The following is a 51,792-nucleotide window of genomic DNA, read 5'->3' on the forward strand; positions in this document are numbered from 1 at the left end:
CCCCCCCCCCACCCCCGCGGCCGCGCCCCCCCCAGCCCGGGGGCCCCCCCCCGTCGCTGTTTAATAGATAGCTGTTTAACCGGATAGCTGCAGGCTGGACCGGGTCCGGAAGGAGATGGCCCGCTCAGCGGGCGTCAGGGGCCTCCAGGAGCGCCGCGAGGGACTCGAGGGCATCATCCACCTCGCGCGGGCTCGTCCCGGCGGGGACGGCGTCTGCCGTGACGTCCAGGATCACGTCACAGCCGTGGGCGAAGTCCTCGGTCATGACCTCCAGGAGCGAGCGGGCGTCGACGGCGGGATGCCCCGGCTTGCTGATGGTGACCGGGAGGCCCGTGGCCGTCACCGCCCTGACGAACACGGCCGCCGCACGTGCGTGAAGGCCGATCTCCGCGGCGACAGTGGCTTTGTGCTCCGGCAAACCGGCTCCTTTGCTCTGGCGGAACGGGGCCGCCCGGTGAAAATGATCCTTAAAAGCCTAACGCAGCAGTGTTCGTGCGGACGCCCGGCGGAGCATGGTCGCGGGGGATTCGCCTACGCTTGTCCTATGGAATTACCCGCCTTTGGACCCGTGGTCTGCCGTGTCCGTTGACGCTTCGAAAATCATCGGGGAAATCGACCGCAAGAGCGGTGTCCCGATCTATGTCCAGCTGCGCGAAATCCTTCGTACGTTCATCACGGACTCATGCCGGCCAGGCGCGGCGTTGCCCTCGGAACGGGACCTCTCCGAACGGTTCGGATTGGCACGCATGACCGTGCGCCAGGCGATTGACGCCCTGGTGGGCGAGGAGATCATCGAAAGGGTGGTCGGCCTCGGGACCTTCGTCCGGAAGCCCAAACTGGACCTCCAAGTGAAACTGACTTCCTACAGTGAAGAAATGCAGCGTCGCGGGATGGTGCCCGCAGCCAAGGTGCTGAGCTTTGAGCAGATCGCTGCCAGCGCCTTCCTCGCCCGCGAACTCCAACTGGACGAGGGAACTCCCGTGGTGCGCTTCAGGCGCCTCCTGTTGGCCGACAATGAGCCAATGAGCGTCGACGAGAACTTCATCCCGGCACACCGTGTCCCGGGTTTCCTGGATGAAGCCCCGCCGACGTCCCTCTACAACGTCCTGAGCGAGAGATACGGCCTCGTCATGGAGTGGGGGGAGGACATGATCGAGGCCACGGCGGCCTCGCCGTCAACGGCGCGCCTGCTCAACGTCGACGTGGGATCGCCGCTGCTCAAGATCCAGCGCCACGCCTTCGTGGCCAGGGCCATGGTGGACTATTCGGTGTCCTATTACCGCGCTGACCGCTACAAGCTCTGGGTTCCGCTGCAGCGTCCGGGCGTGCGGCCCACCAGGGGACAGCGCACAGGCTATTAGGAGCTGGTGTCGGAAACCGGGACCAGATGCAAGAAGGGCCCCGTCCGATTGGACGGGGCCCTTCTTTTGCGTCGGAACTAGTGGCTCAGGCTCTTTTGCTCGGCGCCTTCGATGGCTTCGTGGTGGCCGTGTGCATGGGCGGCTTCCACTTCAGCAGGCGTTGCCGGGGCAACGCGGTCTTCGAAGAACCACTTGGAGAGTGCCGCGCGGCGCTTCTCCTTGCGGGTCACGACACCGTGCTCGTTCGGCTGGGCCGGGATCGGAGCAAGGGACTCGAAGCCGACCAGCTTGTACTGCTTGTAATCGTCAAGCGGTGCGTGGACTTCGATGAATTCGCCGTGGGGCAAGCGGACGATGCGTCCGGTCTCGCGGCCGTGCAGGGCGATCTCGCGGTCCTTGCGCTGCAGGGCGAGTGCGACGCGCTTGGTGACCGTGAAGGCAATGATCGGGCCGATGAAGAACAGGGCGCGCAGCCAGTAGGTCACGTCGTTCAGGGCCACGTGGAAGTGCGTGGCGATGAGGTCGGAGCCGGCGGCTGCCCACATCACGCAGTACCAGGTGAAGCCCGCCACGCCGATCGCCGTACGGGTCGGGGCGTTGCGCGGACGGTCCAGCACGTGGTGTTCGCGGTTGTCCTTGGTGATCCAGCGTTCGATCCACGGGTAGGTGAACAGGACCGTGAAGATGATGCCTGCCGGAACGAGGGCCGGCAGCAGCACGTTCAGGGTCAGGACGTGGCCGAAAATCACGTACTCGAAGTGGAAGTCGTTGACCACACCGGGCATGAGGCGCAGGGCGCCGTCTACGAAGCCGATGTACCAGTCGGGCTGGGTACCGGCGGACACCGGGGAGGGGTCGTACGGGCCGTAGTTCCAGATCGGGTTGATGGTGAATGCTGCCGCCATCAATGCGATCACGCCGAACACGATGAAGAAGAAGCCGCCGGCCTTGGCCGCGTAAACCGGGCCCAGCGGGTAGCCGACGACGTTGCCGTCGTTGCGGCCCGGGCCTGGGTACTGGGTGTGCTTGTGGACCACGACCATGAACAGGTGGATCACGATCATCAGCAGAATGAGTGCCGGAACCAGCAGGATGTGCAGCACGTACAGGCGACCGATGATTGCCGTACCCGGGAACTCGCCGCCGAAGAGGAAGAACGAGATGTACGTTCCGATGACCGGGATGGACTTGATGACACCGTCGATGATGCGCAGGCCGTTGCCGGAGAGCAGATCGTCGGGGAGCGAGTAGCCCGTGAAGCCGGCAGCCATGGCCAGGATCAGCAGCACGCCGCCGACCACCCAGTTCATTTCACGCGGCTTGCGGAAGGCGCCGGTGAAGAACACGCGGAGCATGTGGACACCCAGCGAGGCCACGAAGAGCAGTGCTGCCCAGTGGTGCACCTGGCGGAAGAACAAGCCGCCGCGGACATCGAACGAGATGTTCAGCGACGAGTTGTAGGCCACCGACATCTCGACGTTGTACAGCGGCGTGTAGGAACCCTGGTAGTGGGTTTCCGCCATGGACGGGTCGAAGAAGAACGTCAGGAAGGTACCCGACATCAGCAGGATGACGAAGGAGTACAGCGCCACTTCGCCGAACATGAACGACCAGTGGTCCGGGAAGACCTTCCGGCCGAACTCGCGGAGGATTCCGGAGCCGCCGACGCGCTCGTCAACGAAGTCCGTGAAGCGGCCAACTTTGGTCTTGGCGACGAAGGGGGCTTCAGCTGTTGATGCGGCGCTCATGCTCGTCACGCTCCCAGTAACTCGGTCCTACAGGTTCTTTGAAGTCGCTCGTGGCGACAAGGTAGCCCTCAGCGTCAACTGCGATGGGCAGCTGGGGGAGCGGGCGGCTGGCCGGGCCGAAGATGACCTTGCATTCCTGGGTCAGGTCGAAGGTCGACTGGTGGCAGGGGCACAGCAGGTGGTGCGTCTGCTGCTCGTACAGAGCAACCGGGCAACCGACGTGGGTGCAGATCTTGGAGTAGGCAACGATGCCGTTGTAGCTCCAGTCTTCGCGGCCGGGGGAGATCTTCAGCGAGTCCGGGTTCAGGCGCATGAGCAGGACGACGGCCTTGGCCTTTTCGTTCAGCTTGCCTTCGTGGAGTTCGTTGAGGCCTTCCGGGATCACGTGGAACGCCGAGCCGATGGTCACATCGGATGCCTTGATCGGGGTGCCGTCGGGGTCGCGGGTGAGGCGCTTGAGCTTGCCCTCCTGCGGAGCCCACATGGTGTGTGCGAGCTTGTCGTCCGGGCGGGGACCGAGGTCCCCGAACACGGCGATTGCCGGCAGGGGAGCCAGGGCGACAGCACCCAGGAGGGTGTTGCGGATCAGCGGCCGGCGCTTGATGCCGGTCTCTTCGACGATGTCGTCCACGATGCGCACGGCAGCCTGGCGGTCTTCCTCGGTGCGGATCGCGTGGCGCTCTTCCGAGACCTCGTGGTCCGGCATGAGGGCCTTGGCCCAGTGGACGATGCCGGTGCCGATGCCGAGCATCGCGAAGGCGGTGCCCAGGCCCAGCAGCAGGTTCTGGTTGCGGATCGCGGCAATCGTCGAGTCGTTGCCGAGATCGATGGCGAAGTACGCGCCAAGGAAGATCAAGGTACCGACAATTGAGACGCCAAACAGAATGGCTACCTGACGCTCGGCTCGCTTCGCGGCCTTCGGGTCCGTGTCAGCCAGGCGCAAACGATGCGGAGGAAGCCCAGGGTCCTGGAACTTCTCCACTTCATTCTGACCAGCCGTAGCTACGGTGCCCGAGTGGTTCGGACTGCCGTCACTATGGTTGCCCATAATTCGCCTCATCCTTCTCTCGTTGTCCCGGCAGGTGCCGGGGGGATTTTCAATTCAAAGCTGCTGCGTTCAGGCAGCAGAAATTCCTGGACGCGCCGCTTAGGACGAGCGGGAAGTCAGCCAGATGGTGAACGCGATGATCACGCCAAGCCCGGCAACCCAGACAAACAGGCCTTCCGACACCGGGCCGAGCGCGCCAAGGTCGGCACCGCCGGGGGAGCCGTTAGCCTCGATCTGCTTCAGGAAGGTGATGACGTTGCGCTTGCTCTCGGGGGAGATGTTGGCATCGTTGAAGACCGGCATGTTCTGCGGGCCGGTGGCCATGGCTTCGTAGATGTGCTTGCCGCTCACGTCTGCCAGGGCCGGAGCGAACTTGCCCCGGGTGAGGGCACCACCGGCAGCTGCAGCGTTGTGGCACATGGCGCAGTTGGTCCGGAACACCTCGCCGCCTTCGGCTGCGTTGCCCTTCTCGTCGAGGAGGTGTTCTTCGGGAATGGCCGGACCTGCGCCGAGGGAAGCGACGTAGGCAGCCAGCTGGTTCGTCTGGGTTTCGTTGAACTGCAGCGGCTTCTTTTGGGCCTGGGGGCCGTTCATCTGCATGGGCATGCGGCCGGTGCCAACCTGGAAGTCAACCGCAGCTGCACCAACACCGACCAGCGAAGGGCCGTCCTTGGATCCGCTGGCGCCCATGCCGTGGCAGGTGGCGCAGTTGGCCTCGAACAGCTTCTTGCCCTCTTCGGTGTCGCTTGCACTGAAGGTGGTGGTTTCTGCCTTGGCCTGGTTGACCGTCGTGGCGACGGCGTACAGCCCACCAGTGAGGAGGAGTCCCATCAGCAGCAGCGCAATGGCTGCCAGTGGGTGACGTCGCTTCTGCGAGAGTGCCTTCACGTGGTGGTTCCTTAATTCGATCCTGCGTCGGCTTCGGGAGCCGCTTCTTTGTTGTTCAGGCCCTTGCGTGGCAAGGGCCAAGCCTTGCTACTTGAGGACGTAGATGACCAGGAAGAGGCCGATCCACACGACGTCCACGAAGTGCCAGTAGTAAGAGGTGACAATTGCCGACGTGGCTTCGAAGTGCCCGAACTTCTTGGCAGCGAACGCGCGGCCGATGATGAAGAGGAAGGCAATGAGGCCGCCGATGACGTGCAGACCGTGGAAGCCGGTGGTGATGTAGAAGGCAGAGCCGTAAGCGTTGGAGGATAGCGAAACGTGCTCGGAGACAAGCATCGCGTATTCCGTGGTCTGCCCGGCAACGAAGAAACCACCCATGAGGAACGTGAGGACGAACCACTCATTCATGCCCCAACGGGCGAACTGGAACACACCGCCCCGGCGGCGCGGCTCAAGGCGTTCCGCAGCGAAGACACCCATCTGGCAAGTGAAGGAGCTTGCTACCAGGACGATGGTGTTGACGAGCGCAAACGGGAAGTTGAGCTTGGCGGTCTCTTCAGCCCACAGCGCTCCGGAAGTGGAGCGCAGGGTGAAGTACATGGCAAAGAGGCCGGCGAAGAACATCAACTCACTGGACAGCCAAACAACCGTTCCAACGGAAACGAGATTGGGGCGGTTCAGCGTCGGGTGCGCCGGGGTACTGGGGGCATGGGTCGCAGATGTCACAAGGACATTATGTCTGTAAAAGTCCTGAGTTCCCAACGCGAACCGCCTTTTGGGAGCACTTTTTCTACAAACACGCGAAATCGCGCGGAAAAGTTCCCGCCGTCTTTCACATTGGTCATCTACCCGGCTCCCTCGCTAGCATCAAGTGGTGACTTCACCGGCATCCGAGCAGCAGGCAAACAACACCTGGCCAGGCCTCATCGCCGCCTTGATCAGGAAACAGGATCTCTCACTCGAGAACACGGCGTGGGCGATGAACACGATCATGTCAGGAGAAGCGACTCCGTCCCAGATTGCAGGTTTCCTGGTCGCACTCCGTTCCAAGGGCGAAACGGTCGAGGAAGTCACAGGCCTTGTCGAGGCCATGCTCGCCAACGCCAATCCGGTGTCCATCCCGGGCGAAAAGCTCGACATCGTCGGCACGGGCGGTGACCAACTTAACACCGTCAATATCTCCACCATGGCGGCCCTCGTGGCGGCCGGAGCCGGAGCGCGGGTCGTCAAGCACGGTAACCGCGCGGCGTCGTCCTCTTCCGGCTCCGCGGATGTGCTGGAGGCGCTCGGGGTCCGCTTGGACCTTCCGATCGACCGCGTTGCCCGTAATGCCGAGGAAGCCGGCATTACGTTCTGCTTTGCGCAGGTCTTCCACCCGTCCTTCCGGCACACCGCGGTGCCGCGGAAGGAACTCGGAATCCCCACTGCTTTCAACTTCCTGGGCCCCATGACGAACCCTGCCCACGTGCAGGCCTCGGCCGTCGGCGTCGCGAATGCGTCGATGGCACCGCTGGTGGCCGGTGTGCTTGCCCGGCGGGGGAGCAGGGGACTGGTGTTCCGAGGGGAAGACGGGCTGGACGAACTGACGACCACGGGCCCATCCACCGTGTGGGAGATCCGTGACGGCGAGGTCCGGGAACAGCGTTTCTCGCCCGCCGAGCTGGGGATAGCGTTCTCGACCATCGACGAACTGAAGGGCGGCGACGCGAAGGCGAATGCCGCCGTCGTGCGCAGCGTCCTGGACGGAGCGCCGGGCGCCGTGCGCGACGCCGTCCTGCTTAACGCCGCCGCCGGACTGGTGGCCTTTGCCGAAACGGCCGAAGGAAGCCTGCTCGAACGGATGGACGCCGCCTACAAGCGGGCCGGCGAGTCGGTCGACTCCGGAGCGGCCGCGAAGGTCCTGGAGACCTGGATCGGGCTCAGCCAAGGCTGAGCCCTTCGGCGTGATGCCGCTGCGCCTACTGCTCGAAGCCGAGCGCGAATGCGGCGTCGAGGTCGTGCTGGGAGTATGCGCGGAACGCGATGTGGGTCGTGGTGTGCACGACCGCGGGAACCTTGGACAGCCGGTCGGCGATGACGTCGGCCAGTTCCTCATGCTTCGCCACCCGCGCCACCGCGATCAGGTCCCACTCGCCCGTGACGGAGTAGACCTCGCTGATGCCCTGGATCGCCGAGATCTCCTCGGCTGTTTCCGGAATGCGGGAAGCGTCGGTCTTGATCAGGACAAAGGCAGTGATCACTGTGGGGCCTTTCCTACATGCGGCGATGAGCCGGTGCGTCGGTGGACGAGTGCAAGCCTAATGCATTGCCCGGGCTCAGGACCGGCGGCGGGACGTCTGCAGCCGGACCACCAGGGCCCACAGCAGGCGGTATCCGAGCAGGAAGACCGCGAGCGTGATCAAGGCGACCACGATGAATGCGACGGCGGCGGTGTGCCCGCTTGCCAGCCGGAGCAGCATGCCCCCGGCCACTGTGCTGATCCAGATCAAGACGCCGGCCGGCCAGGTCCGAAGCGGGGCGCGCCAAGCCCGGGCAATCAGCCAGCCGGCTGCTGCGCCGGCGAGGAACGGCCAGGCCGTGTCCACGACCCCGAGCACGGATTCTCCGCGCTGGTGGGTGTCCCGGCCAATTGCCGCGAACAGCAAAATCAAAGCGGCATCGATGACGGCAGCGGAGATGGGCAGTAGGGATCCGCGGGGGCTTGAAGGCATGTTCAGACCTTATCCCGCCGGCATTCCCGTTCCGAATCCCCACGGCCTTGAAGCCGGGTTTCCACGGGAGCAGGATGGGGCTGGACGGTCAACGGCGGGAGGATCCATGAAAGTCATCCAGATCGCGCAGCGCGCGGTGGACCTCGAGCGGGCCACCGCTTTCTATTCGCATTTGCTGGGTGCGGGGCCGGTTGCACGATTCGAGCAACCGGGCCTGGTGTTCTTCGACCTCGGCGGCGTCCGGCTGCTCCTTGAACACGGAGCACCTTCCGCCTTGATCTATCTGGAGCAGCCTGATCTTACGGCGGCTCTTTTCAGGCTTGAACAGGCCGGAGTGAAGGTCGTCGCACGGCCGCAGTTGATCTTCATCCACCCTGACGCGACCTTGGGTCCCGCGGGAACCGAGGAGTGGATGGCATTCATTGAAGACAGCGAAGGCAACACCGTGGCGCTGGTATCGCGCACGCCGGCCGCGGGCGACTGACGGACCGTTGTGCTGGAGGTGTCTGCGGGCTAGCCTCAATCGGGGGCTCAAAGCGCCATCAGCATATGGGAGGGACGCATAGTCATGCAGAAGATTTCCACCTGTCTTTGGTTCGACGGCGAGGCCGAGGAAGCCGCAGCCTTCTACACGGGGATTTTCCCCGATTCATCAATCGGCACCACGACGCCAGGTCCGGACGGCAAGGCCCAGACGGTTGAGTTCAGTCTCGAAGGCCGGGAATTCCTTGGCCTCAACGGCGGACCGCTGTTCAACTTCACCGAGGCGGTGTCCTTCGTTATCAATTGCGGCTCGCAGGAAGAGATCGACCGTTATTGGGAGGCCCTGACTGCCGGTGGCGAGGAGAGCCAGTGCGGCTGGCTCAAGGACAGGTTCGGCGTCTCCTGGCAGGTCGTCCCGACGGCACTGCCCGGCCTGCTCTCAGGTCCTGACCCTGAAGGCTCCCAGCGGGCCATGGAAGCCATGCTCAAGATGCAGAAGCTCGACCTGGGGCTCCTGCAACGGGCATACGACGGAAACTGACGGCAGCAGGCACCAAATCAGCAGTATCAGCGAAAGAGGAGAAGAAAAGAAAATGGCAACACGTCTTAACCCGTACCTTTCCTTCCGCGACAACGCCCGGGATGCCATCACCTTCTATGAGTCGGTGTTTGGCGGGGAACTGAACATCAGCACGTTCGGTGAGTTCCAGGCCAGCCAGGACCCCGCCGAGGCGGACAAGGTCATGCACGCCATGCTCGTTTCGGACAACGGCCTGGTGCTGATGGCTGCGGACACGCCGAATGCCATGTCCTACAACCCGGGAGACAACATCTCGGTGTCCCTCAGCGGAGACAGCAGTGACGAGGCGGAACTGCGCGGTTATTGGGAGAAACTGTCCGACGGCGGCACGGTGGCCATGCCGCTTGAGGCAGCTCCCTGGGGCGATACCTTCGGGATGTGTACGGACAAGTTCGGCATCGCCTGGCTTGTGAACATCGCAGGCGCCCAGCCGGCAGACGGGTAGCGGCCGGGTGGGCGGAGGCAGTGCAGCCTCCGCCCACCCGGTGAGACCCGGCCCCGCGCTGCGGCCGGCAACCGGCCCAAACAGCATGACCGCCCTGGGGAACGAATACCGGACAGCTCCGCCCAAAGGATTGAATCGTCTCAGTCGAGTTTGCGTTACGAACATTTTCCCGACCCTCCCGGGTGCGGCATCAGAGCCGGATTTCTCCGTATTTCAGGGCTATTCGTGGAGTCATTGACGTAACAGTCGTCACCTTCTATGATTTATGAATCGATTCAAAACGTGAAATTCCTGGCCTGCAAGGCTCCGGCCGCCCAGCATTCACGAAGACCAACCGGATTTCCGGCTCCTTGCCAAAGACGACGAAGGATCAGCCAATGAGCACCATGCCTCCAGGGGATGTCCGCCCCAACGTGGACGCAACCATCGATAGGAGAGACCCGAAGAAGGCCGCGATGAGCGGCTGGATCGGGAGCGCGCTTGAGTACTACGACTTCGCCCTGTACTCGCTTGCAGCGACGCTGATCTTTCCCTCGATCTTCTTCCCCTCCGAGAATCCGACCGTCGCGATCATCGCCTCGCTTGCCACGTACGCAGTGGGTTATGTTTCCCGCCCCGTCGGTGCCGTAGTCCTCGGAGCCTACGGCGACAAACATGGGCGCAAGCACGTGCTTGTCTTTGCAATGCTGCTGATGGGTTTCGCGACCTTCGCCGTAGGACTCCTGCCCACGTATGGCCAGGTGGGGCTGCTCGCTCCCGCCCTCCTTGTCGCACTGCGCCTGATCCAGGGGTTCGCAGTGGCGGGGGAGCTGGGCGGCGCCAGTGCCATGATCGTGGAACACTCGCCGGACGCCAGGCGTGGCTTCTTTGCGAGCTTCAGCCTCCAGGGAACCCAGGTCGGCTCCATCCTGGCCACCGGCGTCCTTCTTCCGCTGGCCGCGCTTTTGCCCGAAGAGCAGTTCCACGGGTGGGGCTGGCGCGTTCCCTTCCTTCTTAGTGCCATCGTGATTCTTGCGGGTTACTACATCCGGCGCCGGGTCCAGGAACCGCCGGCATATCTGGCCCAGGCCAGCAGCGCGGCGGTGAAGCAGCGGTTCCCGTTCTTCGATCTGCTGCGCATCCGCCCCTGGGTCCTGGTCCGCTGCATCATCATGACCTTCACCAACGTAGTTGGAATGGCGACCCTGATCTTCGGTGTTTCCTATGCGACGCAGAAGGGCTATGGCATCGGCTTTTCCAGCAGCGATTTCCTGTGGGTCTCGTTGCTGGCCAACGTCACTGCGGTCCTGACGATCCCGTTGTTCGGTGCGCTTTCGGACAGGATCGGCCGGCGGCTGCTCATGGTGGCCGGCGGTATCGGCGGTGGCCTCCTGGCCGGGGGCTATCTGTGGGCGGTTGAGCAGCGGAGCCTGGTCCTGGTCTTCATCTGTGTCGTGGTGGTCCAGGGGATCTTCTTCCAGATGTGGAACGCAACCTTCGCCACGTTCTTCCAGGAGCAGTTCCCCATGCGGATCCGGGTGACTGGTTTCGCGGTGTCCCAGAACATCGGTCTGATGATCGCCTCCTTCTTCCCGAGCATCTTCACGGCAATCGCACCTCCCGGGACGGCGAACGTTCCTCTCGTCATCGGGCTGACCACGTTCGGAATCTGCATCGCTTCTGCTGTAGCGACCCTGTTGTCCTCCGACACGAAGGGCAAGTCGCTTGCAGACCTCGAAGGACAGAAAGCCGGGTAACTGCCAACGCGGAAGGCCCGTAGACGAATCACGATGACAACCCACGCAAGACACGGAGAACGGTGATGACTGAAACGACCGAAGGACCACAGACGGTATGGCCTGTGAAACACAGTCCGTTGTTGCGGGCACCCGAGCGCTTCATCTCCCGGGGCGGACTCCAGGAACTGGTGCAACGGCTCACGGACAATCTGGTGCACATCACGGACGAGACGGGGCAGTTCCTGCTCCGGCTCGATGACGGCAGGGTGATCGACACCAAAGGCTGGGCGGGCTGGGAGTGGACGCATGGCGTCGGGCTTTACGGAATCTGGCAATACTACGACCAGACCGGCGACACGAAGATGCGGGACATCATCGATTCCTGGTTCGAAGCCCGGCTGGCCGAAGGCACGACGAAGAACGTCAACACCATGGCGCCGTTCCTGACGCTTGCGTGCCGCTACGAAGAGACGCAGGAGCGCACACTCCTCCCGTGGCTGGATTCCTGGGCTGAGTGGGCCATGCGGGAGATGCCGCGTACGCCCCACGGCGGCATGCAGCACATCACGCTCGCGGAGGAAAACCACCACCAGCTTTGGGACGACACGCTCATGATGACCGTCCTGCCGCTGACCAAGATCGGTTTGCTCCTAGGCAGGCAGGACTACGTGGACGAGGCCACCTTCCAGTTCCTGACGCACGTGGCATATCTCATGGACCGCGAAACGGGTCTGTGGTTCCATGGCTGGTCCTTCGAGGGCAACCACAACTTCGCCAAGGCACGCTGGGCGCGCGGCAACTCCTGGCTGACCATGGTGATCCCCGATTTCCTCGAGCTGGTGGACCTTCCCGAAAACGACCCGGTTCGCCGCTTCCTGCTTGAAGTCCTGGACGCCCAGGTGTCTGCCCTTGCGAAACTGCAGGACGCCTCCGGGCTCTGGCATACCCTCCTCGATGATCCTTCGTCGTACCTTGAAGCGTCGGCAACGGCAGGGATTGCGTACGGAATCCTCAAGGCGGTGCGCAGGGGCTACATCGAGCCGAAGCACGGCCCGGTGGCTGAGAAGGCCGTCCGCGCGGTCATTTCGAACATTTCCGACGACGGCGAACTTCAGCAGGTCTCCTTCGGCACCGGCATGGGGCCGGACCTGGACTTCTACCGCGACATTCCGCTGACATCGATGCCGTACGGGCAGGCCATGGCCATCCTGTGCCTGGCAGAGTACCTGCGGACCTATTACTGAGAGAGGGGAACTGATGGTTCTCGATTCATTCCGGCTTGACGGAAAGGTCGCCTTGGTGACGGGCTCGTCCCGCGGGCTGGGGCAGGGCGCCGCAGTGGCGCTGGCCGAGGCGGGTGCCGACGTCGCGCTCCTGAACCGGGCCCGGGCAGAAGAGACCGCCGAATTGGTAAAGGCTGCAGGCCGCCGGGTCCAGATCATCGAACAGGACCTGGGCACGGCAACACCAGTGGAGTTGGATGCCTCGGTGCAGTCCGTCGTCGACACTCTCGGCCGGATCGACATCCTCGTGAACAATGCCGGGATCATCCGGAGGGCGCCACTCCTCGAGCATCCGTCCTCGGACTGGGATGCCGTGCTGGCGACGAACCTTGATGCGGTGTTCCACCTTTCGCAGGCCGCAGCGAGGCGATACGTAGCCCAAGGGGGAGGAAAGATCATCAACATCGCCTCGATGCTGTCTTTCCAAGGCGGCATCCTGGTCCCCGCATACGCGGCCAGCAAGCACGCGGTGGCCGGGCTGACGAAGTCCTTCGCGAACGAACTCGCCGCCCACGGTGTCAATGTGAACGCGATTGCGCCCGGCTACATGGCCACTGAAAACACGGCACCGATCCGGTCGGACTCAAACCGCGAGAAGGCGATCCTGGAGCGCATCCCGGCCGGAAGATGGGGCACCCCGGAGGATCTGCAGGGCGCGTTCGTCTTCCTGGCCTCACCGGCGTCGGATTATCTGAACGGCGCGATCATCCCCGTCGACGGCGGCTGGCTCGTCCGCTGATTCCGCACCGAAGACACAACCCTTCAACTGGAGAAATGACTCATGGAACAACGCTACGCAACCAGCCCGGACCAGCTGCCCGGCTTTGACACCAAGGACCTCCGCGCCCGGTACCTCGTCGAGGACATCTTCGTGCCCGGCGAGGTGAAGGCTGTCTACACGCACCACGACCGGATCGTGGTCGGCGGCGCCGTGCCTGCAGGCAAGCAGGTTCGGCTGCCGGCGTTCGACGAACTTCGTGCAGACTACTTCCTGGCCAACCGGGAAATCGGCATCATCAATATCGGCGGCACCGGCACCGTCACTGCCGACGGCGATGGCTACACCCTTCCCAACGGCGCGTGCCTGTACATCGGCCGCGGAACCCGGGACGTCGTCTTCTCCGACACTGATGGCGCGACCGCTGACGGCGAGGCCAATGGTGCGCAGTTCTATCTGTTCAGCGCACCCGCCCACACCAGTTACGAAACCCAGCTCGTCCTGAAAGGGCAGGGGACCGTGCGGGAACTCGGTGACCAGCTCACCAGCAACCGCCGGTCACTGAACCAGTACATCCACGAGAAGGGAGTCCGCTCCTGCCAGATCGTCATGGGCGTCACCGAGCTTCACCCGGGCTCCATGTGGAACACCATGCCGGCACATACGCACGACCGGCGCACGGAATGCTACCTGTACTTCGATGTGCCGGAGGAGGCCCGCGTGATCCACCTGATGGGCCAACCCGATGAAACGCGCCACCTCCTTGTCGCCGACCGCCAGGCAGTGATTTCGCCGTCGTGGTCGCTGCACTCTGGCGTCGGCACCGCGGCGTACTCATTCATCTGGGCCATGGCGGGGGAGAACCAGTCCTTTGACGACATGGATGCCGTTCCCGTCAGTTCCCTGAGCTGAACGGGACCATGAAACGCGTCTGTTTCCAGCTCCAGGTCAAACCCGCGCGCACCGAGGAATACAGGCAGCGCCATGCCGAGGTCTGGCCGGAGATGCTGCATGCGCTGAAGGACAGCGGATGGCACAACTACTCGCTCTTCCTCCGGCCCGACGGACTGCTGATCGGCTACTTCGAAACGGAAGACCTTGACGCGGCCCGGAGCCGGATGGCCGCAACGGACGTCAACGCGCGGTGGCAGGCCCAAATGGCGGAATTCTTCGATGACCTTGAGGGAGCGCCCGACGAAGGCTTCGTTCAGTTGACGGAGGTGTTCCATCTCGAGGACCAGTTGGATCGCCCGCCTGCGGGCAACGAGGGATGATCTGAAATTGCGAGCCGCGTCCCGGGACTCCGGGACGCGGCTCATTCACGGCCTTAGGGGAGTGCAGCGGGAGCTAGCGTGCTCGTACTGGCCCGCACCACCAGCTCGGGGTTGAACACTACGTGCTCCCGGGCCCCGGAGGGGTCTTCGAGCTCCTGTGCCAGCAAGCGGATGGCGGTCCGCCCGATCTCTTCCGCCGGCTGGCGGATGGAGGACAGGGGCACCACTGCCGAGCGCGCGAAAGCAATGTCGTCGTAGCCGATCAGGGCCACGTCTTCCGGAATGCGCAATGAATTCAGCAGCAGCACGGACTGCATGACGCCCGTGGCCAGCAAATCGTTCGCGCAGAAGATCCCGTCCGGCAAGAGGTGGCGTGGACGCTGCACCAGGGCATCGCCCACGCTCCGCCCGGCGAGCACGTCCAGGTCTTCGGTCGGGAGGAACTCCAGGGAGACTCCCGGATGTTCGGCGATCGCCTTCTCTGCCCCCCTGAGACGGTCGGCCACCTGCTGCAGGTGCCGTCCGCCACCGACGAAGGCGATCCGCGTCCGTCCCTGCTCCAGCAGGTGTGTTGCGGCCAGGTATCCGCCGTGGACGTCGTCCACGGAAACCGAGCTGTACAGGGCCGGATCGCCCTCACGGTCAACGAGCACGACGGAGACGCCCCTCGTCTTCAGCTCAGCCACCCGGGCGGTGAGGTCGCCGACCGGTGTGATCAGCAGGCCTTGAACGCGCTGTTCCTCGAAAAGGTCGATGTAGCGGGATTCCCGCTCCTTGTCGTGGCGGCTGCTGGCGAAGACGATCGAATTGCCCTCGACGGCGGCCGCATCTTCCGCACCCCGCGCCAGGGACGCGAAGAACGGGTTGGCAGCGTCCAACATGATCAAGCCGATCGTCCGGCTTCGTCCGGCGCGGAGCTGACGCGCAGCATCATTGCGCACGAAGCCAAGCTCATCGATCGCGCGGAGGACCTTCTCCTTGGTCCTGGGGCTGACCCTCTCTGGATGGTTCAGCACGTGCGAGACCGTGCCCACCGCAACCCCCGCCCGGTCGGCGACATCCTTCACACTTGCCGAGCGCACCCTGCCTCCTGACGTTTCCGCTTTGACCCTTGACACGTTACTAGATACAACTTACATTTGAAACGAACTTATGAAACGATTCAAAAGGCAGCGGGAGACCGGTTCACCTTGAATCGTCCGCCCTTGGAATTAGAGGTCCGCCCATGACACTGTTGTCCAGCATCCTGCCACGCCTCGAGGGGCTCGCCATCGAAGTCCCTTCGTGGGCATATGGCAATTCGGGGACACGTTTCAAGGTGTTCGGCACGCCGGGAACGCCGCGCACCGTCCAGGAGAAGCTGGCCGACGCCGCGAAGGTCCATGAGCTCACGGGCTTGGCGCCCACGGTCGCCCTGCACATTCCATGGGACAAGGTGGAAGACTACTCGGAGCTCCGTGCGTACGCGGAAAGCCTCGGTGTCGGGCTGGGCACGATCAACTCGAACACTTTCCAGGATGACGAGTACAAGTTCGGTTCGCTGACGGCGTCGGACGACGCCGTCCGGCGCCGCGCGATCGATCACCACCTTGGGTGCATCGAGATCATGCATGCCACGGGCTCCCGGGACCTGAAGGTCTGGTTGGCGGACGGCACCAACTACCCGGGCCAGGACGATATGCGCGGACGCCAGGACCGGCTGGCCGAGTCCCTCCAGGAGATCTACGCCGCCCTCGGCGACAGGCAGCGCCTGGTCCTTGAATACAAGTTCTTCGAGCCGGCTTTCTACCACACCGATGTTCCCGACTGGGGCACCTCCTACGCCCAGACGGCGGCGCTGGGGGAGAAGGCGTTCGTGTGCCTGGACACCGGTCACCACGCTCCCGGCACGAACATCGAGTTCATCGTGATGCAGCTGCTGCGCCTGGGCAAGCTTGGTTCCTTCGACTTCAACTCGCGCTTCTATGCCGACGACGACCTGATCGTCGGCGCGGCGGATCCGTTCCAGCTCTTCCGCATCATGCACGAAGTGATCCGCGGAGGGGGACTGGCCAAGGACTCCGGCGTCGCCCTGATGCTTGACCAGTGCCACAACCTGGAGGAAAAGATCCCGGGTCAGATCCGTTCGGTCCTGAACGTGCAGGAAATGACCGCCCGCGCACTGCTCATCGACACCGCAGCGTTGGCCGAGGCCCGGCGGGCCGGGGATGTCCTGGCCGCCAACGGCATCTTCAACGATGCCTTCTACACCGATGTCCGCCCGGCCCTGGCCGAGTGGCGTGAATCCCGCGGCCTGCCCGCCGACCCGATCGCTGCCTGCAAGGCCAGCGGTTACCAGAAGAAGATCAACGAGGACCGCGCAGGCGGCCAGCAAGCCGGATGGGGCGCATAAAGAGCATGAACATGCAGAACACAGCGAACAAAACCGTTGAAGACCTGATCACCCGTTCCAACCGCCTTGGCGCGGACAGGCGGAACACCAATTTCGCCGGCGGCAACACGTCCGCCAAGGGCACCGGGACGGACCCCGTGACGGACCAGGACGTCGAACTGCTTTGGGTCAAGGGCTCCGGCGGCGACCTGGGCACGCTGAAGACCGAAAACCTGGCTGTTCTGAGGCTGGATCGCCTGCAGGCACTGAAGGATGTATACCCCGGCGTCGAGCGTGAAGACGAAATGGTGGCTGCCTTCGATTACTGCCTGCACGGCAAGGGCGGTGCAGCACCGTCGATCGATACCGCCATGCACGGCCTGGTGGACGCGGCCCATGTGGACCACCTGCACCCGGACTCGGGCATCGCGATCGCGACGGCGGTGGACGGCGAGGCGCTGACGTCCAAGATCTTCGGCGAGAAGGTTGTCTGGGTTCCGTGGCGCCGTCCCGGTTTCCAGCTCGGGCTGGACATCGCAGCGATCAAGGAAGCCCACCCGCAGGCCATCGGCACCATCCTGGGTGGCCACGGCATTACGGCGTGGGGCGCGACCAGCGAAGAAGCAGAGGCCAACTCGCTGTGGATCATCGACACCGCCGAGAGGTACATCGCCGAGAACGGCAAGGCCGAGCCCTTCGGGCCTAAGCTTCCCGGCTACGCCGCGCTGCCGGACGGCGAGCGCCTCGCCAAAGCTGCCGCCCTCGCGCCCGTGATCCGCGGCCTGGCCTCCACGGACAAACCGCAGCTGGGGCACTTCAGCGATGACGCCGTCGTGCTGGAATTCCTCGAATCCGCCGAGCACCCGCGGCTGGGTGCGCTGGGCACTTCCTGCCCGGACCATTTCCTGCGCACCAAGGTCAAGCCGCTGGTGCTGGACATGCCGGCGGGTGCCTCGATCGAGGACTCGGTGGCGCGTCTCAAGGAGCTGCACGCCGAGTACCGCGAGGACTATCAGGCGTACTACGACCGGCACGCCGACGCCGACTCCCCGGCTTTGCGGGGCGCTGATCCGGCGATCGTGCTGATTCCCGGTGTGGGCATGTTCTCCTACGGCAAGGACAAGCAGACCGCCCGCGTGGCCGGGGAGTTCTACCTCAACGCCATCAACGTGATGCGCGGCGCAGAGGCCATCTCCAGCTATGCACCGATCGAGGAATCCGAGAAGTTCCGCATCGAATACTGGGCGCTGGAAGAAGCCAAGCTCGCCCGGATGCCCAAGCCCAAGTCCCACGCGACCCGTATCGCTTTGGTGACCGGTGCGGCGTCGGGCATCGGCAAGGCGATCGCCAGCCGCTTGGCGTCCGACGGCGCGTGCGTGGTGATTGCCGACCTGAACCTCGAGAACGCCCGGGCCGTCGCCACGGAACTGGGCGGACCCGACGTCGCCATTGGCGTCCAGGCCGACGTGACCGACGAAGCGCAGATCGCCGCCGCGATCCAGGAAGCAGTGCTCGCGTTCGGCGGCCTGGACCTGGTGGTCAACAACGCCGGCCTGTCCATCTCCAAGCCGCTGCTGGAAACCACCGAAAAGGACTGGGACCTGCAGCACAACGTCATGGCCAAGGGCTCGTTCCTGGTCTCCAAGGCCGCGGCGAAGGTCATGATCGACCAAGGCCTGGGCGGAGACATCGTCTACATCTCCTCCAAGAACTCCGTGTTCGCCGGCCCGAACAACATCGCCTATTCCGCCACCAAGGCCGACCAGGCCCACCAGGTCCGGCTCCTCGCCGCGGAACTAGGCGAGTACGGCATCCGCGTCAACGGCATCAACCCTGACGGCGTGGTCCGCGGCTCGGGCATCTTCGCCGGCGGCTGGGGCGCCAAGCGCGCGGCGGTCTACGGAGTCGACGAGCAGGAACTGGGCAAGTACTACGCCCAGCGCACACTGCTGAAGCGCGAAGTCCTGCCCGAGCATGTGGCCAACGCCGCCGCCGTGCTGACCAGCAACGAACTGTCGCACACCACCGGCCTGCATATCCCCGTGGACGCCGGCGTCGCCGCGGCCTTCCTGCGATGAGCGCCGGTTCCGCGGCGGGCACCGCTCCGGCAGTTGCCGGGGCGGCGGTGGCGCCGCCCGTGTTCGTCGCCGTCGACATCGGAGCGTCCTCCGGGCGGGTCATGCTGGGACGTATCGGTGAGGATACAGGCGCCTCCTTGGAAACCGTGCACCGTTTCCCCAACGGCGTGATGGAGCTCGACGGCGGCCTCCGCTGGGATTTCGACGCCCTCTACGCCGAGGTGCTGACGGGGCTAGCGGCGGCCGCAGGAACGGCCGCCGCTCGCGGAGAGCGGATCGCCAGCGTCGGAATCGACACCTGGGCCGTGGACTACGGCCTGGTCAACTCCGCGGGTGAACTCGTGGCCCAGCCGTACAGCTACCGTGACGATCGCAGCCGCGGCGCCGTCGAGCGGGTCCATCGGGTCCTCGGACCTGGGCGCCTGTACGCCACCACCGGCCTGCAGTTCCTCCAGTTCAACACGATCTACCAGCTGGCCACGGAGACGTCCCTTGAAGGGCTGCAGGCACTGTTGATTCCGGACCTGATTGTCTTCCTGCTTACCGGAGAGCGCCGGACCGAAGCCACCAACGCCTCCACCACAGGCCTTTTCGACGCCGTTGCGGGGGAGTGGGCCACGGGCCTGTTCGAGTCCCTTGGCCTGCCGCTGGCGCTCTTTCCACCGTTGGTGCAACCGGGTGAAACCATCGGAACTTTGCTGCCGGAAATTGCCGCCCGGACCGGCCTGCCGGCCGGCACCGCGGTGGTCGCCGTCGGCTCGCACGACACCGCCTCGGCAGTTGCCGCAGTCCCGGCCGTGGATACGGACTTCGCCTATGTTTCCTCCGGTACGTGGTCCCTGGTGGGCGTGGAGCTGGATAAACCCGTCCTGAGCGAAGCAAGCCGGCTTGCCAACTTCACCAACGAGCGCGGCGTGGACGGAACCATCCGCTACCTGCGGAATGTCGGCGGGCTGTGGCTGCTGAGCGAATGCCAGCGGGCATGGGAGGCCGAGGGACACCGGCAGGACTTGGGCACGCTTCTCGACGCGGCCGCCGCACTGCCCGCCGGGGGACCGCAGGTCAATGCCGACGACCCCGTATTCATCGCCCCGGACAACATGCCCGAGCGGATCCGGGCGGCAGCGAGGCTAACCGGTGCGGTCCTGCCGGACCGGCCAGCCGCCGTCGTCCGCTGCATCCTGGACAGCCTGGCCGCCGGCTACGCCCGTGCACTGGCAAGCGCCGAACAGCTCTCCGGAAAGCAGGCCGCCGTGGTCCACATCGTGGGAGGCGGTTCCCAGAACCGGCTCCTGTGCCAGCTGACGGCCGACGCGTCAGGCAGGACCGTCATCGCCGGACCGGTAGAGGCGACGGCCCTGGGCAATGTGCTGGTCCAAGCGCGTGCAGCGGGTGTGGTCTCGGGAACCTTGGCAGAGCTACGACTGTTCACAGCCCCGGCTCAGTCCGCCGCAACGCACCACCCGCGCGTCGGCACTGAGCGAAACGCAATGCGGCGCTAAGCCCGTTTGGCACAGGTCGTAGGCCGGCGAACTACTCGCCTACGACCCGCGGTTCGCGAGGAATCCGCTGGCACCCGTGAAGGCACACCAATTCCGCAGACTCCTAGTCGAAGCGGACTTCTGCAGCGGACGCGTTCACCGTGTCGAGCCGGTGTTCTTCGATCAGGGCCAGAGCATCCAGTTCTTCTGCGCGGGTGGTGCGCTCGAGCGAGGCCCGTTCGGAGACTTCGCGAAGGATTTTGCCCACGAGGACGGCCAAACCGGCTTTGAGCTCTTCGAGGTTGGTGTTGGTGATCAGGAGGCGTCTGTCCGAGACGCGCAGTTCGACCTCGCTGTAGCCGGCTTCGGCCAGACTCCTGGCTACGGCCGCGCCGTGGAGAAGGTCCAGTTCCCGGGCTTGAGGCCTACGGGAGAAGGCTGCCGGGACGGTGTAGATGGTGGAGCCTTTCGCTGTGCCGATGTCATGGGGCAGGGCAGAGGCAAGAACGCCGCTAAGGGTTAGGGGCTGGTAATGGGTAATGGTCATGGCTTCTTGGCCAACGTTTCTCTTGGATGCACTGTCGGATCCGCGAAAACGTGGGAACGGCTGTGGCTGAAATGGGGTCCGGATCGGGACCCCTACTGGAGGTTGTTGCTTCCGTATTGTTCTGCAGGTGCAGTACGGTCGGAGCCGCCCTCGTTGTCCCAGCTTTCCGCAACGTCCTCATCAATGTGACTCGGCGTCACATCAATGGTTTCCACGGGCGCATCTGAGGGATCGGGCTCATTGCTCGGGGATCCACATTCTTCTCACGGCTTCCCGACGTACTTCGAGTCTACGCCCTATTGTCCGCGGCCGGGGCGCGGCAGGCATCCTAGTCTCCGGGTTGTCGGCGAGGCACGAACCGGTGAGGGCTGACTCAGCGGCTGTTTTTTGAAGCTTTCGGGTCTTCTTCGCCTTTGACCGAAGCTGCATGATCCTTGCTGCCCCGGCTACGGCTACGAGAATGCCTCCGCTGACGGCGGCGATGAAAAGAGCCATGCCCAGTGGCCCATCGCGGCAGCGATCAGCAGCTGGTACCAACTGTCGGACAGAAGGAGAACGCCGGTCCAGGCCCCTGCCCACTCTGCGATCAGGAATGCGGAAACTGTGAGATAGAAAGCGCGACGGCGGTTGAGGAGGCAGCGTTCCGGACTGATTTCAACAGTGCTGCATAGCTTCCGGCCAATCAGCAGCGGGTACGTTTCTCCGGCCCGCTTTCACTCAGGATGCCCCTGCGGTCGCTTGGATCCCATGGCCCGGTACCGCAATCCGGCAGGGGCACGAGGGCTCTTCCTTGACTGGCGCGATGGGGCGAGAATGGCTGCACTGCATCATGAAAACGGGCGCATTATGGTTGCGCCGCTGCGGGCAGAACGGAGATCACGATGAGCGCCGATCAGGAGAACCCGGTCGTCACATTGGACGCGACCGAATCATGGGACCTGCTGGCCGGCTCGGAACTTGGCCGGTTGGCGGTGAGCGTTGGCGACCAGCCGGAAATCTTCCCCATAAACTACCTGGCACACGACGGTGTGGTTCTTTTCAGGACGGCCCAGGGCAGCAAACTGGTCAGTCTGACGATCAACCGCAACGTGGCATTGGAGACCGATGGTTATACGGACAACGATGCCTGGAGCGTCATCGTCAAGGGAACCGCGCGGGCCCTCCAGCACGAAGTCGACATTGAGATAGCGAAGAAGTTGCCCTTGCACTCCTGGATCCCGACGATCAAGTATGTTTTTGTCGAAATCACCCCGGAACAGATCAGCGGCCGCAGGTTTGCCCGCGGACCAGAACCTTGGCGGTGAGATTCTCCTGTCCGGTCATCCCATTCCGCCGGCATTTGATCGCGTCGTCCTGATATTCAATCCCGGGAGCTCCCACAATTCAGACGTCTTGGCCAGAGGACTGCAGGAAGAACTTGGATGGAGGCTGCCGGCATTGCCGGTAGATCTGCTGCCGACTGATTTCGCCGGACATGGCAGAACACTGGCCCGCGAAGTTGCCGCTGCGGGGACGCCTTTGATTGTCTCGGTCAGTGGCGACGGCGGGTACAACGAGGTAGTCAACGGTGCCATGGACGGCGGAGGCCACGCCGCTTGTGCCGTGCTGGCCGCTGGCAACGCAAACGATCACCGCCGTAGTACACGCCGGATGCCGTTGATCGAGGCCATTGTCGCCGGCAGAGTCCACCGGATGGACCTTCTGCGGCTGCAGGTCGGGGAGGGGGGCGAAGCCTGGTCGAGGTACGCGCACTCGTATATCGGGTTCGGCCTCACCCCGGCCATGGCGCTGGGCATAGAGGGAGGTACCAAAGGCGGCTTATCTGAACTCGTCTCCGTGGTGCGCGCGTTCCGGGCACTCGAACCCTTCGAGATCGCGCGAGCCGATGGCGCCCGCGCCAAGCTGGACAGCCTCGTGTTGGCCAATGTCGCTTACATGGCCAAGTACGGCAAAGTCAGTGAAACAGGCGAGCCCAATGACGGATTGTTGGAGGTCATCATGCTTCCCCACGCCAGCAAATGGCGCATCGCCTTGATGACCCTTCGGGCAATTACCATCGGCCTTGGTCCACAGGAGAGCGTCAGCCGCTACGAGTTCACCACCGTCGATCCGCTCCCGCTACAAATCGACGGCGAAGTAATGCAGGTTAACGCCCATACATCTGTCGTCGTTGAAGTGCAACATCAGGCTCTCTCCACACTCGGGTAGGTCGCCGCGAAGTTTCCTCCGGAGCACGCATGTCTTTCGACGGGGGCCGATCAAGACACGCCGCAGGCAGGTGGTTAATCGAAGGAAATCCCCTGGGCCTGCTCCTCTATGTCCTGCCGCCTGGCATCGTCCGACTTACTCTTCGTCAGGGCGGCCTCATCCCGCTTCTCTTGTTCAAGGCGCGTTTGTTCGCTGATTTCCCGGACCAGGGAGCCGAGCACTGAGGCCAATCCGGCTTTTAGCTCTTCCAAGTTGGTGTTTACGATCTCCAGTCGACGATCATCGATCACCAGGCTGATGTGACCATACCCGGCCTCGTCCAGCCGCGTGTGCGACGCCGGCCCCTGTATCAGACGGGCCTCGGCCGGATTGACCCGTCGGGAGAAGACCGCCGAAACCGTGTACCTCGGAGGAGGATCGGTTACATAAGCCTCGCGTGAAACCGCAACAACTGACGTCAGCCGCAGCGTTGACCCGGGGGCACTGTCCATCGCCTTCCCATGGCTGGACACATTGATACTCATAAGCCATTCTCTCACCCGAGCGCACAATCGTATGCGTACCCTGCTCGTCTGGGTGACCAGTCGAGGCTCCATCACAGACTCCTGAAGCAGGGGATAGGTAGACACCTGCCGTGGTCAAGTCCGCCACTAGGGTGTGTCTCCTAAGGCTGTCAGCCAGATGCTGAGTTCCGTTCTGTAGCGGCGGTGACGATTCCAACTGGTCCCTTGTCTGCCGCTCATCCTCATCCATGGGGCCCTTCTTGCACGACGGATGTCATTGGGTACTGCGTCCAGTTGGGAGATCCTTCCTCAGGCAGCCCAGTGCCGTTACGGTGATGCTCGAGGAGGACGGGATGCTGCTGATCATCTGCGGTACACAGGGGTTCCCGCGCCGTGCTGGTCTATATGCAAGAGACCGACTTACGGAAGGCTGGCGCCATGCGGAAATTGATCTATGCCATGAATCTGACCCTGGACGGCTACATCGCCGCGGCCGGCGACGACATCGGCTGGAGCGGGCCGCCGAGTGATGAACTCTTCCAGTGGTGGCTCGACCAGGAGCGGGCGAGCAGCCTGACGCTGTACGGGCGCAAGCTATGGGAGACAATGAGCTCCTACTGGCCGACCGGCGACCAGCAGCCCAACGCCACCCCGGCTCAGATCGAGTTCGCGCGGAACTGGCGGGACACGCCGAAGGTGGTGTTCTCCTCGACGATCGACAAGGTCGATTGGAACACCCGCCTGGTCACCGGCAACGCGATCGCCGAGATCACCCGACTCAAGGCCGAGGACGGCGGCCCCATGAGCGTCGGTGGCGCAACGCTCGCCGGGGCGGCGATGCGGGCCGGATTGATCGACGAGTACGTGCTGGCCACGCATCCAGTCCTGGTGGGTGGCGGCACGCCGTTCTTCACTGCGCTGGACAGTTGGGTGAACCTGAACCTGGTGGAGACCCGGACTGTCGGGGACGTGGTCCTGACCAGGTACGAGACGAAGCGCTGAGCGCGATTCCCAGGCACGGCTGGAGAGCGGGGCGAATTGATTCGCTGGTGAGATGCGCAAAGGATTACTTAACATAATGTAGATTATCGGTAGTTAACTTTCACTTATGTTGGCAGGCTCTTACCGCAGATAAGACGTTGGTGGAGTGCGACTTCAAGAAAGCCAGAGAGTAGAACTGGACCTTTTCCGGACAGTCCGCACCTGGCTCAAGGAAAGGCGGTAATCAGAGCTGGGTTCATGGCCATTCTTCTGGCAGCTCCGGACGGCCTGCCATTCCTGCCTCGATGCGATCGCTCTCGGGTACACGATGGACATGATGTGAAAAGCGTTCACGGATCACCTTTTGAGCGTCAGCCGCGGAAAGCCATCTGATCTGCCACTCATTTTCTAACGTCCGCAGCTCTTCCAGCGTGCCAATGAGAAGCTCGTCATCCATGACTTCCCAGAGCTCACACTGCCCACCTACTTCGACGAGGAATCCTGAGGTCTCCCCCGTTGCAGCGTTGGTGTACGTGAAAACCAGGACGCTACACCCGTTGCCCGCATCATCTGCGCAATTCCCCACGAACACGCCTTGGCCGTACAGGCCACTAGATTTCCCCGGTCTCACAATCCAGTCTCTCTGGAGATCAAAGATAGAACGGCCAAATTCGCCCGCTTGAGGTGGTGAGCTTAAACATGGGCCTACATCTAAATAGGGTACTTGACACCCGCTGAATGTTTTGCCTGGCCCCAAACGTTCCTCAGATTCACGTCTAGAAGAACCTCCTGAGTCTGATGTGAGACGCCGCGCGCGCCCAACCCACCGCGCCCCTGGTCCCCTTGGTCTATTCCTCACGCCTCCATGGCTTTGTTATCCAAATAAGGATCCGTTCTGCCAACTTTGGATGAATACGATGCGCGCGAAATGCCTTCTCTAATACGACTAATGCTTCCTGATCGTCAAACCACGTAACGTCAAGACCGTCGAGGTGCTCGTTCAGTTTGGTCTCGTCATCGAAAGTCACTTCACCATCGGGGTCCGTGCCCCCAGTGCCGTCGCCGAATTCGAGCATGAACCAGTCCGGAAGGTTCGGAGAAACGTACCTGAAACAGCCGACATACCATCCCGCGTAAGGACCGGCACTGCAGAGTCCAACCGATAGATGGTGGCCCGAAAGGCCATATGGAATGTCAGGTCTCACCATGGAAGGAAGCTGCGATGCCTGACATGGACGTTCGACGACTTCCCCCGGTTGAAGTTCGAGTAGGTACCACTCGGAAGTTTCCCAGTATATACCTTGGGCTGCGACCCCAAATTGTCGTAGCGCGTTTCCGCGCCGGTGTTGTTCAGTGCCAGGGTGCCTTCAGACGTTCCAGATTCGCCCAGAGCACTCCGCCCCGCATCAAATCCTGCTCAAGAATTCGAAGTCGCTGTTCGCTCGCTCGAAGCTCGTATTCATTCCAGATGTACTGCACTACATCTTCAAGGAGGTCACTGCCCGTGTGCCCGCCCAGATAACTCGAGACGATGCGGCTGGTCAGCCCGCTGTATTCACCTTCGGCTCCTGATTCATGCAGGCCTAGCAAGTCAATCTTGCCCAGGCGTTCCTCAATCTCGTGGAGCATCTTTGACCGCTTGCTCCTGAGCTCATCCATCAAACTGCTCTCCTTCCTCCACGATTCTTCGGCCAAGCCGTAACGACCTTGCGCTGAGTGTTCAGCACAACCGTCGCGTTCTTCCCGTAATGGACCGTTGACCCATACTGAGGCTTGATAGCCACAGGATGCCTGACTGTGTTCAGAACGGCCTGCGGACTAACTCCCGCAGGTCGCTTGACCGTTCCAATTACGGTGTTGAGGCCGTGTCTGGTGTACCCGGCTATAGGAAGCGTCTTCCTCTCCCTCCCCCGGGCAACCGGCAAGCGGAATCAGCCTTGCCGACATTTGCGGCACGTCACAGGATTACCGCCACGCATCCGACCTGTCCAAACCACTGGACCTGCCGATCCTGCCGCTCGACTAGCGCTCGGGGTCGGCGGGTAACCGGCCGACTGGTACGACGCGGCCATCCCTTCCGGTGCTGCCCCGCAGTCTGCGCTCAGGGACGTTTCTCTGAGTTGGCTGAAGCGTTCTTTTGTCGGCACGACCTAGGCTGACGGAAGGAAGTTATCGGCAGTTAACTACCGATAACGTTCTTCCCGCAACGGGGCGCTGGCGAACCCGGGCAGGCGTATTCGCCCGACGTCACCCGGCCAGCCTTTTGTCACTTCCAGGGTGGCGGGTTGTTCGCAATGGTTTCCGGGGTAATGATCATTCCGCCGAAATCGGCGCGTGCTTGTGCCAGTGTTTGCGGGTCCGGGTCGATTTGGGCGTACCAGGGCTCCAGGTCTTTGGCCTGCACGAGGTGCCTGCCTCCGTCCAGGGGCTCGATGATCCAGTCGGACAGATCGTTCGCGTGCGCCAGATGGGCGTCGGTGAGGAGCTGTATGCCGTGCGCGTCGGGGATGTACTGGGCGTTCAGGTGCCTGTTGTAGCGGACATGGTATTCGCGGACGTAGGGCAGCGCTGGCCTGCCCGTGGAGAGCGCGCTCCAGCTGAGGGTGAGGAGGTTGTTGTACTGCACGAATGCCAGGTCGGTGTCCTTAGGGAACGCGAGCATTGCCCGGACAACCTGAGCCAGCCTGTCGCTCCAGGACACCGTGTCATCCATGACGCCGTAACAGGCCCGGCCCAGGGGGCTAAGTGATGCCCAGACAGCCCGGTGCGTCTCGGGCTGCAGATAGGCCACACGGGCCATGGCGAATTTCGCAGCTCCGCCCGCCAACGCCGGCCCCACGTGGGGGTTCTTCACACGGGTCTCGTGAATGTTGCGCATCAGGTACACGTCCGCGCCGTCGAACCGACCCCATTCCGCGGCTGCGTTGGCGATTTCCGCCGTCAAGGCGGGCCGAACATGCCAGGCCCTGCGCTGTTCGTCCGCGTCCACCAGGGCAAGATCCTCGGTCCGATAGGACACAAGCGCTGTCAGTTGTCGTGGCACGTCGATTCCGACGCCCATCCACTCCGGGAAAAACACCTGCGGCGCGGCGGTGACCTTTCCGGCCAGCCCAAGGGACTGCAGGTGCCGGGCGAAGGCATCCAACCAGGCGCGCACGCCCTGCTCGGCGCCGGTCCGGCTCATCAAAGCGACCGGCCCGGCGTCCGAGTCCGAGACGCCCTCGGTGAACGCATCATCACTCCACCCGGCATCCGCGGCTTCCTGATTGGCAACCCGGACCGCGGCCTCGACCGCTTCAAGGACGTCCTTCGAACCGCGGGGCCGGAACTGCAGCCACAGTTCCTCGTACTCGGCCTTCCGCCAAGCCCCCGCCAGCGCACGCCACACCACCTCAACGCCAGGCTCCGGCACGATGCTCCCCCTCAATTGCCATGCCGTGCTGTTGGTTGTGCGGCGTACCCTACCGCATCCATTTGCCGATTTTCGACTGTGTTGGTCGACTTCATCCTGGCGTCGGGTTTGGGCGCCGACCTGCGGGCACCGCTCAGGTTGAACGCAAGAACCCCTACGGCAATCAGCCCCAGAGCAACAGCGAGAGCGACAGAAATCGGCTCCTGGAGAAGCGGTATCGCGACGAGAGCTGTCAGCACTGGACTTAGTGCGCCAGCCGCAGCGGTGACGCTGCCTCCGAGTTTCTGCACAGCGGTAACGTAGCAAACGGTCGACAGGATACCCGTGCCGACACCTTGCAAAACGATGTAGATCGCGACGTCAGAGAGGTTGGCGCTGCTGTCCAGCAGATGGGATGGCATGGCGTTGGTCAGAGCCAGCGCGGCAGCCAGGATCGAAGACGCCAGGCAGATGACCAACACCACTCCGAGCAGATCGAGTCCGACGCGCTGAAGCCCGATCGTGTACCCCGCCCACACGAGGCCGGCCACCAACAAAACGACGATCCCCAAGGCGTCGACGCCGGACCCGACAAGGCCCGCACTCGTACAAACGCCTGCCACAATCAGGGCCAGGGCCACAATTCTGGAAGCCGGAACGGGATCGCGCCGCCACGCAAACACGATCAGCGTCACGAAGAGCGGGACCTAACCGGGCACGAGGAGTCCGGTCAAGCCCGCGTTCGTAAGTTGGGCTCCCCAGGCGAACAGCAGGAAGTGCGGGAGCCCGGCCGCGAGCACCAGCAGGATCCGGCCAAACCGATCGCGCCGCAGGGCACGGAACGTGCGCGGCACCCACGGAGCGAGAACGACGACGGGTGTCGCGAAGCGGATGAATGCCGCATCCACGGTCGTCAGGCTCATGTCATCAAGGGCCCTTGTCGACAGCGCGAACGATGACCACAGCACCACCGTGGCGACCAATGCGACGACACCTACGACCCTCGCTCGTAATGCACTTTCTGAAGCAAGCCCTGCCGGAATCCCATTCATGTCAGCAACGATAGAGAGATTGGCGAGGCTAACGATTGCTATTTCTGCGGCAATATCGCTTGGTTGTGGCAGAATCTGCCTCATGATCCAACTGGACAGTATCGACCGGCGCATCCTTCACGAGCTGCAAAACGACGGACGACTCAGCAACCAGGACCTCGCCGACCGAATCGGCCTCTCCCCCTCCCCTTGCCTGCGCCGGGTCAAAGCGTTGGAGCGTGCCGGAATCATTGCCGGGTATCGCGCCGTAGTGTCCCCGCGATCCGTCGGCCTGCACATCACCGCCTTCGTCCGGATCAAGTTGGCATCGCACACATCTGATGCCGTCAACACCGTCGAGCAGAAACTGCGGACCGTCCCCGACATCGTCGAGGCATACGTGCTCGCCGGCGACTACGACTACCTGCTCAAAATCGTCGCAACATCCTTTGACGACTATGAAGGGCTCTTGCGGGAGCAGCTGCGCGACATTCCCTCGCTAGCCTCAATCGAGACGACCTTCGCCTTCGGTGTCACCAAGCAGCTCGCGCCCTTGCCGATCCCGCCACCTTCATCCAAGTAGGGCGCGTGCTCGTCAGTCCGGCTTGGCGTAAGTCGCGGCGCTCATGATCTCGTAGGCCACGAAGGTTTCGTCACCCTCGACCCACGCATCATGGCCTGCCGGAATGGCGTAGGCATTGCCGGGGCTGATCGTGATGCTGGTTCCGTCTTCCATCTGAACCGTCAGGGTTCCTGCCGTGCAGAACCCGAGGTGATTAACCTGGCAGCTGTCCGTATGGACAACCGTCTTGACCGTTTCGGACCAGCGCCAACCCGGTTCGAACGTGAACCTGCCCAAGGTCGTGTCACTGATCGTGACCACGTCAACCTCGGTCTTCGGCGGACGGCGCTTTTCATCTGGCTCATCAAACGACCTCGATTCAAGGGCGTTGACAGTTACTGAAGCCATCGTGTTCTCCTCACAGGGAGTAAATGCAGTTTCGTCCGGAGTATCGAGCACGCTCCGGGATACGGTTGGCGGACTAGGGCTTAGCCTTCCATGTCTGCCAACACTGGCGACCAGCGGTACCAGATTGCTCTCGCGGGCAGGGCATGTCAATAAGGACCGTGCCGTGTGTGCATCGATAAGCCCATCCGTGGGGACGGATCAGGCGTTGCCGAGGTCTCCGGACCGAAGGTCCAGGGCCCAGCCGGGTGCGAAATCGGCAACGGCTTCCCAGCCGATCCGGGCTGCTCACTTTTCATGCCGAAACGCTTGCCAGGTTCGCAGTCACGCGCCTGAGGCCGACCCGTAAGCGCCAGTCCTCAACCGGCTACGGTTGTTCGGGGTGCCGGGGACAGTCCCGACCCGCAGGAAGGTTGACGGCGGCCATCCCCTTACTTGATTAGCGTGAACGCGTGGCCCGCCTCAGGCCCCCACGTACTCCGCCAGGTGCCGTCCCGTCAGGCCCGCCCGGCCGGCCACCAGCTCCGCCGGAGTTCCCTCGAAAACGATCCTGCCGCCGTCGTGCCCTGCGCCGGGACCCAGGTCGATGATCCAGTCCGCATGGGCCATCACCGCTTGGTGGTGCTCGATCACAATGACTGACTTACCGGATTCCACGAGCCGGTCCAACAGGCCGAGGAGCTGCTCGACGTCGGCCAGGTGCAGGCCCGAGGTCGGCTCGTCGAGGATGTAGACATTGCCCTTCTCCCCCATCTGCGACGCGAGCTTGAGCCGCTGCCGCTCACCGCCGGAGAGGGTGGTCAGCGGCTGTCCGAGCGCGAGGTAACCGAGCCCGACGTCGGCCAGCCGCCGCAGGATCGCGTGCGCCGCGGGGATCTTGGCTTCTCCGGTGGAGAAGAACTCCGCAGCCGCGCTCACCGACATGCCCAGCACTTCGCTGATGTTGCGCCCGCCGAGCCTGTGCACCAGGACGGCGGCCTGGAACCCTTTGCCCTCGCAGTCCTCGCAGGGGGTGGAAACGGTGTCCATGAAGCCGAGCTCCGTGTAGATGACACCGGCACCCTTGCACTCAGGACAGGCGCCTTCGGAGTTGGCGCTGAACAGCGCCGGCTTCACGCCGTTGGCCTTGGCGAATGCCTTGCGGATCGGTTCGAGGAGGCCGGTGTAGGTGGCCGGGTTGCTCCGCCGCGAGCCCTTGATGCCGGCCTGGTCGATCGCCACCACGCCCTCGCCACCGGCAACCGAGCCGTGGATCAGCGAGCTCTTCCCGGAGCCGGCCACCCCGGTCACCACCACCAGCGTACCCAGCGGGACGTCGACGTCGACGTCTTTGAGGTTGTGCTCCGATGCGCCGCGGATCTCCAGCTTGCCCTTGCCCTTGCGGACTTTCTCCTTGAGCTTCGCTCGGTCATCAAGGTGCCGGCCGGTCAGGGTCCCGCTCCCCCGCAGCCCTTCCACTGTGCCTTCGTAGCAGATGGTGCCGCCGGCGGCTCCGGCCCCCGGGCCGAGGTCGACGACGTGATCGGCGACGGCGATGGCCTCCGGTTTGTGCTCCACCACCAGGACGGTGTTGCCTTTGTCCCGGAGGCGCAGCAGGAGCTTGTTCATCCGCTGGATATCGTGCGGGTGCAGGCCGATGGTCGGTTCGTCGAAGACATAGGTGACGTCGGTCAGCGAGGAGCCGAGGTGGCGGATCATCTTGACGCGCTGCGCCTCGCCGCCGGACAGTGTTCCCGACGGGCGGTCCAGGGACAGGTAGCCCAAGCCGATTTCCACGAAGGAATCGAACAGATGCAGCAGGTTGGCCTTCAACGGCGCCACGGACGGCGCGTCCAAGTCACGGATCCAGCCTGCGAGATCGGTGATCTGCATGGCGCAGACCTCGGCGATGTTCAGGCCTTGGATACGCGAAGAACGTGCGGCATCGTTGAGCCGCGTACCTTCGCAGGCCGGGCACGAGGCGAAGACCGCGGCGCGTTCAACGAAAGCGCGGATGTGCGGTTGCAGCGAATCCGGGTCCTTGCTGAACATGGACTTGCGGATCTTCGGGATTAAGCCTTCATAGGTGACATTGATGCCCTTGGCCTTGATCTTCACCGGCTCCTTGTAGAGGAGATCATCCAGTTCGCGAGTGGTGTAATCCTTGAGCGGCTTGTTCGGGTCGACGAAGCCCGATTCCGTGAACGTGGCAACCATCCAGCCGTCGGGCGTGTACCCCGGAACCAGGATGGCGCCGTCGAGCAGGGACTTCGTTTCGTCATAGATAGCGGTGAGGTCCAGATCGGATACCGTGCCGCGGCCCTCGCATTCGGGGCACATTCCGCCGTGGTAGACGGCCTCGCGCACGATGGTCTTCTCGCCCTTGGCATCGGTCATGACGCCGCTGGCCTTGCGGGTTGGAATGTTGAAGGAGAAGGCCACTGCCGGTCCGATGTACGGCGTGCCGAGCCTGCTGAAAAGCACGCGCAGCATGGCGTTCGCGTCGGTGACGGTTCCCACGGTGGAACGCGCATTGGCGCCCATGCGCTCCTGGTCCACAATGATCGCCGTCGTCAGGCCTTCCAGGACATCAACGTCCGGCCGGGCGAGCGACTGCATGAAGCCCTGGACGAAGGTGCTGTAGGTTTCGTTGATCATCCGCTGCGACTCGGCGGCGATGGTGCTGAACACCAGGGAACTCTTGCCCGAGCCGGAGACGCCGGTGAACGCAGTCAGGCGGCGCTTGGGGATCTCCAGGCTGATGTCCTTCAGGTTATTCTCGCGGGCGCCTTGCACCTTGATCAGCTCATGGCTGTCGGCAAGCGGCACCGCGGGAGACTGCGCTTCGGTCCCCGTGTCAGTACTCATCGTTTCTCCGTCCCTGAATCAGGGGGCCCGTGCGCGGTCCCCGGTCGTCCTGCAACGCTCGGCCCAGCCTAACGTGCGAGGGGCCCCGGCCGGGCTTGCGAGGCCGGGGAGCACGTTGGGCGCTACGGCAGCAGGGCGTCGCGCTCCTGCCCACCACACTAACCCTGTCCGGGGCAGCGTGACTTCTCGGATTCTGCTCCGATCCGGCCCATTGTCTTAAGCCGTCCCTACACCAACAATGAAGCATGCCGGTCTACGTGAATTCCCTCGAGACAGCCGTACCGCCAACAGTCCTGGTGCAACCCCAGGCGCGCGATGTATTCGCCACCCAGCCCGGCCTCACCCGGCTCGGCTCAAGGCTCGTCAGGACCTGCTTCGACTCAGCGGCCATCGACACCCGGCATACCGCCGTCGCCGAACTGACCGAAGGCGGAAGCCCGGACCGCCGGGATTTCTACGACCCGGACAGCGGCGAGGTCCTCAGCCCCAGCACGAAGGTACGCAACGACCTCTTCTTCACCGAGGCCACCAAGCTGTTCATCGAGGCCGCGAAGGCCGCCGTCGGCCGCTGCCCGGACGTGGAACCAGCCGACATCACCCACGTGATCACGGTGTCCTGCACCGGATTCTTCAATCCCGGACCCGACTACAAGGTGGTCCGGGCGCTCGGACTCAACCCCGCCGTGCAGCGCTACCACCTAGGGTTCATGGGGTGCTACGCGGCCTTTCCGGCCCTGCGGGCCGCCCGGCAGTTCTGCCTGGCCGACCCCGATGCAGTGGTCCTGGTCATCTGCGTTGAACTGTGTTCGCTCCACGTCAGGACGTCCAACGACCCGGACACCATCATGGGCTCGGCGATCTTCGGCGACGGCGCGGCGGCCGCCGTCGTTAGTACCCGCACGCCGGCCGGACCGGAGGCAGCGTTGCGGCTGGACCATTTCGAAACCGTCCTCACGCCGGTCGGCGAAGAGGCGATGGCCTGGAACATCGGCGACCAGGGCTTTGAGATGGTTCTGGGCAGCTACGTTCCGCACATCATCGAAGAACACATCACCGGGGCGCTGGAACCGTTGCTTGCCCGCGAAGACGGGCTGTCAGGGCGGCCCTACCGGGAGATCCCGCACTGGGCCATCCACCCGGGCGGGCGGGCGATCCTGGACAAGGTTGAGGCCAAACTCGAGCTGCTCGAGGAACAGCTGCGGCCCGCCCGCGACATCCTGCGCGACTTCGGGAACATGAGCAGCGCCACCGTGCTTTTCGTGCTGAAGAACATCCTCGGCCAGCCGCCCAGCCAGGACGAGGAACGGATCTGCTCCATGGCGTTCGGCCCCGGCCTCACAGTGGAAACCGGCTTGTTCACCAAGGTCGCTCCGCCGCGGCCATGACCGGCTTCCTGCAGGAGCGGGAGGGCGGCCTGACCGAGCAGATGGACCGCCCGGACTGCGACCCGCTCCGGCTGCGAAGGAGCTACGCGCGTTTCCCCGTCATCAATTTCCTGCTGGCGCGCTGGGGCCGGAACTACGAGCGGCGGATCAGGCCCTTGTTGTCCGGCTCCACCACGTCGACACTCCTGGACATCGGATGCGGCGGCGGTGACGTCGTGCGGCGCCTCGCCGGGCGGGCCGCCCGGGATGGCCTTCGCCTGGAAGCGACCGGCGCCGACCCCGACGCCCGCGCCCACGAATTCGCCGCCTCCCGGAAAGCCCGCGACGGCGTCAGCTACCGCAGGGCGCTCAGCTCCGAACTCGTGGCTGAAGGCAGGCAGTACGACGTCGTGATTTCCAACCACATCCTGCACCACCTCAGCGGCGCCGAACTGGCCGCCGTCCTGTCCGATTCCGAACGCCTTGCCCGGCGCCTCGTGCTGCACAACGACCTGCGACGCAGCCGGCTTGCCTTCCTCCTGTTCCTGGTGGGCTTCTGGCCGTTGGGACCAGGCTCGTACATCCACACTGACGGCCTCGCATCCATCAGGCGCAGCTACACTCCGGCCGAACTCCGGGACATCGTGCCGCCCGGCTGGCAGGTGGAGCGGAACGGGCCGTGGCACATCCTGCTGGTCTACCGTCCCGATGGCGCCCACCGTGCTTGACGTCGGCATCGTCGGCGCCGGCCCTGTCGGCCTCTGCATGGCGGCCCTCCTGCTCCGGCGCGGGCTCGACGTCGCCGTTTTCGAGAAGCGCGGAAGCCCGGGAACCCAGAGCCGGGCCATCGGCATACACCCGCCCGCGCTGGAGGTGCTTGACGGAATCGGCGGTGCCGCGCCGCTGATCGGGAGCGGCGTGCGGATCAGGGGCGGAACGGCATACAGTGCCGGGCGCAGGGTGGGTTCTCTGGATTTCGGGCTCCCGGGAGCGGAGTACCCGTTCATTCTCTCCGTGCCCCAAACCAGGACCTTGGAGGTCCTGGCGGAATGCGTTGCGGTACGCGATCCCGCTGCGTTGCACCGCGGCGTCGAAGTGCTGGAGGCCGTGGCCGACGACGGCGGGCTCCTCTTGCGGGGCAAGCGCGCCGACGGTGCCGGGCCGGCGGAGCCGTTTGAAGCGCGGTGCCGCTTCCTGGTCGCCGCGGACGGCGCACACTCCGGGCTCAGGGCTGCACTGGGAATCACGCCGGCAGTGCGCAGTTACCCGGACCACTACCTCATGGGCGACTTCCACGACGGAACCCCTTACGGATCCCAAGCCGTGCTCTTCCTGGAACCGCCAGGAATCGTGGAATGCTTCCCGCTGCCTGGGGGCGTCCGCCGGTGGGTGGTGAGGACCGGGCCGCCCGAAGGCGAACCGTCAGTGTCCCTACTGGCCTCACTGATCCGCGAACGGACAGGCGCGGTGGTGGATCCGTCCAGCAATTCGATGCTCAGCGGCTTCGGAGTCACGTCCCGGCTGGCTCCGGCCATGGTCCACGACCGCACCATATTGCTCGGCGACGCCGCCCACGAACTCAGCCCGATCGGCGGACAGGGAATGAACCTGGGTTGGCTGGATGCCTCGGCCCTGGCCCCGCTGTTGGAGCGCATGGTCCGCGCCGATCAGGGCCGCCCGGACCCCGCTTTGGCCCGGGAGCTCGCGGACTTGGAGCGTTCACGCCTGAGCGCGGCCCGGAAAGCCAGTCGGCAGGCCGGCATCAACATGACGCTGGGCCGGCCGCTGCATCCGGCCGTGCTGGCGCTCCGCAACGCCGTCGTCGGCCGGGCGGTCCAGTTGCCGGCCGTGGCCGGATTCGTGGCGCGGCGGTTCACCATGCACTGACAGTCAGGCCGTGACAGTCGACTGCCCGGGGTCGGTGAAATAACAGTCATAGCTGTCCTGGCTGTGGATCCGGCCGCCCTCGACCTCGAAAATGGCCGTAGTCCGGGCCCGGATGGTGTCCCCGGCGTCCCAATGCGGAAGATCCAGCAGCAGGACGGCGGACCAGTTTATTTCCAGGACCACACGGTTCCCCTCACAGGTGGTGCGCACGATCTCGAAATGCTGGTTCTTGACGACGTCCTTGCTCTGGTCTGCCCCGGAAAGCGTTGCCTGCAGGTCCCGGATTGCCCCCCTCGCTGACAGCACATGGGGCCATTCCGTGAGCTTGAAATCGTCGGCAAGGAAAGGCCGCACTTCCGCCGCTCCTCCTCCGCCTTCGACGGCACGGATGAAGCCCAACACGCAGTCCAAAGGGGTCAGCTCAGTCACGATTCGAGCCTAATGCACCGCACATGCCTGATGCTCACGAGCCTCGAAAGCCCCTCGCAAGTTAGGCTCGGAGCCATGGACTTCCGCCTGCGCCCGCTCGCCGCCGCCCCTCCTACGCCCTTGCGTGCGCAGGACATCCGCGAGCTCGTGGAGGGAATCCTGGCACTTGATGACCTGCCGTCCATCGTCCAGGCAGGCCACCCCGTGCTTCGCCAGCACGCCGCGCCCTACGACGGGCAGCTGGATGATTCCACCCTCCATCAATTGATCGACGTGATGCGCCGGACCATGCACGAAGCGCCGGGGGTCGGGCTCGCGGCACCACAGATCGGCATTCCCCTGCAGCTCGCGGTCCTCGAGGACCAGTTCGACGTCGACCCGGCGGCCGCTGTCACCAGGGAACGGGTTCCGCTGGACTTCTTCGCGATGCTCAACCCGGTGTACGCGCCGGTCGGTTCAGAGACGGCATCGTTCTACGAGGGCTGCCTTTCTGTGCGGGGCTACCAGGCGGTGGTGACCCGGCACCGCCAGGTGACGCTCGGCTACCTGCGCCCTGACGGGAGCTCCGCGCACGTAGCATTCAGTGGCTGGCAGGCCCGGATCGTCCAGCACGAGACGGACCACCTGCACGGAGCTCTCTACCTGGACCGTGCGGAATCCCGCTCGCTTGCAAACAATGAGGAGTATTCCGCCCGCTGGGCCCAGCCGGGAATCAGCCAGGCAGGCGCGGACCTGGGCTTCCCGCCCGGCTAGCCGGCCGCCGTCGGGAGCTTCTCCGCCCACCACCCGAGGATCTGTTCGAACCGCTGCTTCCTGTGATGGGGGGTGCCGGAGCGGGAGAGCTCGTGGTCCTCACCCGGAAAGAGCAGCAGCGCAGACTCCACGCCTTGCGCCTTGAGCGCGGCGAAATACCGCTGGCCCTGCTCGACAGGGCAACGGAGGTCGTTTTCGCTGTGGATCACCAGGGTGGGCGTGCGGACTTTCGACACCACGGCCATCGGGCTCTGGGCCAGCATCTGCTCCAGGCTCCCGCCGGTGTATTCGCCCCCGAAGAACCAGCCGATGTCCGAGGACCCGGCAAAGCTGATCGGATCGAGGAACCCGCGTTCCACGATCGCGGCCTTGAAGCGGTGCTCATGTGCTATGGTCCACGCGGTCAGGTAGCCGCCGTAGGATCCGCCCATGATGCCGACGGCATTTGAATCCAGCGCCGGGAACGCAGCCAGCGCACCGTCGAGGAAGGCCAGGACGTCCGCCATGTCCACGGTTCCCATCGCTTCCTTGATGGACGAGCCGTGCGCCTGGCCGTAGCCTGCCGAGCCGCGCGGGTTGCACATCAGCACGGCGTAACCGGCCTCCGCGTACACCTGCGCTTCGTCGAAGAACGCGCAGCTGTACTGGGCGAACGGTCCGCCATGGATGTTCAACAGCACCGGGTGCGGGCCGGGACCGTCCGGCAGGACCAGCCATCCGTGGACCGGATAGCCGTCCGCCCCTTCGGCGATGAACTCGCGGGGTTCACGGACGGTGCTTTCGTTCCGGAGCCTCGCCGAAAAATCACTGAGCAGGCGCAGTTCGCCGCGTTCCAGCACACCCAGGTCGCCGTGGCTAGCGGCGTCGGCGAACGCAACGGCCACCACATCCCCGGCCGCGGCGGCGCCGAGCACCACGCGCTCGCCGTGCAGCAGCACCTCGCTGCCGCCGTCGGCCGTCCATTTCAGCAGCTCAACGCTGCCGCGGTGCGAGTTCAGGGCCAGCACCCCGTCTGGCCCGACGGGTTCCAGGCTGCCGGACAGGTCCTGGTGCTCGACGTCGCTCAGCGCACGGGCCTCGCCGCCGCCGACCGGCATCACGTACAGCGCGGTGTTGCGGGCGACGAAGTCCAGGCCGCCTGTCCCCAGTTCCTGGGCTGTGAAGAACAGCTGCCGGCCGTCCCGGGATTCCCGGACGGCATGGATTGACCGCGGCTCCGCACCGCTCGGAACCAGCATGGCGTCGCCCCCTGCGGCCGGAACCTTGTAGATGCCCGAGGCGATGTCGGCATCGTGCCCTTCGTGGCCTGCGGCCACGTAATACACGCTGCGGCCGTCGCTGCTGAAAACCGCGCCGGTGTGGTCGACATCGCCGGACGTGAGCTGCATGACGGCGGGAATCCCCTTTGGTGCCGCGCCCTCCTGCTCCTTTTCCTTCTCCTTGGCTGCGCGCCCGGTAGGCGTCACGGCGGGTTCCCCGCCGAGCTCCGGGACCTCCACGACGAACAGCTGGACAGGCTTGTCCTGCGTGTACCCGACGCCGTTCATCCGGTACTGGTTGCTGCTGACCAGGCGGGCGTCTTCGCTTCCCGGCCCGACGCCGTCCACTGTGCCGTATCGCCCTTCTTCGGGGACCCGGGATCCGAAAACGATCCTTGCCGAGTCAGGCGCCCAGGAGAATTCCGTGACGCCAAGCTTCTGCTCTGTGATGGCCTGCGGCTCGCCGCCGGCCGCCTCGACGATGTGCAGCTGGGGTTTGCCGCCGGCGGTCGCGCGGAGGAACGCGAGCACCCGGCCGTCCGGCGAGAAGGCCGGGGCAGTGTCGCGGAACCCGCGCGTGATCCGCCGGGGCTGCTGGGAAGAATCGAACGGAACGGTCCACAACTGGCCCACATAGGCGTCGGCGTCGAAATCGGGACGCGTGACGGAGACGACGGCACGGCTCGCGTCGGGATGCACCGTAGGGGCGGAGACGGAATTCAGCAGTGGCAACTGTTCGGCTTTCACGCTGGTGAGCCTAACGCCTCCGCGCACCGGCAGCGCCCCTGCCACTCCGTCCGCCGTAGGATTGTCCCTATGCTTTCCGACGCCGTGTCCGCGCTGTGCTGCCCGATCTGCCAGGACGGACTGGAGCTGGAAAACAGTCCTCGCCGCGCACTGCGGTGCCCGGCCGGCCACAGCTTCGACGCCGCAAAGCAGGGCTATTTCAATCTGCTCACCGGGAAGGGCACGCCTTTCGAAGCCGACTCCGCCGCCATGGCCGGGGCCCGCCACGACTTCCTGTCCGCCGGGCACTACGCACAACTCGCAAGGGCCCTGGCGGAGCTGGCGGGGCCTGGACTGCTCCGCAGCGGCGCGGTCCTGCTGGATTCCGGGACCGGCACGGGCAACTACCTTAAGGAAATCCTCGAGCGCTCCCCCGCCGCCTCCACCGTCGGCTTGGACATTTCCAAATTCGCTTTGCGGCGCGCTGCCCGCCTGAACCCGGACACCGTCAACCTCGTGTGGGACGTCTGGCGGCCGCTGCCGCTAAAGACGGGCAGTGTCGACGTCGTCACTGTCGTTTTCGCTCCACGGAACCCCCGCGAGTTCGCGCGTGTGCTCCGGCCGGGCGGACGCGCCATCGTCGTCACTCCCCGGCCGGGGCATCTCGCGGAAATCGCCGGCCTTGCCGGAATGCTGCGCATCGAGGAGGGGAAGGAGGAACGACTTGCCGAATCGATGGGCGGCCATTTCCTGCTGGCCGGACAGGAATCACTCGACATCCGTTTGCGGCTGAACGAAGCAGAAGCCGCCGATCTTGCCTTCATGGGCCCTGCCGGGCACCACCTCGACCCGCAGGAACTCCTGGATTCGCTTGCGGGCAGGGGCACCGTGGAGACCACCGCGAAGTTCTCCCTGTCTGTTTTCACCACGCTTCCGGCCCCTTCCTGACGCGGGGTCGCGCAGCGGGCTAGGATGGAAAACAGCGGACGACACGCCGGGCGAACCATCCGTTCCAACGGCTGGGCGCACGGCGGATCCGGAACAGGGGGAACGATGTTTGAATGGCTCAGCGAGAACTGGTGGGCGCTCTGGCTCACGGTTTTCCTCGCGTTTGCAGTGATCGAGATGCTCACCCTCGGTCTCTTCTTCATCATGCTGGGCGGCGGTGCTCTTGCGGCCCTCGTTGCGCATTTCGCGGGCGCCGAGTTCTGGCTGCAGGTCGTGGTTTTCTGCATCGTTTCGCTGCTGATGATTGTCTTCGTCCGCCCCGTGGCCATGAAGCACCTGCACAAAGGCCCCGCGGACCTGTTGAGCAACATTGACCGCCTCATCGGACAGTCCGCTGTGGTCATGGAATCGGTCAGCGCGGCCGGGGGCCTGGTCAAGATCGGCGGCGACGTGTGGAGCGCCCGCAGCACGGGCGGCACCATCGCCGCCGGAGAGAGTGTCCGGGTCACAAGGATCGACGGCGCGACGGCGGTTGTCTCACCGGGCGCTCCGGAGTAACAGCCGGCACCGGAGCAAAACCGCGCCACAACCAGCTGCATCAAAACGTATTTTGGGGAATGAGGGAGATGTATGGATAGCTTGGGAGGGACTGCAGCCGCGATCGTGCTGATAGTCCTCATAGTTTTTGTGATCATTGTGCTGGTCCGCTCAATCAGAATCGTCCCGCAGGCACGCGCCGGCGTCGTCGAGCGGCTGGGCAAGTACCAGCGCACCCTCAACCCGGGCCTGACGATCCTGATCCCGTTCGTGGACCGGCTCCTGCCGCTGCTGGACCTGCGCGAACAGGTGGTGTCGTTCCCGCCGCAACCGGTCATCACCGAGGACAACCTGGTGGTCTCCATCGACACCGTGGTCTACTTCCAGGTCACTGACCCGCGCGCAGCCACGTACGAGATCGCGAACTACATCCAGGCCGTGGAGCAGTTGACGATCACCACCCTGCGCAACGTCGTCGGCGGCCTGAACCTCGAAGAGGCGCTGACCTCCCGTGACCAGATCAACGGCCAGCTGCGCGGCGTACTCGACGAGGCCACCGGCCGTTGGGGCCTGCGAGTGTCCCGCGTGGAGCTGAAGGCCATCGACCCGCCGCACTCCATCCAAGACTCGATGGAGAAGCAGATGCGCGCGGAACGTGACCGCCGTGCGGCCATCCTCACGGCGGAAGGGACCAAGCAGTCCCAGATCCTCACCGCCGAGGGCCAGCGGCAGTCCGCCATCCTGAAGGCCGAAGGTGACGCGAAGGCAGCGATCCTCCGGGCAGACGGTGAGGCCCAGGCCATCCAGAAGGTCTTCGACGCCATCCACAAGGGCAACCCGGACCAGAAGCTGCTGGCCTACCAGTACCTGCAGACCCTTCCGAAGCTCGCCGAGGGCACCTCGAACAAGCTCTGGATCATTCCGAGCGAGGTTGGCGACGCCCTGAAGGGCATCGGCGGCGCGCTGGGCGGCGCCGATACCAACGGTGTGGCTGGCCTCTTCGGGAACAAGCCAGCGGCGGAGGCCGCCGCTCCTGAAGCAGCGGCAAGTCCCCAGGAACCAACGGCGTAACGAGCCTTTTGGAGGAGGCCGGACACGGATGTGTCCGGCCTCCTCCGCTGCGCGGACCTGCCCGGCCGCGGCACCATGTGGCCGCGGCACGCGGGGGCCTCGCGTTCAGCGTATAATGGTGTATTTGTCCGAGCGGTTCAATTCGCACGGAACATTTGAGCTTGGTCAAGCGTTGCATTTAGTGGTGCACGGTGTGCAGACAGTAGTCCGGACGGCGTCGCAAAGCCGGCCGACTAGCGCGGATGGAGTTCCGCGAACAGATAGAGGGAGTAAACATGAGCGATCGCAGCCTCCGCGGCATGCGCCTTGGTGCGCAGAGCATGGAAACCGAATCCGGTGTGGAGCCGGCACCGCGCCAGCGGGTTGAATACCGTTGCGCAGATGGCGAGCAGGTCTTCGTGACGTTCTCGTCCGAGGCCGAAATCCCTCCCGTCTGGGTCTCCAAGACCGGCAAGGAAGCTCTTCTGGTGGACGGCGAACGCCCCGTGGACAACAACGAGAAGGCAGTCCGCACGCACTGGGACATGCTGCTGGAACGCCGCACCATCCCTGAACTGGAGCAGATCCTCGAAGACCGCTTGAACATCCTGCGCGAACGCCGCGGTGAGCGCCGCTCCGCGTAAGTAAACGCGAAGCACAAAGGCAGGGCCCGCACCATGAGGTGCGGGCCCTGCCTTCGCGTTGCGCTGCCTTTGCGTTGTGCTGCCTTTGTGCCGGGCGGAATGCCAGGCGCGGCGGGAAGCTAGGCGCGCTTGGCGGCGGCGTCCTTCTTGCCGGTGAGCTTTGCCCAGCGGGCGGAAAGTCCCCACTTCGTGACGTTGATCATGGCCTCGACCACAATGTTGCCGCTCATCTTCGACGTGCCGAATTCACGCTCCACGAAAGTGATGGGCACTTCCCTGATGGTCAGTCCTGCCTTCGCCGTGCGCCACTTGAGGTCCACCTGGAAGCCGTAGCCCTTGGACTCCACGAGGTCCAGGTCAATGGTGCGCAGTGTCGCCGCCCGGAAAGCGTTGAAACCACCCGTCAGGTCCTTGAGGGGCAGGCCAAGCAGGGTACGCGAGTAGAAGGAACCGCCCCTGGAAATCAACTGGCGGTGGGCAGGCCAGTTGACTGCCTTGCCGCCGCTGACCCACCGTGATCCCACGGCGAGGTCGGCACCGTCCTCGACGGCCTTCAGGAGCTCGGGAAGCTGCTCTGGCTTGTGCGAGCCGTCTGCGTCCATTTCGACCAGCACGTCGTAGCCTGCGGCCATGCCCCACTTGAAGCCGGCGATGTAAGCAGCACCCAGGCCTTCCTTGCCCTTGCGGTGCAGGACGTGGACCTGCTTGTCCTCGGCGGCGATGCTGTCGGCGAGCTGTCCCGTGCCGTCCGGGCTGTTGTCGTCGACGACGAGGACGTCGGACTCGGGGACGGCTGCGCGGAGCCGGCCGAGAGTCTTGGGAAGCGATTCCAGCTCGTTGTACGTAGGGATGATCGTCAGGACACGCAAGAAGAGGCCTTTCCTTGATGGAGCGGTCGATGTGCCGGAGCAGCCGCACGGCTGGGGTTCTGGCGCAACTCTCCATTATAGGACGGGCGCCGGTGCGAAAAGACCGCGGGCAGGTCCACGCACGCAGGGCCAGTGCCGTCCGGGCTGATGAAGCGCCGGCTGGACTGTTTTCTGCGTCGGTGGACCTGCCCGTTGATGAGTGCTGCAGCCCCGGCCCGTTTGTCCGCCGGGGCGGCCACAGGATCGGGATGCAGCCAAGGAGCCCGCACCTTCACCGTGACCCCCTGTTGACGATAAATGCTACGGACTACACAAATTCTGTCAAGCACTGCCTGAACTGGGGATTCATGCATTCCCCCAGTTCAGGCGGCACTTGTCCGGCGGATAATTCCGGAAAAAGGTTCACGCCCGGAGGGATTCGGCCGCGAAGAGTTCACGGCCTTCCCGCATTGTCTGCAGGCAGACCGGCCCTTTGCCGGTGTCCAGGGCCGGCAGGAGCGGTGTCCGCGCCCGCGGGTCAGTGCTCCAGGACTGGACCCGGCTGTCGGCCACTTGCACCATGAGTTCCTCGACCTCCCAGACGGCAAAACTGGCAGGGGCGCCCGGGACCAACTGCCCGAGCAGGGGGTTGCGCTGCCTCGTGGCACGCCAGCCGGCGCGGGTGTGGCCAAGGAACGCCGCACGCGCGGAGATCCGCTCCGCAGGGTTGCTGTGTTCCAGGCAGGCCCTGACGCTTGCCCATGGCCGCAGGGGCGTCACGGGGCTGTCGCTGCCGAACGCGAGGGGAACCCCGGCTGAATAGTAGGAGGCGAAGGGGTTCATGGCCTTGCTGCGGCCGCCGAGGCGTTGCTCGTACATGCCGCCGGGTGCTCCCCATTCGGCATCGAAAGCCGGCTGGGCGCTGACGGTGACGGAGTGTTTGGCGAGCCGGGCGATGGCGCCGGCGTCGGCCATTTCCACGTGCTCGAGGCGGTGTCCGGCCGCGCGGATACGCTGCTCCCCCACTTCGGCCGAGGCAAGGTCCAGGGCCTCCAGGGCTGCCTCCAGGCCGGCGTCGCCGATCACATGGAAGCCTGCCTGCAGGCCCAGCAGTGAGCAGGCTGCAAGGTGGCGGGCAGCCTCATCGACTGACAGGTAGAGGTTTCCATGGTGATTCGGTGAATCGGCGTAGGGCGCCTTGAGTGCGGCCGTCCTGGAGCCGATGGAACCGTCGATGTTCAGGTCGCCGGCAAGTCCCAGCACCGGAACGCCGAGCTCGTCAAGGATTCCGCGCGCTTCGTCCTCTGACCCTGCCAGCTGGCCCCAGTAAGGCAGGACTTCGGGCAGGGCCGTCCCCGAGGAGTTCCAGGCCACTGAGCTGCGCAGGTCGTCCATGCCGCAGATGTGCGGCGCCGCCATTTCCGCCAAGGCTACATAGCCATTGGCTGCAGCCTCCCGGAGGGCAGCCTCCTGATACGCCAGGCGGGCTGGTTCCGGAAGCCGGCGGGCCGCAAGCCGCGCGGCGGTGTGCGCCTCCCGCAGCACGTGCGCCGTGCCGTTCCATCCGTCCAGGCGCTCGAGGCCAGCCGCGGCGGCGAGGCCGTCTGAAACCAGGGCCGAATGCACGTCGACCCGTGACAGGTAGACGCTGCGTCCACCGGCAGCCCGTCCGAGTTCGGCCGCGGTCGGCAGTCCCGGGACATCCCAGCCGGACTCATCCCAGCCGTGGCCCAGCACCGGAGCGCCGGCATCAAGGGCAGCTGCGGCCCCGGCAACTGCGTCGAGGAGCCCGCCCGCGGAACGGACGCCGTCGAGCCTTAAGCCGGCGGCCGCGATCCCGGTTTCGGTGAGGTGAACGTGGGAATCGACGAAACCCGGCGCCAGCAGGGCGCCCCGGAGGTCAATGATTTCCATGGAGGAGTCCGCGATGGAGGAGGCCGCCTGCTCGGAACCGATCCACGCGACAGTGTCGCCGTCCACCACCATGGCGGTCGCGAAGGGATCGGCCGCCGAATAGACCGAGCCGTTGCGGTACATCGTCACTTTGCGGTCGGGCCGGCCGCCGGACATGGCGGAATTCTTCACGGGTGTCTCCTAGCTGAGGCGGATGCTGCGCTCACGCGACGTTTGAGTACGCCACGACGCCGCGGCGGACAAGGTCAATGGCTTCCCGGCAGATCCGGGAAAGGCGGGGTTCCAGGCCCGGGATCTTGGCCAGCTGGTCCAGCAAATCCACCACCTGCTTGGCCCAACGGACAAAGTCGCCGGCTGCGAGGTCCGTGCCGTTCAGCACGTCCTGGAGATGGCGGCCCTTGGCCCACTTGAACATCGGCCAGACCAGGCCCAGCTCCGGCTCTGCGGTGAGCGGAAGTTTGTTCTGCTCCTCGAGGTCTTCCAGGCGGGACCATTCCCTGATCACGATGTCCACGGATTCCTCCAGGGAAACGGAAGGCATCCGGGGCCTCAGGCCGCGGTCCTCCCGTTTGGCCTGGTAGACGAGAGCGCTGGCGAACGCGGCCAGTTCCGCGGCGTCAAGATCGGAAATTGCGCCCTGCCGGATCGCCTGCGAGATGAGCAGGTCCTTCTCGCCGTAGATCCTGCGCAAACGCTGCCCGTCGTCGCTGATGGCCAGGTGCCCGCCGCCCCGTGTTTCGAGGTAGCCGTAGGCCGACAGGACGTCGCAGACCCGGTCGAAGGTCTTGGCAATCGTGTTGGTCCGCCCTTGGATCTGCCGCGCCAGGCCGTCCGTTTCCAGGCGGAGCTTCCACCAGCGTTCGGACCAACGGGCATGGTCTTCGCGTTCGCTGCAGCCGTGACAGGGATGTGCGCGCAGTGCTTTGCGCAGGCCCGCGATCTTGTGCTCCTGGTCCGCAACATTGCGGTTCCCGCCGAAGTCCTCGTTCCGCGCTGCGCGCGCCGGCGGCCTGCCCTCCCGCACGGCGTCCCGAAGGGCCGATGCGAGATCGCGTCGGGATTTGGGAACCTTGGCGTTGAAGGACTTCGGAATCCGGATCCAGGACTCGGCACTGACCGGTCCGTCAACGTCGTAGCTGCTGATCCGGCGGAGCTGGCCATCTTCGGTAAGGATTGCCGGCCGTGGCTCGCGTGCCTGGCTGTCGGAGCTGAGGACGACGGCGTAGCCTGGGATCCGGCCGCCGCTCACCTTCAGCACGTCTCCCGGCATGAGCCGGGTGAGGGAGTCCTGGGTGAGGGATTTCCGTGCCCGGGCGTTGCTGCGCGACGCGGCCTTTTCGGCGTCGCTGAGTTCCCGCCGAAGGGTGGCATACTCCGTGAAATCGCCCAGGTGGCAGGTCATGGACTTGGCGTAGCCGGCAAGGGATTCCTCCCGTGCCCGGACCTGCCGGGCCAGCCCCACCACCGAGCGGTCCGCCTGGAACTGCGCGAAGGAGGACTCGAGGATTTCCCGTGCCCGGGCTCGGCCGAATTGCGCGATGAGGTTGATGCTCATGTTGTAGGTCGGCCGGAAGCTTGAGTTGAGCGGGTACGTCCGGCGGGAGGCGAGGCCCGCGACGGCGGCGGGATCGGTTCCCGGCTGCCAGAGCACCACCGCGTGGCCTTCGACGTCGATCCCACGCCGTCCGGCGCGGCCGGTCAGCTGGGTGTACTCCCCCGCGGTGATGTTGACGTGGGCTTCTCCGTTGAACTTGTCGAGCTTTTCCAGGACAACGCAGCGAGCGGGCATGTTGACGCCCAGCGCCAGCGTTTCCGTCGCAAATACTGCCTTGACCAACCCTTCCGCGAAGAGGGTCTCCACGACTTCCTTGAAGGTGGGGAGCAGCCCTGCGTGGTGGGCAGCGAGCCCGCGGAGCAGTCCGTCGCGCCAACCCCAGAAGCCGAGGACATCGAGGTCTTCAGCCGGGATGTCACGGCTGGCTTCGTCCACGCGCGACGCGATGATCTGCTGTTCGCGCTCGGTGGTGAGCCAGAGCCCGGCGGCTGCGCACTGGGCCACGGCTGCGTCGCAGCCGGCGCGCGAGAAGATGAAGGTGATTGCGGGCAGCAGGTCCTGCCGGTCAAGGCTGGCGATCACCTGGGGACGGCTGGCCTTGCGTACCGGGCTGCGCTGCGCGTCGCCGACCCGCTCCTCCCGTTGCCGGTCCTGGCGGCGCCTGCTGCGTCCGCCGTGCCCGAAGCGGCCGCGGAAGTTCATCTGGCTTTCGGCGCGCGCCATGGAGAGGAGTTCGGGGTTCACTTCGAAACCCGCTTTGGACCCGGTGGCCTGCTCTTTGCCCCGCCGGGAGACCGCTTCCTCCGCGGGACCGCCGTCGCGTTCGTTGCCCTCGGGGGCGGATGCGATTTCGTCGAAGCTGGTGTCGCCGGCGAAGAGGTCAACGATTTCCCTGCCCACCATGACGTGCTGCCACAGGGGTACGGGCCGGTGTTCGGAGACGATCACGTCGGTGTCGCCGCGGACGGTATCCAACCAGGCACCGAATTCTTCGGCGTTGGAGACGGTGGCGCTCAGGGAAGCTACCTGGACTTCGCTGGGCAGGTGGATGATGACTTCTTCCCAGACTGCGCCGCGGAAGCGGTCGGCGAGGTAGTGCACCTCATCCATGACCACATAACCCAGGTCCCCCAGGGTTTCCGAGTCCGCGTAGAGCATGTTCCGGAGTACCTCGGTGGTCATCACCACCACGGGTGCTTCGCCGTTGATGGTGGTGTCGCCCGTGAGCAGGCCGACGCTGGCCGCTCCGTACTTGGCTGCAAGCTCCGAGAACTTCTGGTTGCTAAGAGCCTTGATCGGGGTGGTGTAGAAGGCTTTCAGCCCGCGCTCCAAGGCCAGGTAGATGGCGAATTCGCCCACGATGGTCTTGCCGGCGCCGGTGGGCGCGGCCACCAGCACTCCCCTGCCTTCCTGGAGGGAGCGGCACGCCTCACGCTGGAAATCGTCGAGCTCGAAGTCCAATGTGCGGCTGAACGCACCCAAGTAGCTCTTGGCATCTGACGAGCGCTGCGCAGCCGCCCTGTATCGCTCTGAGTGCGACGCGGCCTCAGGGTGGTTGAACATGGTTCCAGCGTAGTCGTTTGGCGGCTACAGCTTGTCCAGATCGGAGGCGGACGTGGCGACGTCCGCTGTGGCCGCGGTTTCCTCCGCGAGTTTCACCTGCCGGCGGGCACGCCGCTTGTCGTTCAACAGGCAGAGACCGATGGCGGCGAAGAAGAGCAGAAGCATCGGGACGGCCAGGTAGAACATGCTCATGGCGTCCGCACCGGGCGCAGCCATGGCGGCGAAAAGGCACACAAGGAAGATGGTGATCCGCCAGCTCTTGATGAGCTGCTGTCCCTTGATGATGCCGGCAAGGTTCAGCCCCACCAGGATCACCGGAATCAGGAATGCAATGCCGAAGGCGAGCAGGAGCCTGATCACGAAGGCGAGATAGATGTCCGCGCTTATGAAGTTGGAGCCGCCCTCGGGCGTGAACTCCGTCAGCACCCGCACGGCGTTGGGAAGCACGAACCAGGCCAGCAGCACGCCTGCGACGAACAGGGGAACCGCAGCGGCCACGAAGGACAGCGCCAGCCGGCGCTCCTTCTTGTGCAGACCCGGGACGATGAACGCCCAGAGCTGGTAGATCCAGACGGGACTGGCGACGATGACACCCAGGAAGATCGAGACCTGGATCATCAGGTCGAAGGAGCTCGCAACGCCGTCGAAATTCAGCGCCGCGAGCCGGCCTCCGGTGTTGTTCAGGTCCTTGATCGGTTTGATCAGTGCAGCCAGCAGCGGCTGGTAAACGATGAAACCGACCACGGTCCCAACGATCACTGCAAGGGCGGACTTGAAAAGCCGGTTCTTCAGTTCCTTGAGGTGATCGAGCAGGGCCATGCGCCCTTCAGGATTGGCCTTCCGACCTTTCACTTCCACCACTCGTCAAACGCGGTTGCTTGGCGGGAGGTCGGTGTCCCCGCCGCTCTTGCCGTTCTGCTCCGGGTGGCCGACCACTTTGCCTTCCACGGGGGGTTCTCCAGCGGCCGCGTCGGACGAACCGTCCTTCTTCATTTCGCGGACCTCGGATTTGAAAATACGCATCGACTGGCCGATGCTGCGCGCCATGGACGGCAGCTTGGGCGCTGCAAAGAGCACCAGGGCCAGGACGACGATAATGACAATATGCCAGCCTTCAAGCCTCATGTGGGGAAGTCCTTTCGTTGGAATACATCCTACGTCTAACTGAATTCGATGTCGTGCAGGGATTGGGGTTGGCCCCGTTCCGCTTTGCGCTTAACACGCCTCTGCCGACGCAACTCCTGGCGGGAGGCCTTGGCCGCGAAGTAATCATGACGCATCTGTTCCGGCGAGGCAAAAACGGCGGAACCTGCCACCGGACGCCGCGTGCCGGCGTCGTCCTCCAAGGGTTCCGGGGCCGCCGGAAGGTGCCCGAGCTTCGCACCTGCTGCTGAAAGTTCATGCAACGTTCCCATGATCTTCCGGAACAGGCGGATGCCAAGCAACAGGTAACAAAGCAGCGAGACCGCAATCAACGCCACCCAGAGCAGGATCCATGACCACCAAGGCATATTAAGAGTCTAGCCAGCCCTCAGACGCCGTACTGCCCAAGGGCCGCCCTGACCCATTTCGCCGAGGCATCGGCCAGGACCGCGGGCTTCAGGACGCGGGCGGCGCCGCCATGCTGGGCGATGAACATCGGCAGCCAGTCAACGCTTCCGAACCGGACCTCCGCGAGGAGCCCGCCGTCCGGCAGTTCGGCGGTGCGTTCGGCGTAGTAGTCGTCCGCCAGATGGGCTCCCTGCCCGCTTAGCTGCAGGACCACCACTACGTCGTCGTCACTGGGTGTGTATAGCTTCACGGGAACGGAAGTCTCGGCACTGGCCGGGGTGGACACGGCTCTGCCGTTCGGCGAGAGCTCCTCGATGCGGTCGAGCCGGAAATTCCGGACGGCGGCTTTGCTGTGGCAGTACGCCTCGAAATACCAGGTGTTGTCCTGTGAATACATGCGCAGCGGATCCACATCCCGTTCCGAAACGGCATCGCGCTGCGGCGAGAAATAGCGCAGCGCAAGCTGCCGGCCATCCCTGATGGCTGTGGTGACCGTTTCGAAGAATGCCGCCTCCGCCGGCTCCACCGGAGGCGCGGCGAGGGAAGCTGCCACCCGCCCGGCCTCCCCTGCGGCACCGGCGAGCTTGACGGTGACCGACTCCAGGGCGCTGGCCTGCTCATCGCCCGACAGGCCGGCCTGGGCCGGAAGGTTGCCGAGCGTGGCCAGGCCGGTCAGCAGCGCGGAGGCCTCTTCCTCGCTGAAGCGCACCGGGCGGTTCAGTTCCAGGTGTTCATGGATGTAGACGTGCTCGTCTTCCCAGTCGATGTCGAAGAGGTCGTCCGGATAGCCTTCGGGAAGGCCGGAGCAGATGAGGATCTGGAGGTCGGCAATGAGCTCCTTGCGGCTGATCCCGAAACGGTCGGCCACTTCCTGGATGGGAAGGCCCTGGTTGTGGACCAGGAACGGAACGAGTTGCAGCATGCGGCTCAACTGGTCCTCGGATGTCCGCTTGCGTGCCCGCACGGACGCGGCGGGGAATTCAACCGGGACCTCCGGGCCGGACATGGCCGCTTCCGCCGCTTCCAGTCGGCGTACGACGGCGCTGCGCAGTTCTGCGGGCTCCGTAACCTTTACGTGGGGGCCGTAGGAGGCGAGCTCCTCCGCGAAAAGTTCACTGTCCCGGAACGGCACCGCGAACACATCGCGGCCGGCGTCCCGGGGCTTGCGGTCCGGAACCGGGATCGCGCGCTTGCGCAGGCCGAGGAGCCGGCCGGCCGCGACTTCGAGGATCGCGTCCTGCTGCGGCAGTTCGGCCAGCCCGTCCAGTTCCTTCCTCGCGTCGAAGCCGGCGGGCAGCTCGTAGCTGTCCTTGGTTTCAAGCTGCACGGGGCTGGTCATCCGGGACAGCCGGAAGAAGCGTTTCGCCCCGCGCGCCCGGTCGAATCCGACGAGGTACCACTGGCCGAAGCGGCTGCCGAGCCCCCAAGGTTCCACCCGCCGTCGCTCTTCCAGTCCTGTGCTCGCCGCCCGGTACCCGAAGCTGACCGGGTGGCGTGAGTTCAGGGCATTCACGGCTGCCTCGAAGGACGGTCCCGCGGGTTTGATCCGCGGCTGGACGCCCGCCGGAAGCTCCACCGCACCCAGGTCTCCGGACGCCTGCAGCTTCCGCAGTGCACTGGCCGCGGCACCACCGAGGGCGGCGCGTTCCCAGAGCATCGCCGCAAGGACCAGGACGGTGCCTTCGGCGGGAGTCAGATGGACGTCCGGCAGACGGTTGGACTCTTTGCCGATCCGGTAGCGGGTGGTGGCGGGATCCTCGGCGGCCAGGCCTGCCTCGGCGATCGTCTCAATCTCGAATCCGAAGCTGCGCAGCTCCGTCTTGTCCCGCTCGAACATGCGCCCGAAAGCCGCGTCGTTGCTGTCGTCGTCGTGATAGACCTTCTCCCGCAGGACAGCGCGCGAGAGGCCGTACTTCGTGTTCAGGAGCGCGAGAAGCAGGTTGAGGAGGCGTTCGGTACGTGATGCGGACACGGATGCAACGTTACTAAAGTCCCGGAGTTAACGAAGAAGGGGCGGGGGCGGGCCGCCGGGGGCGGGCCGCGGAGGCGCCCGCCCGGTGGGGTGGGGGGTGGGGGGGGCGGCCCCCGGCACCACCACCCAA

At 64.6% G+C, this 51,792-nt stretch carries 51 protein-coding genes and 1 pseudogene; 25 read left to right on the plus strand and 27 right to left on the minus strand.

Annotated elements, in window-relative coordinates:
* Positions 1-124: 124 nt before the first annotated feature.
* Positions 125-418, minus strand: a complete 294-nt coding sequence (locus tag ACNQPB_RS19080; protein WP_498753998.1) for an HPr family phosphocarrier protein — start codon at positions 416-418, stop codon at positions 125-127.
* A gap of 160 nt (positions 419-578) precedes the next feature.
* Between ACNQPB_RS19080 and ACNQPB_RS19085 the strand changes: the two genes are divergently transcribed.
* Positions 579-1,361, plus strand: coding sequence for a GntR family transcriptional regulator (locus ACNQPB_RS19085; protein WP_498753999.1), 783 nt, complete (start codon positions 579-581; stop codon positions 1,359-1,361).
* A gap of 77 nt (positions 1,362-1,438) precedes the next feature.
* Here the strand turns inward: ACNQPB_RS19085 and qcrB are convergent, their stop codons facing one another.
* From qcrB to ctaE, 4 genes are all read right to left on the minus strand, one after another.
* Entirely contained in the window at positions 1,439-3,109 is a 1,671-nt protein-coding gene (qcrB, locus tag ACNQPB_RS19090) for a cytochrome bc1 complex cytochrome b subunit (protein WP_498754000.1), read from the minus strand.
* On the minus strand, positions 3,087-4,157 hold the full coding sequence (qcrA, locus tag ACNQPB_RS19095; protein ID WP_498754001.1) for a cytochrome bc1 complex Rieske iron-sulfur subunit: 1,071 nt from the start codon (positions 4,155-4,157) through the stop codon (positions 3,087-3,089). The genes qcrB and qcrA overlap by 23 nt, the downstream gene beginning before the upstream one ends.
* Before the next feature lie 99 nt (positions 4,158-4,256).
* Positions 4,257-5,045 (minus strand): cytochrome bc1 complex diheme cytochrome c subunit, encoded by a 789-nt coding sequence (qcrC, locus tag ACNQPB_RS19100; RefSeq protein WP_498754002.1) that lies wholly within the window; start codon positions 5,043-5,045, stop codon positions 4,257-4,259.
* Between the two features lie 87 nt (positions 5,046-5,132).
* On the minus strand, positions 5,133-5,771 hold the full coding sequence (gene ctaE / locus ACNQPB_RS19105; protein WP_498754003.1) for an aa3-type cytochrome oxidase subunit III: 639 nt from the start codon (positions 5,769-5,771) through the stop codon (positions 5,133-5,135).
* 148 nt (positions 5,772-5,919) lie between these two features.
* Between ctaE and trpD the strand changes: the two genes are divergently transcribed.
* Positions 5,920-6,978: an anthranilate phosphoribosyltransferase gene (gene trpD, locus ACNQPB_RS19110; protein WP_498754004.1), complete on the plus strand. Its 1,059-nt coding sequence runs from the start codon at positions 5,920-5,922 to the stop codon at positions 6,976-6,978.
* Between the two features lie 25 nt (positions 6,979-7,003).
* Here the strand turns inward: trpD and ACNQPB_RS19115 are convergent, their stop codons facing one another.
* The gene (locus ACNQPB_RS19115; protein WP_115789157.1) at positions 7,004-7,285 is read right to left on the minus strand and encodes an Lrp/AsnC family transcriptional regulator; all 282 of its coding nucleotides are present in this window, start codon (positions 7,283-7,285) and stop codon (positions 7,004-7,006) included.
* A gap of 75 nt (positions 7,286-7,360) precedes the next feature.
* On the minus strand, positions 7,361-7,756 hold the full coding sequence (locus ACNQPB_RS19120) for a DUF3054 domain-containing protein (protein ID WP_498754005.1): 396 nt from the start codon (positions 7,754-7,756) through the stop codon (positions 7,361-7,363).
* 106 nt (positions 7,757-7,862) lie between these two features.
* Here ACNQPB_RS19120 and ACNQPB_RS19125 point away from each other — a divergent pair, with 106 nt between their 5' ends.
* From ACNQPB_RS19125 to ACNQPB_RS19160, 8 genes are all read left to right on the plus strand, one after another.
* Entirely contained in the window at positions 7,863-8,240 is a 378-nt protein-coding gene (locus ACNQPB_RS19125; RefSeq protein ID WP_498754006.1) for a VOC family protein, read from the plus strand.
* Between the two features lie 84 nt (positions 8,241-8,324).
* A complete protein-coding gene (locus ACNQPB_RS19130) occupies positions 8,325-8,780 on the plus strand; it encodes a VOC family protein (RefSeq protein WP_498754007.1) in 456 nt (151 codons plus the stop codon).
* 52 nt (positions 8,781-8,832) lie between these two features.
* Entirely contained in the window at positions 8,833-9,264 is a 432-nt protein-coding gene (locus ACNQPB_RS19135; RefSeq protein ID WP_498754008.1) for a VOC family protein, read from the plus strand.
* A 377-nt stretch (positions 9,265-9,641) separates the two neighbouring features.
* Positions 9,642-11,000, plus strand: coding sequence for an MFS transporter (locus ACNQPB_RS19140; RefSeq protein ID WP_498754009.1), 1,359 nt, complete (start codon positions 9,642-9,644; stop codon positions 10,998-11,000).
* A gap of 65 nt (positions 11,001-11,065) precedes the next feature.
* A complete protein-coding gene (gene bglB, locus ACNQPB_RS19145) occupies positions 11,066-12,226 on the plus strand; it encodes a beta-galactosidase BglB (protein WP_498754010.1) in 1,161 nt (386 codons plus the stop codon).
* Positions 12,227-12,239: 13 nt separating this feature from the next.
* On the plus strand, positions 12,240-13,004 hold the full coding sequence (kduD, locus tag ACNQPB_RS19150) for a 2-dehydro-3-deoxy-D-gluconate 5-dehydrogenase KduD (RefSeq protein WP_498754011.1): 765 nt from the start codon (positions 12,240-12,242) through the stop codon (positions 13,002-13,004).
* Positions 13,005-13,046: 42 nt separating this feature from the next.
* On the plus strand, positions 13,047-13,895 hold the full coding sequence (gene kduI, locus ACNQPB_RS19155; RefSeq protein WP_498754012.1) for a 5-dehydro-4-deoxy-D-glucuronate isomerase: 849 nt from the start codon (positions 13,047-13,049) through the stop codon (positions 13,893-13,895).
* An 8-nt stretch (positions 13,896-13,903) separates the two neighbouring features.
* Complete coding sequence (locus ACNQPB_RS19160; protein WP_498754013.1) at positions 13,904-14,257, plus strand: L-rhamnose mutarotase; 354 nt, start codon at positions 13,904-13,906, stop codon at positions 14,255-14,257.
* 53 nt (positions 14,258-14,310) lie between these two features.
* Here the strand turns inward: ACNQPB_RS19160 and ACNQPB_RS19165 are convergent, their stop codons facing one another.
* Positions 14,311-15,339 (minus strand): LacI family DNA-binding transcriptional regulator, encoded by a 1,029-nt coding sequence (locus tag ACNQPB_RS19165; RefSeq protein WP_498754014.1) that lies wholly within the window; start codon positions 15,337-15,339, stop codon positions 14,311-14,313.
* A gap of 143 nt (positions 15,340-15,482) precedes the next feature.
* Here ACNQPB_RS19165 and rhaI point away from each other — a divergent pair, with 143 nt between their 5' ends.
* From rhaI to ACNQPB_RS19180, 3 genes are read left to right on the plus strand one after another with little or no spacing between them, the layout of a single operon-like run.
* Entirely contained in the window at positions 15,483-16,649 is a 1,167-nt protein-coding gene (gene rhaI, locus ACNQPB_RS19170) for an L-rhamnose isomerase (RefSeq protein WP_498754015.1), read from the plus strand.
* 5 nt (positions 16,650-16,654) lie between these two features.
* Complete coding sequence (locus ACNQPB_RS19175; RefSeq protein ID WP_498754016.1) at positions 16,655-18,706, plus strand: bifunctional aldolase/short-chain dehydrogenase; 2,052 nt, start codon at positions 16,655-16,657, stop codon at positions 18,704-18,706.
* Positions 18,703-20,208 carry a rhamnulokinase gene (locus tag ACNQPB_RS19180; RefSeq protein WP_498754017.1) on the plus strand — a complete coding sequence of 502 codons (1,506 nt, stop codon included), beginning with the start codon at positions 18,703-18,705 and terminating at the stop codon, positions 20,206-20,208. The genes ACNQPB_RS19175 and ACNQPB_RS19180 overlap by 4 nt, the downstream gene beginning before the upstream one ends.
* 103 nt (positions 20,209-20,311) lie before the next feature.
* Here ACNQPB_RS19180 and ACNQPB_RS19185 read toward each other — a convergent pair whose 3' ends face one another.
* Both ACNQPB_RS19185 and ACNQPB_RS19190 read right to left on the minus strand, forming a co-directional pair.
* Complete coding sequence (locus tag ACNQPB_RS19185) at positions 20,312-20,734, minus strand: hypothetical protein (protein WP_498754018.1); 423 nt, start codon at positions 20,732-20,734, stop codon at positions 20,312-20,314.
* Between the two features lie 393 nt (positions 20,735-21,127).
* Positions 21,128-21,238 (minus strand): annotated as a pseudogene (locus ACNQPB_RS19190) (LapA family protein); the annotation flags it as partial.
* 377 nt (positions 21,239-21,615) lie between these two features.
* Between ACNQPB_RS19190 and ACNQPB_RS19195 the strand changes: the two are divergent.
* Together ACNQPB_RS19195 and ACNQPB_RS19200 are read left to right on the plus strand one after the other, a co-directional pair.
* Positions 21,616-22,038 (plus strand): pyridoxamine 5'-phosphate oxidase family protein, encoded by a 423-nt coding sequence (locus tag ACNQPB_RS19195; RefSeq protein ID WP_498754019.1) that lies wholly within the window; start codon positions 21,616-21,618, stop codon positions 22,036-22,038.
* Positions 22,010-22,942 carry a diacylglycerol/lipid kinase family protein gene (locus tag ACNQPB_RS19200; protein ID WP_498754020.1) on the plus strand — a complete coding sequence of 311 codons (933 nt, stop codon included), beginning with the start codon at positions 22,010-22,012 and terminating at the stop codon, positions 22,940-22,942. The genes ACNQPB_RS19195 and ACNQPB_RS19200 overlap by 29 nt, the downstream gene beginning before the upstream one ends.
* 74 nt (positions 22,943-23,016) lie before the next feature.
* On the opposite strand, the gene ACNQPB_RS19205 is transcribed toward ACNQPB_RS19200, so the two are convergent.
* Positions 23,017-23,466: a hypothetical protein gene (locus ACNQPB_RS19205; protein ID WP_498754021.1), complete on the minus strand. Its 450-nt coding sequence runs from the start codon at positions 23,464-23,466 to the stop codon at positions 23,017-23,019.
* Between the two features lie 417 nt (positions 23,467-23,883).
* Here ACNQPB_RS19205 and ACNQPB_RS19210 point away from each other — a divergent pair, with 417 nt between their 5' ends.
* Positions 23,884-24,447: a dihydrofolate reductase family protein gene (locus ACNQPB_RS19210; RefSeq protein ID WP_498754022.1), complete on the plus strand. Its 564-nt coding sequence runs from the start codon at positions 23,884-23,886 to the stop codon at positions 24,445-24,447.
* 235 nt (positions 24,448-24,682) lie between these two features.
* On the opposite strand, the gene ACNQPB_RS19215 is transcribed toward ACNQPB_RS19210, so the two are convergent.
* The 5 genes from ACNQPB_RS19215 to ACNQPB_RS19235 form a co-directional block, all read right to left on the minus strand.
* The gene (locus tag ACNQPB_RS19215) at positions 24,683-24,883 is read right to left on the minus strand and encodes a hypothetical protein (RefSeq protein ID WP_498754023.1); all 201 of its coding nucleotides are present in this window, start codon (positions 24,881-24,883) and stop codon (positions 24,683-24,685) included.
* Positions 24,884-25,776: 893 nt separating this feature from the next.
* Positions 25,777-26,085, minus strand: coding sequence for a hypothetical protein (locus ACNQPB_RS19220; RefSeq protein ID WP_498754024.1), 309 nt, complete (start codon positions 26,083-26,085; stop codon positions 25,777-25,779).
* A gap of 607 nt (positions 26,086-26,692) precedes the next feature.
* Entirely contained in the window at positions 26,693-27,838 is a 1,146-nt protein-coding gene (locus tag ACNQPB_RS19225) for a hypothetical protein (RefSeq protein WP_498754025.1), read from the minus strand.
* A gap of 11 nt (positions 27,839-27,849) precedes the next feature.
* On the minus strand, positions 27,850-28,512 hold the full coding sequence (locus ACNQPB_RS19230) for an EamA family transporter (protein ID WP_498754026.1): 663 nt from the start codon (positions 28,510-28,512) through the stop codon (positions 27,850-27,852).
* Between the two features lie 12 nt (positions 28,513-28,524).
* Positions 28,525-28,953 carry a hypothetical protein gene (locus ACNQPB_RS19235; RefSeq protein WP_498754027.1) on the minus strand — a complete coding sequence of 143 codons (429 nt, stop codon included), beginning with the start codon at positions 28,951-28,953 and terminating at the stop codon, positions 28,525-28,527.
* On the opposite strand from ACNQPB_RS19235, the gene ACNQPB_RS19240 reads away from it, so the two are divergent.
* Entirely contained in the window at positions 28,952-29,431 is a 480-nt protein-coding gene (locus ACNQPB_RS19240; RefSeq protein ID WP_498754028.1) for an Lrp/AsnC family transcriptional regulator, read from the plus strand. The genes ACNQPB_RS19235 and ACNQPB_RS19240 overlap by 2 nt on opposite strands.
* A 12-nt stretch (positions 29,432-29,443) precedes the next feature.
* On the opposite strand, the gene ACNQPB_RS19245 is transcribed toward ACNQPB_RS19240, so the two are convergent.
* Positions 29,444-29,818 (minus strand): cupin domain-containing protein, encoded by a 375-nt coding sequence (locus ACNQPB_RS19245; RefSeq protein ID WP_498754029.1) that lies wholly within the window; start codon positions 29,816-29,818, stop codon positions 29,444-29,446.
* Between the two features lie 459 nt (positions 29,819-30,277).
* Positions 30,278-32,662 carry an ATP-binding cassette domain-containing protein gene (locus tag ACNQPB_RS19250; protein ID WP_498754030.1) on the minus strand — a complete coding sequence of 795 codons (2,385 nt, stop codon included), beginning with the start codon at positions 32,660-32,662 and terminating at the stop codon, positions 30,278-30,280.
* A 245-nt stretch (positions 32,663-32,907) separates the two neighbouring features.
* Between ACNQPB_RS19250 and ACNQPB_RS19255 the strand changes: the two genes are divergently transcribed.
* The 3 genes from ACNQPB_RS19255 to ACNQPB_RS19265 are packed head-to-tail and all read left to right on the plus strand — an operon-like array spanning position 32,908 to position 35,913.
* Complete coding sequence (locus ACNQPB_RS19255; protein ID WP_498754031.1) at positions 32,908-34,047, plus strand: type III polyketide synthase; 1,140 nt, start codon at positions 32,908-32,910, stop codon at positions 34,045-34,047.
* Positions 34,044-34,754, plus strand: coding sequence for a class I SAM-dependent methyltransferase (locus tag ACNQPB_RS19260; protein ID WP_498754032.1), 711 nt, complete (start codon positions 34,044-34,046; stop codon positions 34,752-34,754). The genes ACNQPB_RS19255 and ACNQPB_RS19260 overlap by 4 nt, the downstream gene beginning before the upstream one ends.
* On the plus strand, positions 34,747-35,913 hold the full coding sequence (locus tag ACNQPB_RS19265) for an FAD-dependent oxidoreductase (RefSeq protein ID WP_498754033.1): 1,167 nt from the start codon (positions 34,747-34,749) through the stop codon (positions 35,911-35,913). Before ACNQPB_RS19260 ends, ACNQPB_RS19265 begins: the two co-directional genes overlap by 8 nt.
* Positions 35,914-35,916: 3 nt before the next feature.
* On the opposite strand, the gene ACNQPB_RS19270 is transcribed toward ACNQPB_RS19265, so the two are convergent.
* A complete protein-coding gene (locus tag ACNQPB_RS19270; RefSeq protein ID WP_498754034.1) occupies positions 35,917-36,342 on the minus strand; it encodes a nuclear transport factor 2 family protein in 426 nt (141 codons plus the stop codon).
* Positions 36,343-36,417: 75 nt separating this feature from the next.
* Between ACNQPB_RS19270 and ACNQPB_RS19275 the strand changes: the two genes are divergently transcribed.
* The gene (locus ACNQPB_RS19275) at positions 36,418-37,095 is read left to right on the plus strand and encodes a peptide deformylase (protein WP_498754035.1); all 678 of its coding nucleotides are present in this window, start codon (positions 36,418-36,420) and stop codon (positions 37,093-37,095) included.
* Here ACNQPB_RS19275 and ACNQPB_RS19280 read toward each other — a convergent pair.
* Positions 37,092-39,101 carry a S9 family peptidase gene (locus tag ACNQPB_RS19280; RefSeq protein ID WP_498754036.1) on the minus strand — a complete coding sequence of 670 codons (2,010 nt, stop codon included), beginning with the start codon at positions 39,099-39,101 and terminating at the stop codon, positions 37,092-37,094. The genes ACNQPB_RS19275 and ACNQPB_RS19280 overlap by 4 nt on opposite strands.
* Positions 39,102-39,170: 69 nt before the next feature.
* Here ACNQPB_RS19280 and ACNQPB_RS19285 point away from each other — a divergent pair, with 69 nt between their 5' ends.
* The 4 genes from ACNQPB_RS19285 to ACNQPB_RS19300 all read left to right on the plus strand — a co-directional run bounded on the left by ACNQPB_RS19285 (position 39,171) and on the right by ACNQPB_RS19300 (position 42,259).
* A complete protein-coding gene (locus ACNQPB_RS19285; protein WP_498754037.1) occupies positions 39,171-40,028 on the plus strand; it encodes a putative RNA methyltransferase in 858 nt (285 codons plus the stop codon).
* Between the two features lie 105 nt (positions 40,029-40,133).
* Complete coding sequence (locus tag ACNQPB_RS19290) at positions 40,134-40,586, plus strand: NfeD family protein (protein ID WP_498754038.1); 453 nt, start codon at positions 40,134-40,136, stop codon at positions 40,584-40,586.
* Positions 40,587-40,658: 72 nt separating this feature from the next.
* The gene (locus ACNQPB_RS19295; RefSeq protein ID WP_498754039.1) at positions 40,659-41,636 is read left to right on the plus strand and encodes an SPFH domain-containing protein; all 978 of its coding nucleotides are present in this window, start codon (positions 40,659-40,661) and stop codon (positions 41,634-41,636) included.
* Positions 41,637-41,911: 275 nt separating this feature from the next.
* The gene (locus ACNQPB_RS19300) at positions 41,912-42,259 is read left to right on the plus strand and encodes an RNA polymerase-binding protein RbpA (protein ID WP_070349449.1); all 348 of its coding nucleotides are present in this window, start codon (positions 41,912-41,914) and stop codon (positions 42,257-42,259) included.
* Positions 42,260-42,378: 119 nt separating this feature from the next.
* Here ACNQPB_RS19300 and ACNQPB_RS19305 read toward each other — a convergent pair whose 3' ends face one another.
* The 7 genes from ACNQPB_RS19305 to ACNQPB_RS19335 all read right to left on the minus strand — a co-directional run bounded on the left by ACNQPB_RS19305 (position 42,379) and on the right by ACNQPB_RS19335 (position 51,662).
* On the minus strand, positions 42,379-43,128 hold the full coding sequence (locus ACNQPB_RS19305; protein ID WP_498754040.1) for a polyprenol monophosphomannose synthase: 750 nt from the start codon (positions 43,126-43,128) through the stop codon (positions 42,379-42,381).
* A 402-nt stretch (positions 43,129-43,530) separates the two neighbouring features.
* Positions 43,531-45,177: an amidohydrolase gene (locus ACNQPB_RS19310; RefSeq protein ID WP_498754046.1), complete on the minus strand. Its 1,647-nt coding sequence runs from the start codon at positions 45,175-45,177 to the stop codon at positions 43,531-43,533.
* A 46-nt stretch (positions 45,178-45,223) separates the two neighbouring features.
* Positions 45,224-48,139, minus strand: a complete 2,916-nt coding sequence (locus ACNQPB_RS19315) for a DEAD/DEAH box helicase (protein ID WP_498754041.1) — start codon at positions 48,137-48,139, stop codon at positions 45,224-45,226.
* Positions 48,140-48,163: 24 nt separating this feature from the next.
* Positions 48,164-48,958 carry a twin-arginine translocase subunit TatC gene (gene tatC, locus ACNQPB_RS19320; RefSeq protein WP_498754042.1) on the minus strand — a complete coding sequence of 265 codons (795 nt, stop codon included), beginning with the start codon at positions 48,956-48,958 and terminating at the stop codon, positions 48,164-48,166.
* A 45-nt stretch (positions 48,959-49,003) separates the two neighbouring features.
* The gene (tatA, locus tag ACNQPB_RS19325; protein WP_498754043.1) at positions 49,004-49,264 is read right to left on the minus strand and encodes a Sec-independent protein translocase subunit TatA; all 261 of its coding nucleotides are present in this window, start codon (positions 49,262-49,264) and stop codon (positions 49,004-49,006) included.
* A gap of 35 nt (positions 49,265-49,299) precedes the next feature.
* Positions 49,300-49,650 carry a hypothetical protein gene (locus tag ACNQPB_RS19330; RefSeq protein ID WP_498754044.1) on the minus strand — a complete coding sequence of 117 codons (351 nt, stop codon included), beginning with the start codon at positions 49,648-49,650 and terminating at the stop codon, positions 49,300-49,302.
* Between the two features lie 20 nt (positions 49,651-49,670).
* A complete protein-coding gene (locus ACNQPB_RS19335; RefSeq protein WP_498754045.1) occupies positions 49,671-51,662 on the minus strand; it encodes a helix-turn-helix transcriptional regulator in 1,992 nt (663 codons plus the stop codon).
* Positions 51,663-51,792 lie beyond the last annotated feature (130 nt).

Origin of the sequence: Curtobacterium sp. LFS079, from assembly GCF_047977865.1 — a bacterium.
Lineage (GTDB): Bacteria > Actinomycetota > Actinomycetes > Actinomycetales > Micrococcaceae > Arthrobacter.

Excerpts from the sequence above, each read along its gene's own strand:
- qcrB (WP_498754000.1), bottom strand. The coding sequence starts at position 3,109 with ATGAGCGCCGCATCAACAGCTGAAGCCCCCTTCGTCGCCAAGACCAAA.
- qcrA (WP_498754001.1), bottom strand. The coding sequence starts at position 4,157 with ATGGGCAACCATAGTGACGGCAGTCCGAACCACTCGGGCACCGTAGCT.
- ACNQPB_RS19120 (WP_498754005.1), bottom strand. The coding sequence starts at position 7,756 with ATGCCTTCAAGCCCCCGCGGATCCCTACTGCCCATCTCCGCTGCCGTC.
- ACNQPB_RS19125 (WP_498754006.1), top strand. The coding sequence starts at position 7,863 with ATGAAAGTCATCCAGATCGCGCAGCGCGCGGTGGACCTCGAGCGGGCC.
- ACNQPB_RS19130 (WP_498754007.1), top strand. The coding sequence starts at position 8,325 with ATGCAGAAGATTTCCACCTGTCTTTGGTTCGACGGCGAGGCCGAGGAA.
- ACNQPB_RS19135 (WP_498754008.1), top strand. The coding sequence starts at position 8,833 with ATGGCAACACGTCTTAACCCGTACCTTTCCTTCCGCGACAACGCCCGG.
- ACNQPB_RS19140 (WP_498754009.1), top strand. The coding sequence starts at position 9,642 with ATGAGCACCATGCCTCCAGGGGATGTCCGCCCCAACGTGGACGCAACC.
- bglB (WP_498754010.1), top strand. The coding sequence starts at position 11,066 with ATGACTGAAACGACCGAAGGACCACAGACGGTATGGCCTGTGAAACAC.
- kduD (WP_498754011.1), top strand. The coding sequence starts at position 12,240 with ATGGTTCTCGATTCATTCCGGCTTGACGGAAAGGTCGCCTTGGTGACG.
- kduI (WP_498754012.1), top strand. The coding sequence starts at position 13,047 with ATGGAACAACGCTACGCAACCAGCCCGGACCAGCTGCCCGGCTTTGAC.
- ACNQPB_RS19160 (WP_498754013.1), top strand. The coding sequence starts at position 13,904 with ATGAAACGCGTCTGTTTCCAGCTCCAGGTCAAACCCGCGCGCACCGAG.
- rhaI (WP_498754015.1), top strand. The coding sequence starts at position 15,483 with ATGACACTGTTGTCCAGCATCCTGCCACGCCTCGAGGGGCTCGCCATC.
- ACNQPB_RS19175 (WP_498754016.1), top strand. The coding sequence starts at position 16,655 with ATGAACATGCAGAACACAGCGAACAAAACCGTTGAAGACCTGATCACC.
- ACNQPB_RS19180 (WP_498754017.1), top strand. The coding sequence starts at position 18,703 with ATGAGCGCCGGTTCCGCGGCGGGCACCGCTCCGGCAGTTGCCGGGGCG.
- ACNQPB_RS19185 (WP_498754018.1), bottom strand. The coding sequence starts at position 20,734 with ATGACCATTACCCATTACCAGCCCCTAACCCTTAGCGGCGTTCTTGCC.
- ACNQPB_RS19195 (WP_498754019.1), top strand. The coding sequence starts at position 21,616 with ATGAGCGCCGATCAGGAGAACCCGGTCGTCACATTGGACGCGACCGAA.
- ACNQPB_RS19205 (WP_498754021.1), bottom strand. The coding sequence starts at position 23,466 with ATGAGTATCAATGTGTCCAGCCATGGGAAGGCGATGGACAGTGCCCCC.
- ACNQPB_RS19210 (WP_498754022.1), top strand. The coding sequence starts at position 23,884 with ATGCGGAAATTGATCTATGCCATGAATCTGACCCTGGACGGCTACATC.
- ACNQPB_RS19215 (WP_498754023.1), bottom strand. The coding sequence starts at position 24,883 with ATGGATGACGAGCTTCTCATTGGCACGCTGGAAGAGCTGCGGACGTTA.
- ACNQPB_RS19220 (WP_498754024.1), bottom strand. The coding sequence starts at position 26,085 with ATGGATGAGCTCAGGAGCAAGCGGTCAAAGATGCTCCACGAGATTGAG.
- ACNQPB_RS19240 (WP_498754028.1), top strand. The coding sequence starts at position 28,952 with ATGATCCAACTGGACAGTATCGACCGGCGCATCCTTCACGAGCTGCAA.
- ACNQPB_RS19235 (WP_498754027.1), bottom strand. The coding sequence starts at position 28,953 with ATGAGGCAGATTCTGCCACAACCAAGCGATATTGCCGCAGAAATAGCA.
- ACNQPB_RS19245 (WP_498754029.1), bottom strand. The coding sequence starts at position 29,818 with ATGGCTTCAGTAACTGTCAACGCCCTTGAATCGAGGTCGTTTGATGAG.
- ACNQPB_RS19250 (WP_498754030.1), bottom strand. The coding sequence starts at position 32,662 with ATGAGTACTGACACGGGGACCGAAGCGCAGTCTCCCGCGGTGCCGCTT.
- ACNQPB_RS19255 (WP_498754031.1), top strand. The coding sequence starts at position 32,908 with ATGCCGGTCTACGTGAATTCCCTCGAGACAGCCGTACCGCCAACAGTC.
- ACNQPB_RS19260 (WP_498754032.1), top strand. The coding sequence starts at position 34,044 with ATGACCGGCTTCCTGCAGGAGCGGGAGGGCGGCCTGACCGAGCAGATG.
- ACNQPB_RS19275 (WP_498754035.1), top strand. The coding sequence starts at position 36,418 with ATGGACTTCCGCCTGCGCCCGCTCGCCGCCGCCCCTCCTACGCCCTTG.
- ACNQPB_RS19285 (WP_498754037.1), top strand. The coding sequence starts at position 39,171 with ATGCTTTCCGACGCCGTGTCCGCGCTGTGCTGCCCGATCTGCCAGGAC.
- ACNQPB_RS19290 (WP_498754038.1), top strand. The coding sequence starts at position 40,134 with ATGTTTGAATGGCTCAGCGAGAACTGGTGGGCGCTCTGGCTCACGGTT.
- ACNQPB_RS19295 (WP_498754039.1), top strand. The coding sequence starts at position 40,659 with ATGGATAGCTTGGGAGGGACTGCAGCCGCGATCGTGCTGATAGTCCTC.
- ACNQPB_RS19300 (WP_070349449.1), top strand. The coding sequence starts at position 41,912 with ATGAGCGATCGCAGCCTCCGCGGCATGCGCCTTGGTGCGCAGAGCATG.
- ACNQPB_RS19310 (WP_498754046.1), bottom strand. The coding sequence starts at position 45,177 with ATGTCCGGCGGCCGGCCCGACCGCAAAGTGACGATGTACCGCAACGGC.
- ACNQPB_RS19315 (WP_498754041.1), bottom strand. The coding sequence starts at position 48,139 with ATGTTCAACCACCCTGAGGCCGCGTCGCACTCAGAGCGATACAGGGCG.
- tatC (WP_498754042.1), bottom strand. The coding sequence starts at position 48,958 with ATGGCCCTGCTCGATCACCTCAAGGAACTGAAGAACCGGCTTTTCAAG.
- tatA (WP_498754043.1), bottom strand. The coding sequence starts at position 49,264 with ATGAGGCTTGAAGGCTGGCATATTGTCATTATCGTCGTCCTGGCCCTG.
- ACNQPB_RS19330 (WP_498754044.1), bottom strand. The coding sequence starts at position 49,650 with ATGCCTTGGTGGTCATGGATCCTGCTCTGGGTGGCGTTGATTGCGGTC.